The following is a 41252-nucleotide window of genomic DNA, read 5'->3' as shown; positions in this document are numbered from 1 at the left end:
CCGGGACGCCGCCGCCGGCCCCCGCCCGGCGCCCGGACAGCAGACACCGCTGGGCCAGCGCGTGCGCCTTCAGCACCCGGCGGTGGCTACCGAGCGACGGCGGCAGCACGAGGTAGCCGAGCCGGACCAGCCGCGGATAGTGCTCGACGAGCGCGGTCCCGGCCTGCTCCCCATCGGCCGGGGCGGCTGCGGAAGGTACTTCTGGCAGTGGACGCACGTTCAGCAGAACGAGCGAATCGTGCGATGGTCACCCCGGCCCGCCCGGGAGCGGTGCAACGGGACGCCCGCTCACCGCAGTTGCCACCCGCCGAACTCGACCGTGCCGCGCAGCCCGCTCCCGCGGTTCGTCGCGCTCATGAAGATCCCCACGCCCTGGGCCACCGCCGTTCCCGGCACGGCGGCCGTGGCCACCGTCCGCCGGTTCGACCCGTGCGCCATACCCGCGGAAGTTCGGCCGGGGGGCACCAATCCTTGGCCTCGATCAGGACAATTCGACATCTCTTGGCAGGTAGAGCAGCATGGCTATGCGGGAGGTGTACAGATCGCTGGCCCCCAGCAATGACGGCGCGGCCAGTCGACGGGCGCCGGGTAGACCGACTCCTACGCGATCACAAAGCCATGAGCTCATATGATCTCGTTTTCTCTCCGCCGCCCACCAGGTCCGGGCCGTCCGTGAGCATCTCTCTTCTCGGCGGTTTCGACATCGTAGTCGGCGACCAACCAGTGACCGTCCCAGTTGGCTCGAAGCGACTACTGGCGTTTATCGCGCTAAACTACCGGGCCGCTGTCCCTCGAACTCTGGTCGCCGGGAGTCTTTGGCCCGAAGCGTCCGAGCAAGGTGCGAACACGAACCTGCGGTCGGCATTGTCACGCCTCCAGGGTCTCGGGAAGCAAGCACTGAACATCTGCCCCGCCGAGTTGCGCCTCGCGCGGGAGGCCACCGTCGACCTGTTCCGGGCTCGGTCGTTGGCCCAGCGAATACTCGATCCCCATGTCCCGGCCGAGGAACTCGACCTCAACGCGTCGGCCGTCGACCAGCTGTCCGCCGATTTGCTTCCCGGCTGGTACGACGAGTGGATGTTGCCGGAGGCGGAGCAATGGCGGCAGCTTCGACTCCACGCCCTTGAGGCACTGACGGGCGCTTTCATCGACACGAAGGAGTTCGCCTGGGCTGTGACGGCCGCCCATGCGGCCGTCCAAGCGGATCCGCTGCGGGAGAGCAGCCAGGCTTCGCTGATCCGCGCCCACCTGGCGGAGGACAATCGGTCCGAGGCGCTGTACGACTTCGAACGCTACGAGCAGCACCTCCGCGACGAGCTGGGACTCCGTCCCACACCGCGGCTGCGCCGGCTGGTGTCCGAACTGCAGCAGTCGCGCCCTGGTAACGGATCCCGGTAGCTGTAGCTTCCCGTCGTAGCGTGGAGTCATTGGCCGTGGAGTCATTGGCTGTGGAGTCATTGGCTGCAGGGAAATTTGGCGGAACTCTGTCTGGGACCCCGCGTGGAGAAGCACCGCGTGGTGAAGCACCGCAGGGGCCCGGACCAGACGGACATCGTCACGGCCGTGTCGGGTCGTGCTTCGACTACGCCGTGAGCGAGTTCCCGGAGTTGGCGAACCCGCCACTGCCCAGTGGCGGGTTCGCGCTACCGAGTTTGGTCGGTAGTTTGGCGTGGTCAGCACGCGACAGAGGTCACGTCTGTGCGCCTTGCTGGAGGACGTCGCTGCTGGCGCCGGTCTGTGCGCCTTGCTGGAGGACGTTGCCGCTGGCGGGTCCGGTCTGTGCGCCTTGCTGGAGGACGTTGCCGCTGGCGGGTCCGGTCTGTGCGCCCTGTTGGAGGACGTTGCCGCTGGCGGGTCCGGTCTGTGCGCCCTGTTGGAGGACGTTGCCTGTGGCGCCGGTCTGTGCGCCCTGCTGGAGCACATTGCCGCGGCCCGGTCCGGTCTGGGCACCTTGCTGGAGGACGTTGCCTGTGGCGCCGGTCTGTGCGCCCTGCTGGAGCACATTGCCGCGGCCCGGTCCGGTCTGTGCGCCCTGTTGGAGGACGTTGCCGCTGGCGGGTCCGGTCTGTGCGCCTTGCTGGAGGACGTTGCCGCGGCCCGGTCCGGTCTGGGCGCCTTGCTGGAGGACGTTGCCTGTGGCGCCGGTCTGTGCGCCCTGCTGGAGGACGTTGCCGCGGCCCGGTCCGGTCTGGGCACCTTGCTGGAGTACGTTGCCGCTGGCGGGTCCGGTCTGGGCGCCCTGCTGGAGGACGTTGCCGGTGCAGAACTGGGGCGTGGCCCGTGTGCAGATGTTCTGGGAGGGGGCCTTTGGCGGGGCCTGGGGCGCTGCTGCGGCACTTGTCGCACCAACCCCGCCAGCGAGCGCCGCGACCAAGCTCGACACGCCGATCAGGCGGGGAATTCCTTGCCGAATGCTTCTCATCATGGTGGATTCCTTGCGTGTGAAAGCGGGTTTGCGCTTGCCTGCACCAGCCATCGTCGGGTGTTGGGCATCACCGCGGCGTGACGTCGGCGTGACCGGGCTCAGCTGACGGCAGCCAGTGGATGCTCTCCGCAGGCGGCTACTTGCGCCCCAGCCATGGTTTGCCAAGGCTTACCGGGGGTTACCGAGCGGCGGTCGAGCCGGCTGCGGCCACCACGCGGCGGCCCGATATGCAGCTGAGGGCAGGAGTCCGACCGAGCGGTGTGCTTGGCCGGCTGCGTACGGTAACGGGTCTCAGGGGGCGTGCTTGTAGCCGACGCGCCGCGCCCCCAGCCGACGCCCGGCAGCCGCAGCAGCGCCCCGCACACCAGCAGCCGCGACGGCCGCCAGTGCCGCGCGCAGCACCCGCCGTCGGGCGTCCGCGTACGACGGATCGACCGGTGCCGCACCACCGAGCCCGCGCGGCACCGGTACGCCGCCCCCGTACCTCGCCCGGCGCCCGGACAGCACGCACGTTCAGCAGCACGAGCGAGTCGTGCGATGGCCACCCCGGCCCGCTCGTGAGCGGCGCAACGGGCCGTCGCCTCACCGCAGTTGCCACCCACTGAACTCGACCGTGCCGCGCAGCCCGCTCCCCCCGTTCGTCGCGCTCATGAAGATCCCCACGTCCTGGGCCGCCGCCGTTCCCGGCAGGGCGGTCGTGGCCACCGCCCGCCAGGTCGCCCCGCCGTCGGTGGAGCAGGAACCCGTGCACCCGTCCCCGGCCCGGGTCAGCCGGAGCAGCACCGGGGCTTTGATCCCGGTGATCCGCCGGTACGTGTCCAGGGTGCCGTCGCCGTTCGTGTCGTACGAGAGCACCACACCGTTGGACGGCGTCACCGCCAGATTCAGGAACCCGGCGGAGCCCGGCGTCGCGAGGCCGTTGCGCACCACGATCCCCGAACGCGCCCAGCCCCCGGTGTTCTCCTGCGCGTCGACCCGCACGATCACTTCCGACCCGTCGGACCAGGCCCCTTCCCGGTACGCCGTGCCGAACTGGCTGGTGCCCTTCCACAGGTCCTGACCCGCCCCGTTGATCGCGAACCGCCCGTCCAGCTCCCCGAAGACCGCCGCGTTCGTCGTGTAGGTGCGCCAGCCCGGTTCCAGCGGCGCCGCCATGTACACCGCGCCGCGCCGCAGATCGGTCACCCGGTCCTCGCCGCGCGGCCCGTACACGGTGCTCAGTTCGTACCGCATAGGCCGCAGCGGTGCGGTCAGCGGCTCGGGCGGGGCCGTGACCCGCCAGTCCACCGAACCGGATCCGCCGGCCGCGACCTCGTCGAGGGAGGTGCCGCCCGTCGCGGTGGCGTCGAGACCGGTCAGCGCGAAGTCGATCCGGCCGGTGGACCGCAGGCCGTTCAGATTGCGGAAGGCGGCCGTCACGGTGCCGGTGCTGCCCGGCGTGAACGCCACCGGATCGGCGAAGACCGTGACGGTGCCCTGGTACGGGGCGGTGGACAGGGTCTCGAAGACCCGCCGGGCCGTGCGGTGGGCATCGCCCGTCGCCCGTACCGGATGGACATCGGTCCGCCGGGTCCACTCCTCCTCGCCGGGGTACCAGTCGAACGGCTTCGCGGCCCGGCCCTCCGCGAGCGCGTCGGTCAGCTCGTCCAGGTACGCCTGCCACTGCGGGAGATGGACCTCGCCCATCAGCCCGTGCCAGTCGCGGTTGGCGTAGTTGCTGAGGTTGTCGGCGGCCGTCCGGTCCGCCCAGGTGGTGATCAGGGTGCGCGCCGTCCACTCCAGCCGCACCGCCTCCGCCGGGCTCGTCGCCAGCCGTTTGGCGTCCTCCAGCCACGGCCCCAGCAGGAAGGCCCGATGACAGCCCGACATCGCGTCCGTCAGCCGCATCAGCTTCAGCCAGAGCGCGGCCAGTGCGCGGAACCGGTCCACGTCCTTGTCGGTCTGGGCGGCCCGCAGCTGCGGCAGCAGGGTCCGGGAGCGGTTGGCGAGCGCCTGCCGGGCCAGATCGGTGAGGTCGTAGCGGTAGGCGTCCGAGTCGCGCAGGGACGGGTGTACGCCAAGGAGCGCCGCGAACGCCCGGTCGAAACCGGCCGGGTCGAAGGCGGAATTCACCGAGGAAGTGATGCCGGGCCTGCGGGAGAAGAGCGAGTCGACCGGGCGGCCGTCGGTGCTCGTCAGCCGGTACGCCGTGGCGGCCAGCGCGGCGAAGGCCGCTTCCGCCGAGCGGTCGCGGCCGCCGTAACGGGCCTTCGGGTACTCCCGGAACCACGCCTCCCGGTCCACCTTTCCGGACCGCCAGGCCAGTTCGGCGAACAGTTCGAACGCCGACGGGTCGCGCTCGGCCGCCTCCGGCATGTACGCCGTGCCGACCAGGGCGCTGCCCGGCTTGTCGCGCCAGGCCGTGAACTTCTCGGTCCAGCGGTCGGTGTTGGCCCCGATCGTCGTACGGCCGCCGAAGTTCGGGATGGTGCCGAAGGCGTACGGGGCTCCGCCCCAGTCCTTCTCCCGGTCGGTGACGGTGTCCAGATCGGAGAGGCCGTCGACGATCAGCAGCCGGCCGGTGTCGATCGCCGCCAGCATCTCCGGCCGGGGATTGGCCTGCCAGCCGAGAATCACCCAGGTCGCGCCGGGGTGCGCGGCCCGCAGGGCCGACTCCACGGCGCGGGCGGCGTCCGGCACCGGGACGTCACCGGCGCTGCCGCCCTCGTGCAGCAGATCCATCTTGAAGTGGTCCGCCGGGCCGAACAGCTCCTCCTGGTGCCGGTAGAAGGCGGCGGCCACCTCGGCGAAGACGGGGGTGCGGGGGTCGAGCCAGTCGGGCCGGCGCAGCCCGTTCCAGGTCCCCTGCGGGACGACCCGGGCCCCCGGATTGCGGTCCACGAAGCCGTCCGGGACCGTTCCGAAGTAGCCCGGGAACACCGGTGCCAGGCCCAGCTCCCGCATCCGGTCGGCGATGCGCCGCCCCAGGGCGGCACGACGGGCGATCAGCTCGGGCCCGAGCGGACCGCCGTATCCGCTCATGTTCTGGAGCAGCCACCACGGCTGGTGGGAAGGGGCGGGCAGCCAGGTGCGGGCCTCGGTGTCGCTGTAGCCGAAGTCCTGGAGCAGCCGGTGGTAGACGGCCTCCTGTCCGGCGGTGACCAGGACCTCGTTGCAGCCGTGCAGGGCCAGGACGTCGAGCATCCGCTCCCAGCGCGGCCAGTCGGCGTACGGGGCGGTGTAGCCGTCATGGGTGTCGTTGAGGGCGAACCGGTGAGCGACGGTCGCGGAGCGCTCGACGGGGGTACGGGGCGCGGGTAGCCGGCGGGGCAGCCCGGGGCGGCTGCCGGACCACGAAATGACGGCGTCGCAGGTGTACTTGAGGTACCAGTGCGCCCCGGTCAGGGCGGCGGCCGGGGTGGTGGCGGCGATCTCGATCCGCCCGGTGGCGCCGGTGACGCGGAAGCGGTCCTGTGCGCCGTCGCCCAGGGGGAGGGAGCGGAGCCGGAACTGGCCGGCGTGGTCCGGCAGCAGACGGCCGAGGGCCTCGTACGCGGGTACGAGATCCCGGGCCGGAGCGGCCGGATCGTCGGTGGCGTGCGCGGGGGAGACGGTGGCGCCGACCGCGGCGGCGGCGCCGATGGCTCCGGCGGTGCCCAGCAGCGTACGTCTGGTCGGCCGGGAGGAGCTGAAGGGCAGGGAGGGTTCCGTCATGATCCGCACTCCTCGGTGTTGTTCATGGTGGTGCATGTGACAACAGGCGTGTGCGGTGCGCACGTTAATGACGGGCGAGGGGGCGGGCAATGGGGCGTTCGGCGCTGGAGCCCCGGGCGACGCCACACCTGGGAGCGACCACACTGCACCTGAGCACCGCGCCGTGACCCCGTGGCCGCGCGCCCCCTTCGCCGGAGCCGCGCGGCCGTGCGTTGCTCAGCCCCGGTCCAGATAGGCGAGCACCGCGAGGACCCGGCGGTTGTCGTCGTCGGACGGCGGAAGGCCGAGCTTCCCGAAGATGTTCGAGGTGTGCTTGGCCACCGCCCGCTCCGTGATCACCATCTGCGAGGCGATCGCCGCGTTCGAACGGCCCTGCGCCATCAGCTCCATGACCTCCCGCTCGCGCGGGGTGAGCATGCCCATCGGCTTGTCCTGCGACCGCCGCGACAGCAACTGCGAGATCACCTGCGGGTCCATCGCGGTGCCGCCCGCCGCGACCCTGCGCACCGCATCGACGAACTGGTCGGCGTCGAACACCCGGTCCTTGAGCAGATAACCGATCCCGCCGTTGCCGTCCGCCAGCAACTCGCGCGCGTACAACTGCTCCACGTGCTGGGAGAGCACGAGCACCGGCAGCCCCGGCTTGGCCCGCCTGGCCGCCAGCGCGCACTGCAGGCCCTCGTCCGTGTGGGACGGCGGGAGCCGGACGTCGACGACCGCGACGTCCGGCTCCGACTCGGCGAAGGCACGGGTCAGTTCGGGACCGCTCTCGACGGCTGCCGCGATCTCGAAGTCGTACGCCTCCAACAGGCGGACCAGGCCGTCGCGCAGCAGGAAGAGATCTTCGGCTAGGACAACTCGCAAGGGATCTCCATGGTCACCATGGTGGGACCGCCCGCGGGGCTGCTGACGGCCATGATGCCGTCGAATGTACCGAGTCGGCGTTCGATTCCGCTCAGTCCGGAGCCGCCGCCGACCGTCGCACCGCCCCGGCCGTTGTCGGTTACGGAGACCCGCAGCGTGGCGTTCTCGTGGTGGATGTCCACCCAGACGCGGTCCGCCCCCGAGTGCTTGGCGGCGTTCGTCAGCGTCTCGCTGACCGCGAAGTACGCCGCCGACTCGACCGCGGCGTCCATGCGGCCGCCCAGCTCCGCGTCGACCTCCGACTCGAAGGGCAGTCGCAGCGCCAACGCCCGTACCGCGTCCCCGAGTCCGCGCTCGGCGAGGACCGGCGGGTGGATGCCCCGGACCAGGTCGCGCAGCTCGGTGAGCGCCTCGGCGGACGACTCCCGGGCCATGGCCAGGAGCTTCTTGGCCTGCGCCGGGTCCTTCTCGATCAGCGCCTCCACGGTCCCCAGACTCATGCCCATCGCGACCAGCCGGGCCTGCGCGCCGTCATGCAGATCCCGCTCGATGCGCCGCAGTTCGGAGGCTGCGGTGTCCACCGCCTCGTGCCGGGTCTCGGTCAGCCGGTCGATGCGCCGGGCCAGTTCCTGCTCCTGGCTGGGGGCCAGCAGCGCTCGGGCGATCACGAAGTGCAGCCGCAGCAGCCGCTCACTGACCAGCACGCCGGTCGCGAACAACGCCACTCCGAGTGCGGCGGCGGCAAGACCCGTCGCCTGACTGTCGACCGGCACGAAGCCGTACCAGTAGCGGTCGTCGGTGAAGACCCGCCACAGCCCGGCCGCCAGGACGAAACCCTCCACCGGGTACACGAGCAGCGCGGCGGCCAGGGTCGCCACCACATAGCCCGCCGTCATGTCGACCAGCAGCCACTGGATGTCACGCCAGGTCGCCGGGTCCTTCAGCATCAGCGTGGTCCGCTCCACCCGCCCGGTGAGACCGGTACGCAGATCCTTCGGGAAGGGGCGGTAGGGGACCGGTATGCGGATGCCGGACCAGGTGACCGCGAGCAGCCGGCGCCGGTTGGCGTGCCTGCGGACCAGCTCCAGTACATAGGGGGTGGTGATCAGGCCGATGCCCAGCGGAATGAAGGCGATCGAGAGCACGGCCCACACGAAGAGGGTGATCGAACCGACCAGACTCGCGACCGACACCACGATTCCGCGTCCGGCGGCCAGCATCGCGGCCCTTATCCGTCCCTGCTTCGCGTTCATCCCGGCCCGTCTCCCCTCGTTGGGCTTGCCGGGCCCTCGTGTCGGCCCCGGTCCGCACACAGTCTGACCCGTCGGGCACAAGGGGCGTCAGCCGTTTGGCCACCCGGTGGAGGTGGTGCTGGGTACACCGTTCCCAGCCAGTGTGCGTGAGTGAGCCCTGGACCCACTGACGCGTACTGGGCGCATCCCGAACGGTGTTGGATGCGCTGGGTTCCCGCTTTCGCTTCCCGTTCGGTAACGGCTCTCCAGGGGGCCGGTCCGTTGCGGGTGGGCGGGTTCCCTCACGCCCCCGGTCACTTGGTCCGGCCTGGGCGGTCCGATGCCCCGCACGATCGCTCCGGTCGTGTGGGGGCGGTGCCGTCCGCCGCCGGACGGGGTGTCCGAGGGCGCGTCGTCCGATCGCGATACCGGCGGCATCGTGACGGGACATTCTGCGGTGCGGGGTGGCCAGTGGCTTCTGCCAGTGCTGGGCACCCCACATGCTGGTGCAGGCGGGGTCGACCGCGACCATGCTCAGGCCGTGTTCGGTGGCCATGGAGACCAGCCGGGCCCTGAGTTTCCCGGTTGGGATGCCGGAGATCAGCTGCCGGAACCGTTTCCTGCGGCCGTGTTTCTCGCGGGTCTTCTCGGTGGTGAAGTCGAGGTCCTCGATGGCGATCGCACCCGCCTGCCGAGCCCGGAGCACGAGGAGCCGGAGCGGGAGCCGGCGGGGGCCGGACGACGCGGCTGACCGGCGCGGCCTGCCCTGCGCATGGAGCGGCCCCGGGGCGGGGGGGAGCGGAGCGGGGGGGCCCCCCCGGGCGGGGCCGCGGGGGGGGCCGGCCCCCGCCGGCCCCGGGCGGCGCCCCCCCCGGCCCCGGGCCCGCCCCGCGCCGGAACCGACCCGCCCGGGCCCCGCCCCACATGCCTTCCGGTGCGTCAGGGCGTGTACTTGTAGCCGACGCGCCGCACCGTCTGGATCGAACGGCGGTGCTCGGCGCCCAGCTTGCGGCGCAGCCGGGCGATGTGGACATCCACGGTGCGCCCGTCGCCCACATGCCCGTAGCCCCAGACCGTGGTCACCAACTGGTCGCGGGTGTGCACCCGGTGCGGGTGCGCGACCAGATGGGCGAGCAGCTCGAACTCCAGGTAGGTGAGGTCGAGCGTGTTCCCGTCCACCGCCGCGGTGCGCTGTACGGGGTCGATGCGCACCGGACCCGCGGCCGGGTCCTCCACCGGTGTCGGCACCATGTACTGGGCGGCCGCGGCGGTGGCCGGGGTGACGGCGGGCTGCTGGTCGGCCGGTACGAGCACCAGATAGCCGATCATCGGCGGCCGGCCCGGCAGCGCCGGAACGGTGTGCTGGGGCGCGGGCAGCCAGGTGGCACCCGGCGGCAGGAACTCGGCCACATCGGCCAGCTGGACGACCTCGTCGCGGTCGACGGCACGCAGCCGGTGACGGTTGGGGGAGAGGGAGCGGGCGGAGGTGGTGGCCGCAGCGACCGCCGAAGGCGCTGAGGTGGCAGCGGTCGCGGAGAAGGTACGGGTGTTCGCCATGAGAGTCAGCTCTTTCGCGCGAAGGAGTCGTCGGTGGACGGACTTGCTTGCGCGCGGGCCGAAGGCCGGGGTGAGCGGCTTTAGAGGGCCTGCGCGTTCAACGCGCGGCAACACACCCGGTCGAAGTCATGGTGCTGACGGGAAGGCCAGAACGGTTCGAGGTCGCTGCGACCTGTCGAGGTGTGCTGGATACCGGCCATGCCCCCATTGAACCAGAGAACCGGACGGCGCAGCAGACCTCTCCCGCCCGTCGATACGGACCCTTTGCGTTACCTTCCTCACCTCGGGTTCCTGTTCGGCCGCCGCGACCGGTGGGCCGCCGTCCCCATCGGCCCACGGCCCGTGACCCTCTCAACCCACCAGTCGCTTGCGCCAGTCCAGGCCGGTCAGCTCGATCGCCTTGTCCGGCGAACCGTCCCACTCCACCGTCAGCCCCGCCTCGTCGAGCGCCTGGACGACCTCCCGGCCCACGGCGGCGGTCGCGTCCTCCGCCCGGCCGAACCCGCCGTAGTACAGCGCGAGACCGTGCCCGGACGCCGCGCTCTCGGTGCCCTGCGTATGGAAGAAGACGAAGCCGCGCGCATCCTCACGCCCGGCGCCCCGGATCTCGGCGAGACCGCACGGCCGGCAACAGGTGAAATGCTCCTTCGCCGTGATCCCGCCCCAGTCCAGCCGGGCGAACGCCTGCGCCAGCCGGTCCGCGTCGGTCACGTCCGGCCACTGCCGCTGTTCCTCGACCCGCTCCAGCCACAGCCGCTCCACCAGCTGCCGCGCCTGCGCGTGGGTCACCGGACGCACGCCGTCCTTCACCAGGTAGTCCTCGGCCGTCCGGGAGAGATCCTCGACCGTCCCGTATCCGCAGCGGAGCAGCTCCCGTATCCGCTCCTCCAGCTGCTCCCGGATCTCCGCCGGTAGCTCCGGCACGGGCTCCTCCTCCGGCATCCCGGCGCTCTCCCACTCCGCACCCGCGTCCCACTCCGGCTCCTGGCGCGCCCAGCGGGTCATCAGCTCGGCGACCCGCTCCGGCGAATCGACCATCGTCCGGTAGTGCGTGGCGGGACCGCCGGAGCGGTGCTCCAGCTGGTAGCCCTCGCCGTGGTCGTACCAGACCTGCACGAAGGTCCCGGGGAGGTCGGGTATGCGCTGCACGACCAGGAAGCGGTCGCCCTTCGTGCCGATCCGGTGCACCAGGTCGCTCAGTGCCCCGTCCGAAATCCTGGTGTGCGTCTCGAAGTTCTCGGTCTCCACCTTGATGTCGAGCATGCACCAACACTGGCACACGCTACTGACAACGGGCCGGGCGCGGTGCGCAGCAGCGAAGGGGGGCGCCCACCCGGCCGGGTGGGCGCCCCCCTTCGCGCGGGCGACGGATCGGGATCAGACCTGGTCGGCCTTCTCCAGCGCGGCGCAGCAGGTGTCGACGATCAGCCGGGTGACGACGTACGGGTCGACGTTGGCGTTCGGGCGGCGGTCCTCGATGTAGCCCTTCCGGTCCTGCTCGACCTGCCACGGGATGCGCACCGAGGCGCCGCGGTCGGAGACGCCGTAGCTGTACTCGTTCCACGGGGCGGTCTCGTGCAGACCGGTCAGCCGGTCGTCGATGCCCGCGCCGTAGTTCTTGACGTGGTCCATCGGCTTCGAGCCCTCGCCCAGCGACTCGCAGGCGGTGATGATCGCGTCGTACCCCTCGCGCATCGCCTTGGTGGAGAAGTTGGTGTGCGCGCCCGCGCCGTTCCAGTCGCCCTTGACCGGCTTCGGGTCGAGGGTCGCGGAGACATTGAAGTCCTCGGCGGTGCGGTACAGCAGCCAGCGGGCGACCCACAGCTGGTCGGAGACCTCCAGCGGGGACAGCGGGCCGACCTGGAACTCCCACTGGCCGGGCATGACCTCGGCGTTGATGCCGCAGATGCCGAGGCCCGCCCTCAGACAGTTGTCGAGGTGCTTCTCGACGATCTCGCGGCCGAAGATCTCGTCGGCGCCGACCCCGCAGTAGTAGCCGCCCTGCGCGGCCGGGAAGCCGCCCTCGGGGAAGCCGAGCGGCCGGTGGCCGTCGAAGAAGGTGTACTCCTGCTCGATGCCGAAGATCGGCTCCTGGCCCGCGAACCGCTCGGCCACCGGGCGCAGCGCGGCACGGGTGTTGGACGCGTGCGGCGTCATGTCGATGTCGAAGACCTCGCACAGCACCAGGATGTCGTCGCCGCCGCGGATCGGGTCCGGGCAGCTGAAGACCGGCTTCAGCACCAGGTCGGAGGCGTGGCCCTGGGCCTGGCTGGTGCTCGAACCGTCGAAGCCCCAGATCGGCAGCTCCGTCACGTCCTGCGCGGGGCTCCCGGTCATGATCTTCGTCTTGGAGCGGAGCTTGGCGGTCGGCTCGGTGCCGTCGATCCAGATGTACTCAGCCTTGAACGTCACGGAAGCCATCCTTTGCGGGTGCTGCGGTGCTGCGGTCCGGTCTACGCAGCGCAGCTTCGCAAGACGCGATTTCCCGTCCGTTGCCCGGATGTGAACCCCGTGTTACCGAGGTTTGCCGCGTTACGCGCGGGCCTTGAGCAGCGACTCGAAGCCGGCCGCACGGATCCGGCGCACCACTTCCTCCTCGGTGGTCCCCAGCGCCTCGGCCGCCCCCGCCAGCCGCCAGTCCGCGTCGGCGAGCCGGTGCAGCAGATGGCCGCGTCTGATCTGGGCCTCGGACAGCCGGAACGTCTTCAGGTACGCGACCTGCCCCTTGTGATCGGTGATCGTCTCACCGATGTGCTGCCCCGCCCCGCCCGGCCGGAACGGCGGCAGGAACCGCCACAGCGTGAACGGACCCATCCGGTACACCCGGTCGAAGGCGTACGAGGAGTCCAGCAGCTCACCCGCGAACAGGGAGTCGTGCGCCTCGGCCCACTCCTGCTCCTGCGCCCGCGCCGCCGCCCGCAGACCGGCCAGGGTCCGCAGCTGCGGACCGTCGGATATCCGCGCCGTGAACTCCGGCACGGGCGCGCCGTACAGCGCGTACTGGTGGATCAGCTCGCCGTACAGGTCCTCGACGAGCGACGGGTGCAGCAGCCGGTAGTCGTCCGGGTGCGGCACCACGAACGCGGCGGCGAGCGCATCGGCCGCGTACACCATCACTCCGCACTGGCCGGGATGGATCTCGAAGACCCGCAGGGCGTCGCCGAGGCCGCGCACCGACCACCCCAGGTACGCGTCCTCGGCACGCGGCGAGAGTCCGTCGCGCAGTGCCTGCCGCGACCACTCCTCCCAGGCGACGGCGGGGCCGCCGAAGTGCAGCGCGAGATAGCCCTCCAGCGCGAGGTGCAGCGGCAGGAAACGCAGCCGGTCGCCCGGCCGGCGCTTCGCCATCCGGTGGTGGCGGTGGCGCTGGAGCCGCGCGGTCCGGGGCAGCCGGTCCCCGGCCGCGGAGCCGGCCGCGGCGAGCTGCGTACCGTACGCGGCGGACTGCTCGCCCTCGCCGGACCAGTCGGCGACGAAGCCGTGCGGGATGACCGAGGCGTAGTGCGTGCGCGGCCCGATGTCCACGATGCCGTGCCCGTGGTCCGTGTAGAGCTCCTCGTGCAGCCGGAGCCCTTCGACCGGCTGCTCGCGCACCAGCGGCACCAGCCGGATGCCGCCCCACACCTGGGCGGGGCGGGTGGCGAGCCCGGTCAGTTCGAGCCTGTTCACGATGGCGCTCCCGTCCCGTCGTCACTCACGAACCGGGCCACCTGCCGGTCCAGGTAGGCGTACAGCGCCGCCGCCCCCGTACGCCCCTCGGCGAACCCCGCGATCTCCACCAGCGCCGGCAGATCCTCCGCGTCCCGGACCCCGGCCGTGGGCACGCTCGGCGAGAGGCGCCGGACATCGAAACCGTCCGCGTCGTATACGGGGTTCACATGGACCACCGCGGTGCGCCGGTCCGGGTCGAGCCGGGTCCGCCAGACCCGCAGCACCTCGCCCGCGAGTCCGGGCGGCGCGTTGTCCCAGCCGTCCGAGACGATGACCAGCCGGTCGGGGCCGTGCTCCAGGGCGTCCAGCACACGGGTGCCGAGCGGGGTCGGTCCCCAGGGCCTGACCAGCAGCGGATCGGTACGCCCCGAGGTCCACAGCGGGCGGTACGCGCCCGGCGGGGCCAGCGCCTCCAGCAGGAAGTGGCAGGCCAGTGCCACGGCGAGCGGGCGGCGCCGCTTCTCGCCCGACCCTGACGAGGAGTAGCTGTCGTCCAGTACGGCGGCGACCCGGCCCCAGCTCCCGGCATGCGGGCCTGCCGCGCGACGGGCCGCGGTGCGCAGCGCACGGGTCAGCTCCTCGCGGTGCCGCCGCCGCGCCTCGAAGCCGAGCGACAGGACATACAGGGCGAGCCGGGTCAGCGGCATCACGGTCAGGTCCACATCCGCGGGCAGCCGCACATCGTCGCCGGCACCGCGCTGCCCCAGGGTCCGCAGCCGCTCCAGCCGGGTCATCCGCGGCACCATCCGCTCCAGGAACACCTCGCGCTTCACCCCGCGCCGGGCGGCGAAGCCCTCGGCGACCGTGAACGGCAGCTCCTCGACGGCCCCCTGCTCGTAGTGCGCGCGCCGCCAGGCGTCGAGCAGTTGGTGCCGGTAGCGCGGCCGGTGTCCCGGCCGGAACAGGAAGTCTCCGGTCTCGACGGACCCACCCGGCTCACCGGACTCGCCGAACCGGAGGTGGACATGGCGAGCCGCGGTCTTCAGACCGGAGCGGTACTTCACCGCGTCGTGCGCCGGATCGGGCCGGGCGGCCAGCCAGTCCCGCATGATCGCCCGGGTGCGCCGGTTGTTCACCTTGGCCGCCCGCAGCTCCCGGAACAGCCGGTACACGCGCTGCGGCGGCAGCTTCGCCAGCCGGGCGGCGATCAGCCGGCCCTCGGTGCGCTTCTCCTCGGCGCCCGCGTCGGCCGCGTGCTCCAGCAGACCCCGGACGATGCGCACGGCGTTGTGGTCGTTGATGTCGAGGGCGAGCGCGGCGGCGTACACCCGGCGGTAGTTGACCCGTACGTACTCATGGAGGAAGCCCAGCGAGAGCTGCTGCTGATACGCGGTCGAACGGAACTCGCGCTGCCCGGTCGCGGTGATCGCCGCGTTCACGAAGAGCAGCACGTCCTCGGCCGCGACGAGGCCGGCGTCGGTTCCGGTGCTGGTGGTCATGGATTCCCCCGTGGTGTCACGCGCCGCCGTACACAGAGGCGGAGCGCCGGCCGGGGAATGGGGGCGCGAACAGCGAAATCACTGCTTCAGAGGCAAGTCCCGGAAGTCGCGGCCGGAGTCCCGCGGCCGGCCCCGCAAACGTAGTCATCGACACCGCCTCGCGCCAACTCAATACGGGTCCGGCCCGACGGACCCGGCAGACTTGCCCCATGACGACTCTTCCCGCGACCCCCCTGCGCATCGGCCTCGTCGGCACCGGCCCCTGGGCCCGGAACACCCAGGCACCCGCCCTCGCCGCCCACCCCGGCGTCGTACTGAGCGGTGTGTGGGGCCGCCGCCCCGAGGCCGCGCGGGAGCTGGCCGGCGCACACGGCACCACGGCGTACAGCGGCGAGGCGGGCATCGACGAGCTGTTCGCCGCCAGCGACGCCGTCGCGTTCGCCGTGCCGCCGGACGTCCAGGCCCCGCTCGCCGCCCGCGCCGCGGCCACCGGCCGTCATCTGCTGCTGGACAAGCCGGTCGCGACCACCGTCGCGGGAGCCCGCGAGGTCGTCCGGGCCGCCGAGCAGACCGGGGTCGCCTCCGTCGTCTTCTGCACCCTGCGGTTCGCGGCCGAGACATCCGACTGGATCGCTGAACAGGCAGCTCTGGACGGCTGGTTCACCGCCCGTGCCGAGTGGATCGGAGCGCTGTTCGCCCCGGGCACGACGAACGAGTACGCCGCCTCGCCGTGGCGCCGTGACAAGGGCGGCCTGTGGGACGTCGGCCCGCACGTCCTGTCGGTCCTGATCCCGGTGCTGGGCGATGTGACCGCGCTGACCGCGGCCCGCGGCCCGTCCGACACCACGCATCTCATCCTCCGCCACGCCTCCGGCGCGTCCAGCACGGTGACGCTCGCACTGGGGGCACCCGTGGGCGCGGTCGGTACGGAGATCGAGCTCAGGGGCGAACAGGGAACGGCCACCCTGCCGCGGTGGGCCGACCCGGTCGGCTCGTTGCGGGCGGCGGTCGACGCGCTGATCCACTCGGTGCGTACGGGGGAGCCGCACCCGTGCGACGTACGGTTCGGGCTGCGCCTGACGGAGCTGCTGGCGGAGGCGGAGAAGCAGGCGGGCGCTTAGGGCCCGTCCGGCGGATCACGGCCAAGGTCGCGGGGTGCGGACGGGGCCGGTCGCCGTCGCGGCCGGCTCGCTCGTTCGCTACATCAGCAGCGGGCGGAGCTCCAGCCAGGCCTCCACCTCGGCCCTCAGGGTCAAGTCCTGTGCGCCTCTGCGCAGTTGGGATCCAGCGGCGAGCGAAAGGGCCTTCGCCTGCCGGGACCGGTTGATCGCCACGAGGTGCTCGGGGGCGTACGGAGTGGTGTCCCGGGTCGCCACCTCCGCCCGGGACACCGGGATGGCCTCCAGGCACACGCGGATGGTCTCGTCCGGCGGGAGCAGCGAGCCGCCGGCGATCTGGAGCGCGGCCTCCGCCCGGTTGAGGACCCCGGCCGTACGGCACTTCCCGATCAGCCAGAGCGTGAGCTCCGCCCACCGGTCCCGCACGCCGTCCGGGCCCGCGGCAACGCGCTGCCGACAGGCGACCAGCAGGCACCACCACCAGCGGGCCCGTTCCTCCCCCGATTCGGGCTGTCGCCGAACGGCCCACCGCTCCCGCTCGCCGGGGTCCAGCTCCACCAGATGGTTCGCCCAGCTCTTCCTGGCCTCCCGCGACCAGGCGGGCTCCGCGTACCTGGGGCCGGTCCCGAACCATGTCGGCGCCGAGACCTTGAGGACGGCTCCGGTGTTCTCGTCGGCGAGCAGGCCCGTGCGGCTGTCCTCCCGTACGAAGCGGCGGCACCCGAGCCCGTCGGGCGCCACCTCGACGAGCGGGAAACCCGCCTGTCGCAGATGGTTCGCCAAGTCGTCCACCAGCACGGGCACTTCGAGCCGATGGGCCTGCACCATGACGTGGACGCCGTCCCAGGGAGCCTCGGGCGAGGCCCGCTGCCAGGCGAACTCGGCGAGCTCGTAGCAGCGCAGCCGTTGCTCCTGGTCGCCGCTCTCCGCGAATGCGTCGCCGAGCAGCGCCGTGACCTCGTCGGGGGTGGAGGTCGCATCGGCGCCGCCCACCGTGCCGGTGATGAGAAAGTCGCCGAGGAGGGCCATGGGGGCGGAGGGGGCGGGCCGGGGCATACGGGTGTCTCCGCTTCGTAGGGCGGTCGGTTCACGCGGTCGACGGGGCGGGGCCGGTGCGCGCGGTCGGCTCACGCGGCCGATGGGGCGGGGCCGGTGCGCGAGGCGTTGCGCCGCCGCGCCGTGGTCAGGGGATCGAGGTGACCGCCTGGAGTGCGGCGTACAGGAAGCGCCGGACGGCAGCCGTTTCCTTCTCGTCGAAGCCGCGCAGTGCCGTCACCATGTTCTCGATCAGCGGACCGAAGAACGCCCACCCCAGCTCCATCGCCCGTTCGTCGACCGCCAGCAGCACCCGTCGCCGGTCGCGCGGGTCACGGGTGCGGGTGAGGTGGCCGAGCCGTTCCAGACGGTCGATGACGGCGGTGGTGCCCGCGGAGTTGAGCCCGAGCTGTGCGCCGAGCCATCCGGCGGTGGCGTCCGTGCCCGCCCGCTCGGCGTCCAGCAGGCAGATCAGGGCGCGTACATCGGTGCTGTGCATGTGGTGGAGAGCCGCGAACTCGGCCTGGCGCAGCCCGAATTCGACGGTCACCTTGCGCAGCAGATGGACGATCTCCAGTTCGGGAATCTGCTCACTCATCGACGCTCCTTCCGCTCCACCGAGTCTATTATCTCGCTGAGCGAGATAATATCCGGGAGTGGACCAGCAGCAGTTACGACAGTTACGACCAGGGAGGCACCCATGACATCCACGTCGGCACCCACGTCGTTCAACGAGGCGTACGACGAGGTCCTGGCGGTCAACTGGCCCGCCGGAACGACGTACTCCGAGGTCACCACCCCGTACGGCACCACCCGGGTCAACAGCTGCGGCCCCGGGGACGCCCCGCCCCTGGTGCTGCTGGCCGGCGGCGGCTCCACCTCCACCGTCTGGTACGCCCAGGCGGCCCACCTGGGCCGCGCCCACCGTGTCCACGCCGTCGACCTGATCGGGGACCCGGGCCGCAGCGTCGCGGGGGAGCGCCCGATCCGTACGGTGGCGGACCTGACGGCATGGCTCGATCGGGTACTGGACGGGCTGGGCGCCGACCGCACCGCGCTGGGCGGGCACTCCTACGGGGCGTGGATCGCTCTCCACTACGCCCTGTACGCGCCCCACCGCGTCCGGAAGCTGGTCCTCGTGGACCCGACACAGTGCTTCGTCGGCTACCGGCCCGGCTATCTCCTGCACGCCCTGCCGATGCTGATCCGGCCCGACGCGAAGCGGACGCGGGCCTTCCTGGCGTGGGAGACGGGCGGCGCCGCGCTCGACCCGGCCTGGCTGCGGCTGCGTGATTCGGCCGCCGGCTTCCCGTCCGCCCGCCCGGTCACCGGGCCCCGCCCCGCGCCCGAGGCCCTGGGCGGACTGGACGTACCGACCCTGATCCTGCTCGCCGGACGGGGCCGGGCCCATGACCCGGCCAGGGTCGCCGCCGGGGCGGCCCGGCTGCTCCCGCAGGCGACGACGGCGACGATTCCCGGCGCGACGCACCACATGCTGCCGCTGCACGGGCCGACGGCCGACGAACTGAACCGCAGGATCGCGGACTTCATCGGGTGACGGCCCGTCGCAGGGGCCGGCGCACGGGCTGTGGCACCGGCCGCCCGCGGATGCTCAGCGTCCCAACGCGTCGCGTACCGCCTCGTCCGTGCGCCCCACGACGGCGGTCCCGTCGTCCGCGGTGATGATCGGTCGCTGGATGAGCTTCGGGTGCTCGGCGAGGGCCGAGATCCACCGCTCACGCGAACCGGCCTTGCGCGGCCACTCCTTGAGCCCGAGCTCCTTCGCCTCGGCTTCCTGAGTCCGTGTGATGTCCCACGGCTCCAGCCCGAGCCGGTCGAGCACGGCCCGGATCTCGTCCGGCGACGGCACATCCTCCAGATAACGGCGGACGGTGTATTCGGCACCCTCCGCATCGAGCAGCTGCACCGCGCTGCGGCACTTCGAACAGGCGGGATTGATCCAGATCTCCATGGGGCCAAAGGTACGCGAGGGATGTCCCGAAAGCCCTTCTGGCCAGCGCCGATTGTCAGTGCCGGGCAGTAAAATGGAGGCAGTTCGTGAGGGTTCCACGACCGTGCCAGGAGGTTGCCGATGGCCGTTGCCGCAGTCACGACCAAGCCGCTCCACAAGCCCCTGAAGAAGAAGCCGCTCCCCGCGGGCCGGCCCCGCGAGTGGTACGTCTCCCACAACCGTCGCCTGAAGGCCATGCGCCTGGCGATCGCCCTGCTCGACACGGGCGTCTACTACCCGTCGACCGCGACCAACGCCAAGATACGTACGACTGCCGAGCGCATCGGCATCCACCCGCCGTCCGACACGACCTGCCGCATGGTCCGCGCCCTGATCCGCTACGGCCGCTGACGGCCGACGCACCCGGTGGCTGTGCCCCCGCGCCCTCCGGGGCCCGGGGGCACGGCCCCATGCATGCGTGCGTGCAGCCACGCGCACGCGGCGGCGTCCACGCGGACCCGGATCAGAACCCGCCGCAGGTGGCCGTGGCGAAGGCCCCGGAGGCCGTGGCGGTCCGGACGGTCCCGTCTTCCACCGTCACGGCGCAGGCGACCTCGCCGCCCGACGCACCGAGGGTGACGGCGAAGGAGCCGCCGCTCATGAACCCCTTGGTCCGCGTCTCCCCGGCCCACGGCAGGGTCCGCAGAGTCAGCCGTGCGGTCGAGAGACCACCGTTCTGCCAGGTGGGGTAGGTGATGGTGACGTCCTTGGCGGTGCCGGTGACCTCGTACGTGACCCGAAGCGGCTTCGTCGCCTCCCTCGACAGCTCACCGGCGACCAGCTCGACGGCCACGGCACCACCGGCGGCCGGCACGAGCACGACCACGAGCAGCACCCAGGGCCACTCCCGCCGCCGACGCCACATCCCCTCCGGGAATCCGTCCGGCTTCTGATCGCTCATGCCCCTCAGGCTCGTCCGCCCTCCGCCGCGCCGCGACTCGATGCCGGCCCCTCCGGCGACCCGGCCCACCACCCGTCCGGCGTGCACGGCATGCGCCCCGGGCCGCGGCCCCTTTGACTGGGGCGGTGGGCGACGGCGAGTGCTGGGAGGCACGATGACGAGGAAAGCCGCACGAGGTCTGTGGGCCGTACTGCTGACAACGGCCGTGATGTCGACGGCCGCCGCCTGCTCCGACGGCGGCGGCAGCGCCTCCAGCACGGCGTCCAAGGCCGCGTCCGCCGCGGAGTCGGTGGCATCCAGGGGCTCCGACGTGGTGGCCTCGGCGACGGCCGCCGCGAGCGAGAAGCTGAACAGCTTCAAGAACGGCGTGAACGCCAAGAGCGATGTCGCACTGGGCAAGCCGAGCACCGACAGCGACGGCCGCGCCATCGTGAAGGTCACCGTGACGAACAGCGCCGACTCGAAGAAGTCGTACGCGGTGCAGGTCAACTTCCGTGACGCGAACGGCAATCTGCTCGACACGGTGGTGGTGACGATCGACGACGTCGGCACCAAGGCCTCCAAGGACGCCACGGCCCGCAGCAACCGCAAGCTGTCGGGCGACGTCAAGGTAAACGTGGCAACCGCCCTGCGACACTGATCGCACCACGACAGCGCTCCTCGGCCCGCCATGAGCGCATGCCCACCGGGCTCCGGGGCATGCGCCGCCCACGGTCTTCGGGGAGCCCGGCGGTATCCGGTGAAGGCGGTCTCAGCCGGTTGGCGGCTGGAGCAACTGTCCCGTGCCGTTGAAGGAATCCCCTGGAGACAGATCCGGCGGGGGCGGCGGCAGAACATTCACGACGACCGGAGTTGGGGGATTCGAAGGCGTGGGCACCTGGATGAGGAAGGGGAAGAACACAATCTGACTGCCCGTATTCAGGGCCCGCTGAGAAACCCGATAGCAGACGATCTCGTCCGGATTGTCGATGACTGTGTAGCACTTGAGCACCGACGGTGCGACCTGGGAATTCTGCGGTGAGGCAATAGAGCTACTCGCTGATGTGCCCAGGATGCCAGCCGCCAAGAAGGATGCCGCCGCCGCGGCACTGATGTTCCGCAAGGTTGTCTTCTTCATGTTCATCAGCTCAAAGGCTCGGAGTGAACTGGAGTGCCCCATCAGCGTGCTGGGGCTTCAGTGGCCCCAGCACTATGGCTCAACGGGGACGATTCCCGGAGAACTATTACTGGGCGTTGACAACCATCGTATCGTTCGGCCCGGTCTGCTGCTGATCCATCTCGTTCAGCTGGGGCACGTTCCCCGGGTTGCGTCCCGTACGGCATCTGCCCTCAACTCCCCGGTCATGACTGGTTGAATCCGGAAAATCTTTCGGTGCGACATCCTCAAAGAGAACGTGCAAGCTGGATGAGGTGGGATTCCAGGATTCCACCCGGAGTTGCTGCTGTCAGTCCCGTCGTCACGTCAGCGTCACGCCGGAGTCACGCCGTGGCTTTGGCCCGCTGCTCACGATGGCACGCGACTGGAACAGCAAGAAAGCACAGTGCCGGAAAGGGGAAAGCCGTGAGAGGAAAAGTCGTCCTGAGTTCCGCCGCGACGGTGGCGCTTGTCGGGGGGCTGGCCGCGACCACTGCCGTGCCTGCTTCCGCCGCCCCGACCCAGACGTGTCGGGTAGTAGCAAATACCTTGACGGGAGAGAATTTCAATCCCAATGGGACGTTCACCGTCTCCCCCGGGGGGATGGTGCTGCGACCATTTTCTGACGGTCGTATCGGACCGACCGCCGTAACGGGCACAGGCAGCTTCTCCGTAGGCCCTGTGGCCTGCGCCGGGGGGGAATCAGCGACATCGGCCGGAGCAGGTGCAGCCACTGCTGCGGCTGCCGGAGCGAGCGCGGCACAAGCGGCGAGAAGCAGAGGCGCCTCCCCGCAAGAGGCGGCGGCGCAGGGCGTAGCGGCGGCGCAGGCCACGGGGAGAAGTCTTGGTCTGTCGCAGACGGTGATCAACCAAGTCAGCAATCAGACAATCAACAACCTGAACCAAATCATTGGTTCCACCATCGGTGGCTCCGTCATCGCGGGGAGTGGTAACACGGTCGGCGGCGGCAACACGGTCGGTGGCGGTGAGACTGCGCCGGAGACCGGCGGTGGCACGACTACCCCGGGTACCGGTGGTGGCACGACTACCCCGGGTACTGGTGGTGGCACGACTACCCCGGGTACCGGTGGTGGCACGACCACTCCGGGTACCGGTGGTGGCACGACTACCCCGGGTACTGGCGGTGGCACGACCACTCCGGGTACTGGTGGTGGCACGACCACTCCGGGTACTGGTGGTGGCACGACTACCCCGGGTACCGGTGGTGGCACGACCACTCCGGGTACTGGCGGTGGCACGACTACCCCGGGTACTGGTGGTGGCACGACTACCCCGGGTACCGGTGGTGGCACGACCACCCCCGCCACCACGACGGGGACCATGCAATCCGGCACCGGAACCGGCGCGCAACCAGTGACAGCGCCGGCTCAGTGATTCCCTCTTCCTGCCGACGGCGCGTCCGTGCCGACGCAGGCGCGAGCCCCCGCTGGTGTCCCGCGCCCGATAGTTGACCGGCAGCCTCGATCGTTCATGAGCCCTCATCGGTTTCTCGATGAGGGCTCATGGACCTGTGCGCTTCAGGGGTTCTAGAGGTCGAAGTACAGCTCGAACTCGTGCGGGTGCGGGCGCAGCTGGATCGGGGCGATCTCGTTGGTGCGCTTGTAGTCGATCCAGGTCTCGATCAGGTCCGACGTGAAGACGCCACCGGCCTGGAGGTACTCGTTGTCCGCCTCCAGCGCGTCCAGGACGGCCGGGAGGGAGGTCGGGACCTGCTGGACGTTCGCGTGCTCCTCGGGAGCCAGCTCGTAGAGGTCCTTGTCGATCGGCTCGGCGGGCTCGATCTTGTTCTTGATGCCGTCGAGGCCCGCCATCAGCAGCGCGGAGAAGGCCAGGTACGGGTTGGACGACGGGTCCGGGGCGCGGAACTCGACGCGCTTGGCCTTCGGGTTGGAGCCCGTGATCGGGATGCGCATCGCGGCCGAGCGGTTGCGCTGCGAGTACACCATGTTGACCGGGGCCTCGAAGCCGGGGACCAGGCGGTGGTAGGAGTTCACCGTCGGGTTGGTGAACGCCAGCAGCGACGGGGCGTGCTTGAGGATGCCACCGATGTAGTAGCGGGCCAGGTCCGAGAGGCCCGCGTAGCCCTGCTCGTCGTAGAACAGCGGGTCGCCGCCGGCCCACAGGGACTGGTGGACGTGCATGCCCGAGCCGTTGTCGCCGAAGATCGGCTTCGGCATGAACGTCGCGGTCTTGCCGTTGCGCCAGGCGACGTTCTTCACGATGTACTTGAAGAGCATCAGGTCGTCGGCCGCGGCGAGCAGCGTGTTGAACTTGTAGTTGATCTCGGCCTGGCCGGCGGTGCCGACCTCGTGGTGCTGGCGCTCGATCTGGAGGCCGCTGTTCTCCAGCTCCAGGGACATCTCGGCACGCAGGTCGGCGAAGTGGTCGACCGGCGGGACCGGGAAGTAGCCGCCCTTGTAGCGGACCTTGTAGCCGCGGTTGTTCACCTCCGACCCGGTGTTCCAGGCGCCGGCCTCGGAGTCGATGTGGTAGAAGCTCTCGTTCGCCGACGTCTGGAAACGGACGTTGTCGAAGACGTAGAACTCGGCCTCGGGACCGAAGTACGCGGTGTCGGCGATGCCGGTGGAGGCGAGGTACGCCTCGGCCTTCTTGGCCACGTTCCGCGGGTCACGGCTGTACTGCTCGCCGGTGATCGGGTCGTGGATGAAGAAGTTGATGTTGATGGTCTTGTCGCGGCGGAAGGGGTCGACACGGGCGGTCGACAGGTCCGCGCGCAGCGCCATGTCGGACTCGTGGATGGCCTGGAAGCCGCGGATCGACGAGCCGTCGAAGGCAAGCTCGTCGGCCGGGTCGAAGGTCGCCGCCGGGACGGTGACGTGCTGCATCACACCGGGCAGGTCACAGAACCGGACATCGATGAACTTGACGTCATTGTCGGCGATGTACTTCTTCGCGTCGTCGGCGTTCTGGAACATCCAACTCCTCCTACTCCCGGCCCGGGAGGGACGGGGTTGTAGCTCGTGGTGCGGCCAGTGCGGTGGCACACGCTGGACCCGACCATAGGCAGACCGGATTTCTCAAGCATGACCCATTTGTTTCGCAGAAGTTAACCGAGCCGGATGTGACCGGCACCTCATGGCCGGTTACGGGTCGTGTCCGGCGCCGCTCCGGGGGCCTGCGGCGGCACCCGCCCGGTACTGGGCCCACGCGGGCGCAGTACCGTGTTCGGGTGGACAACAGGCAAGCAATCGGATCGTGGCTCTCCGGGCCGCGCGCGGCCGCCGAGGAGATGGGGGCCGACTTCGGCCACCGGGGCAAACGGCTCGGGCTGCCCGAGCACGGCCCTGGTTCCGTGGCGCCGCTCGGCCGCCGTTTCGGCGCGATCTTCATCGACTGGGCCCTGTGCCTGCTGATCGCATACGGGCTGTTCGCTCGCGGTGACCAGCAGGCGGCCGGAAACTGGGCACTGGGCATCTTCCTCGTGGTGAGCGTGCTCACCGTGGGAACCATCGGCTGCACGCCGGGCAAGCGCCTCATGGGCATCAGGGTCGTCGCCGAGAGCGGTGGCCGGCTGACGTTCGGGCGGGTGATCGTCCGGAGCGTGCTGCTGTGCGTGGTGATTCCGGCCCTGGTCTGGGACCGCGACGGCCGCGGCCTGCACGACCGGCTGGCCCGCGCCGTCCAGGTCCGTATCTGAGAGACCGGATCCGTACAGCCGAAGCGGCGAACGTCCGAGCAGCCGAAGCGGCGAACGTCCGAGCCGAAGCGGCGGGCGGACATACGAAGAGGCGGGGCGCGAACCGATCCGGTTCGCGCCCCGCCTCTTCGTATGTCCGGCGTCAGCGCATCTTTCCGCCACCACGCGGCATCCGCATGCCCTTCGGCATGGGGCCCTTGGGCAGCGGCATGTTGCTCATCAGGTCGCCCATCGCGCGCAGCCGGTCGTTGGCGGCCGTCACCTGCGGGCCGGTGAGCACGCGCGGCAGCTTCAGCATCTTGGTGCGCACCTTCTTGAGCGGCACCTGGCCCTCGTCGTTGCCGACGATGATGTCGTGCACCGGTACGTCGACCAGGATGCGCGCCATCTTCTTCTTCTCGGCCGCGAGCAGCAGCTTCACCCGGTTCGCGTTGCCCTCGCCGACCAGCACGATGCCCGCCTTGCCCACGGCGCGGTGGACGACGTCCTGGCTGCGGTTCATCGCGACCGCGGGTGTCGTCGTCCAGCCGCGGCCCACGCGGTCCAGCACCGCCGCCGCGGCGCCCGGCTGCCCCTCCATCTGCCCGAAGGCGGCACGCTCGGCACGCCGCCCGAAGACGATCGCCATCGCGAGGAGGGCCAGCACGAAGCCCAGGATGCCCAGATAGATCGGGTGGCCGATCAGGAAGCCGACCCCGAGGAGGACACCGAAGGTGACAATTCCCACGCCCGCGACGACAAGACCGACCTTCGGGTCGGACCGCCTGGCCATCTTGTAGGTCAGGGCGATCTGCTTGAGCCGCCCCGCGTTCTCGGCGCTGTCCGCGCCTTCAGTGTTTGCCTTCCTCGCCATGTACGGAAGTTTACGTGGCCTGGGAACGGTGGTCGGCCGCGGCCTCCAGTACGTACTCGGCCTCGACCCGGTCCTTGGCCCGGCGCCGGTCCTCCAGGACGGCGGTCCAGGCGTTGCGGCGGGCAGTGCGCTGGCCGCTGGCCAGGACCAGCGACTCGACGGCGCGGAGAGCATCGGTGACGGAAGGGATGGCGGTGGCGCGTACCGGCACGGCCTGCATCGTGGAAATCTCCTCGGAGCGGATGTGCGGACTGAGTTACGTGGACTCAGCTGCCCGGGCCGAACTGCCCGGGACTGCGTTGCGCGAAGTGGGTGGCGGGCGCTGGGGTGCGGAGCGCGGCGGCGGCAGCGGCCCGGACGGCTGCTGCCGGTCACCGCGTCGTGTGCACCCAGCGTCACTGCTCGGTGTTACCAGCGCATGACCGGTCGGTCAAACACCAATGAAACCTTGATCCGGGCGTTGCGCACGTCGACGCGGCCCATATGCGCCCCCCGACCTGCGGGGAGCGTACGGGCCGCGTCGAATCAGCTATTACCGCTCAGTAGCTTCTTGTGCTCGGATTCACACGGTGGGCGCCGCGGCGGCTGCGCCGCGACGCTCGATCGCCTGCTGGAAAAGGCGGCCCGCGCGGTACGAGGAACGGACCAGCGGCCCGGACATCACGCCGGAGTAGCCGATCTCGTCGGCCTCCTCCTTCAGCTCCACGAACTCCTGCGGCTTCACCCAGCGCTCGACCGGGTGGTGGCGCACGGACGGCCGCAGGTACTGCGTGATCGTGATGAGCTCGCAGCCCGCGTCGTACAGATCCTGGAGCGCCTCGCTGACTTCCTCGCGGGTCTCGCCCATACCGAGGATCAGGTTGGACTTGGTCACCAGACCGGCCTCGCGGGCCCGCGTGATGACCTCCAGGGAGCGCTCGTAACGGAAGCCGGGGCGGATCCGCTTGAAGATCCGCGGCACCGTCTCGACGTTGTGCGCGAGCACCTCGGGGCGCGAGGAGAAGACCTCGGCGAGCTGCTCGGGCTCCGCGTTGAAGTCGGGGATCAGCAGCTCGACCTTGGTGCGGCCGTCCTCCCGCTCCGCGGTCAGCGCGTGGATCTGGCGCACGGTCTCCGCGTACAGCCAGGCACCGCCGTCCTCCAGGTCGTCGCGCGCGACGCCGGTGATGGTGGCGTAGTTCAGGTCCATCGTGACGACGGACTCGCCGACGCGACGGGGCTCGTCCCGGTCCAGCGCCTGCGGCTTGCCCGTGTCGATCTGGCAGAAGTCACAGCGCCGGGTGCATTGGTCACCACCGATGAGGAAGGTGGCCTCGCGGTCCTCCCAGCACTCGAAGATGTTGGGGCAGCCGGCCTCCTGGCACACCGTGTGCAGACCCTCGCTCTTCACGAGTTTCTGCAGCTGGTTGTACTCGGGGCCCATCTTCGCCCGGGTCTTGATCCACTCGGGCTTGCGCTCGATGGGGGTCTGGCTGTTCCGGACCTCAAGGCGCAGCATCTTGCGCCCGTCGGGTGCGACAGCGGACACTCCGGCACTCCCCTTTGCTTTCACTGCATTGGATTCTTCGGCGAACACCAGGGTACGCCCGTGGTTCAAACGGCTTTACGTCTGGCCAACCTGTGGCCGGCAGGGCCTATTCCCCACCGGGTGATCCGAGCGTCACGCCGTGGCCACGGCATCGGTCGGGCGCTCGATGGTGCGCGGGGCGAGCTCGGCGTTCTCCAGGACGTCCCTGAGGTGCTTCTCGACGACGGGGAGCACGTCCGCGATGGTGATGTCGCGGCTGAGCTCGTACGCCAGTGAGGTGACGCCCGCGTCCCGGATGCCGCACGGCACGATCCGGTCGAACCAGGTGTTGTCCGGGTTCACGTTGAAGGAGAAGCCGTGCATGGTCACGCCCTTGGCCACCCGGATGCCGATCGCCGCCAGCTTGCGGTCCTCGCGGCGCTGGCCGGCGTTGGAGGGGGCGTACTCGGGGCCGTTCAGCCGGGCGTCGAACTCCTCGTCGTGCAACCGGGGGTCGAAGTCCAGGGAGAGTGCGCCGATCGCCGGGCGGTCCTCGACCGGGTCGCCGAGCACCCAGACGCCGCTGCGGCCCTCGACCCGGGAGGTCTCCACGCCGAACTCGGCGGCGGTACGGATCAGCGCGTCCTCCAGCCGACGGACGTGCGCGACGACGTCCACCGGGCGGGGCAGCTTCTGGATCGGGTAGCCGACCAGCTGACCGGGGCCGTGCCAGGTGATCTTGCCGCCGCGGTCCACGTCGATGACGGGGGTGCCGTCCAGTGGGCGCTCGCTGTCGGTCGTGCGCCGTCCGGCCGTGTAGACGGGCGGGTGCTCCAGCAGCAGACAGGTGTCCGGGACGGTGTCCTCGAATCTGGCCGCGTGCACCTCGCGCTGCTTCTGCCAGGCCTCCTGGTAGTCGACGGCTTCCTCGCCGAATCCCAGCCGGACGAACCGAAGCTCAGCCACGACAGATGCCTTCCTACTCGCGGTGGCGGGAGCCGGGGGTGCCCGGAACCACGTCACCATGCACTGAAATCACGCCCCGAGCCACTGTACGACCGGCCCCCGGACGGTGGCCCGGCAGGTCTTCCCGTCAGCGCCAACCCCAATCCTCACACGATCGGATGAAAGCGAAGCGAAGGTGGCTGTGACCGCTGCGGAGGCCGCTAAATTCGCGCCGTTCCATAAGGGCTGCCCGCCCGGCCCCGAAGGCAGGAGACCGTACAGCTGATGTCGGAACGACCTCCGCAGCGCACCCCCAACCGCCGACTCGCCTCGCTCATCACAGAGGCGGGCTTCTCCAACGCCGGCCTCGCCCGCAGAGTGGACCAACTCGGTCTGGAACACGGCCTCGACCTGCGGTACGACAAGACGTCCGTGACCCGCTGGCTGCGCGGTCAGCAGCCCCGTGGCACCACCCCCGCGCTGATCGCCGAGGTCTTCACCCGGCGGCTCGGGCGCCGCCTCTCCGCACAGGACCTGGGCCTCGACGCGTGCGCCCCGGTCTACGCCGGCCTGGAGTTCGCGGCCACGCCCGCGGAGGCGGTCGACATCGTCAGCGGGCTGTGGCGGAAGGACTCGGGCAGCCATGCGGAGCTGCGCAAGATCGCCTTCACCCCGGCCGGGCTCGTCGTCCCCAGCAGGGACTGGCTGATCGGACGGGCCGATGAGTGGGTGGGGCGGGGGACCGAGCCACCGCCCCCGGCGCACGGCGGGGCCGGTGGGTCCGGCAGGTCCGCCGGGATCGGCGGGACCGCCGGAGCCGCTGGGGCTCCCGGGACTGCGGGAGTCGCCGAGGCCGGTGGTTCCGTGCGGCCCGGTGGTCCCGGCGGGGCGCGCGGAGTACCGGGAGCACACGGCTTGTACGGGGCGCACGGCGGTACGGGGGCGAACGGCGCCGGTGGCCGCGGCGGCGCCCGCGGGCCCGTGCCCTCCCGGCCTTCCGGACTGCCCGCACCACCGGGCTCGCCCACCGCCCCGTTAGCCCCGGCCCCCTCGGGACCAGGGGCGCCGGGCACCCCCGGCGTCCCCCGGCAGCGGCAGTCCGAACGCGTCCCCGGCCAGCGGGTCAGCGGTGGCGATGTCGCCGCCCTGCGCTCGGTCGGCGAGCTCTTCCGCACCCTCGACAACGCCTACGGCGGCGGCCACGCCCGCCAGGCCCTCGTCCGGTACCTGGAGCACGAGACGGAACCCATGCTCCGGGGGACGTACGGGGAGGCCACGGGGCGCCGGCTCTTCTCCGCCGCCGCCGACCTGACCCGGCTGGCGGGCTGGACCTCGTACGACATCGCGGCCCACGGCCTGGCCCAGCGGTACTTCGTCCAGGCGCTGCGGCTGGCTCAGGCCGCCGGGGACCGCGCGTACGGCAGCTACGTCCTGATCACCATGAGCCGGCAGGCGGTCTACCTCGGCCACGGCAGGGAAGCCGTGCAGCTGGCCCGGGTGGCCCAGCAGGGCATCGGCCCGTCGGCGCCGCCCGTCGTCCAGGCCCTGCTGCACGCCGTCGAGGCACGCGGTCACGGGGTGCTCGGCGAGGCCAGGCACTGCACCGCCTCGCTGGCGCGGGCGGAACGCGCGCTGGAGATCGCCCGGCCGGGGGAAGAGGTGCCGCACTGGGCGCGGTACTTCGACGAGGCCCAGCTCGCCGACGAGTTCGGGCACTGCCACCGGGACCTCCAGCAGTACCGGGCCGCGGCGCAGCACGCGGAGCGCTCCCTCCAGCTGCGCTCCCCGGCGTACGCCCGCAGCCGGCTGTTCTGCCGAGTGGTGCTGGCCTGCGCCCGGCTCGGGCTCGGCGAGCTCGACCAGGCGTGTGCGCTCGGCGCCGAGGCGGCTCAGCAGGCCACGGAGATGCGGTCGGTGCGGGCCACGGAGTACGTACGGGACTTCGAGCGGCGGCTGGAGCCGTACCGGGACGCCGCCGCGGTACGGGGCTACCGCGACCGGGTCGCCGCACTGGGCTGAGTCCGGGGCCGCGCCCGGTCCGCCGGACCGGCGCTACGCCGCCTCGGGCAGCGCCGTCCCGCTCCCGCTCCCCGGCCGTACCCCCAGGTCGGCGAGGATCGACTCGGCCGCCCGTTGGCCCGAGAACAGGGCGCCCTGGACCGTGCTGGTGTCGCGGTGGTCGCCGCACACGTACAGGCCGGCGAGCAGCCGCACCGGGCGGCGCGGATCGTGCGGGGCCGGCATCGCGGGGACCGCCTCGGGGTCATGGTGGGTGGCCAGCAGCTCCCAGTCGTCGGTGGGGGTGCCGTACAGGGCGGCCAGCTGGGTGCGGACCGTGCGGTCCAGATCGGGCGGCGGGGTGCCGAGCACCGTCGAGCTGATCAGCGTACGGCCGTGCGGGGCGCGCGAGGGGTCGACCGCGCTCATCACCGCGGTGTGCGCGACCGGGCCCGAGCGGTCGGCGTCCAGCAGCAGCGCGGCGCCGGTCGGCGGGGGAACCGGGGCGGTGTGGTGAAGGACCGTCACGGGGTGGAAGGACGGCACCCGCAGGCCGGGCAGCAGCTCGGCGGCGGCGCCCGCGCCGGTCGCCAACAGCAGGGAACGGCAGCCCAGTTCACCGTGCTCCTTGGTGCGGACCGAGGTGATGCCGGCAGCCGTGACATGCACCCCCGTGCGTACGGTGCCGGGCGGCAGCGCGGCCGCGAGGAGTTCGGGCAGCGTCGCCGCGCCGCCCGCGGGCACGCACAGCCTGCCGCGGGCGTAACCGCGCAGGGCGAGATCGGCGAACCGGCTGGACGTGCTGAGCCCGGGGTCGCTGAGCAGCGCGGTGAGCAGCGGGCGCAGGAAGCCGTTGACCGTACGGGAGGGCAGGCCGCGGTGGGACAGCGCGGCGAGCGCGGTCTGTTCGGGCCGGGCCAGGATGCGGGCGGACGGGGTAGCGGCGAGCCGGGACAGGGCGGCGCCCAGCCGGGCCTGGTCGATCGGCCCGCCCATCGGTGGACGGGGGGCGCTTGCGAGGGCGCGCGCTGCCTTGAATGCGCCCCGCGCGCCCCGTACATCGCCGGTCCGGTACTGACGTCCCTCGCTGTGGACGAGGACCCCCGGGGCGAAGTTGCGCAGTACCAGCCCTCCGAGGCCCGGCGTCATGCGCAGGGCCGGGTAGGAGGTGCTGAGGAGCGGGCCGAGATGGTCGAGCCGGAAGCCGTCCAGGTCGGCGGTGGTCATCCGGCCGCCGACCCGGGGGCCCGCCTCCAGGACGCTGACGGTTACCCCTGCACTGGTCAGTCGGTGGGCGGCTGACAGGCCGGCGATCCCGGCCCCGATGATGACGACGTCCGCGTGGTGTGCCGTGCTGAGCACGTGCCCCTCCCCGAGTCGGCGCGACTGGTGGGAGGCTCTTGCCCCCAACAGGCCCCCGGAATGCCCGAGTTCGCAAGGAGGCTAGAGGGGCGGCCGACGAAGGCGCAGTCGCGCGCACCCGGGGCACCGTTGCACGGGGTCGCATGTCCGTCCGAATGCGCAGCGGGCGCGCCGGCCGGTGTCACGCTCAGTGCGGTGCCGCGCTCAGCGCGGCGAAGTGCTCAGTGCGGTGCCGTGCTCAGCGCAGCGCCGCGCGGATCGCCGCGTCGATTCCCGGGAAGGCGAACACGAAGCCCGAGTCCAGCAACTGACCCGGAAGCACCCGCTGGCTGGCCAGCACATCCTCCGCGAAGTCCCCCAGGACGATCCGCAGGGCCGGTGCCGGAGCGGTGAAGAGCGTGGGGCGGTGCAGCACCCGCCCCATCGCGGCCGTCACCTCGCCGTTGGTGACGGGGTCGGGGCCGGTCAGATTCACCGGGCCCGACAGCGACTCCGTGTCCAGGATGTGGCGCAGCGCCGCGACCTCGTCGTGCAGCGCGATGAAGCTCCAGTACTGGCGCCCGTTGCCCAGCCGACCGCCGAGCCCCGCCCGGAACAGCGGGAAGAGCCGGCCCCAGGCCCCGCCCTCACGGCCGACGACCAGACCGGTGCGCGCGTGCACCGTTCGTACGCCCGCCTCCTGCGCGGCGGCCGTGGCCGCCTCCCACTCCACGCAGACGGACGGCAGGAACCCCTCACCGGCCGGGGCGCTCTCGTCGACGGCGCGGTCCCCGGTGTCGCCGTAGTAGCCGATCGCCGACCCGGACAGCAGCACCTTCGGCGGTACGTCCAGCGAGGCGACCGCCTCGGCGATCGCCGCCGTCCCGAGCACCCGGCTGTCCCGGATCTCCCGCTTGTACGCGGCTGTCCAGCGGTGGTCGCCGACCCCGGCCCCGGCGAGATGGACGACGGCGTCGCAGCCCACCAGGCCCGCCACATCGACGTACCCCCGCTTGGGGGCCCACTCCACCTCGTCGCCGGCCCGCGCCGGGTGCCGCACGAGGCGTACCACCTCGTGCCCGTCGGCCCGCAGCGAGCGCACCAGCGCCGCTCCGATGAATCCAGATGCTCCGGTGACAGCGATACGGGAGGGCAGCATGGGGTCCATCCTGCCCCAGCGGCCCCGTCGCGCCCACCTGCCAGGCCGCGACGGCCCTTAGTGTCACCGGTGTGCCGGGCAGCGGCGAAACCGGGCTGACCGGACCGGGGACGCCATGGCACAGTGACGCGCATGTCTGAGATCCATACCTGCCCCGTCCGTCCCGCCGCTCTCTTTGACGAAGCCGCTCTCGGTGAACTCGACCGCGCCACCTGGTCGACCCTGCACGCCGTGGCGCCCAGGCCGCAGCCGCCGTACGCGCCGTTCTTCGACGACCGCCACCGGCCCGAGGACTTCCTGGTGGCCGAGGCGCGGGACGAGGCGGGCGAGTCGTACCTGGCCGGGTACATCAGGCTGGTCCCGCCGACCCCGCTGGCCTGCAACACCCATGTCCGGCAGATACAGGGCCTCGCCGTGGCCGACCGGGCGCGCGGCCGCGGTGTCGCCAGGGCCCTGCTGCGGGCCGCTTTCGTGGCGGCGCGCGGCGACGGGGCGAACCGGATGACGCTGCGGGTCCTCGGGCACAACGCGCCCGCGCGCGCCCTGTACGAGTCGGAGGGGTTCGTCGTCGAGGGAGTGCTGCCCGGTGAGTTCTTCCTCGACGGGCGTTACGTCGACGACGTGATGATGGGCCGCTCGCTCGCCCCGTGACCCCTCGTTTCCCGCTCAGTCCTTGAACAGCCGCATGCCGCCCATGAGTTCGTGCAGGCAGCGCACCGCCAGTTCGGCGGGTGAACCGGGCCCGGTCGTCGGGGCGTCCGTCTCCGCCCAGGCCTCCAGCGCGACCCGGACGGCGTCCGTGGCGGCGGCCGCGGCGAGCCGGACCTCCAGCGGGTCCACCCCGTCGCCCGCCAGCCGGGCCAGCACCGGCAGCAGCCGCTCCTCCGAATCCTGATTGACCCGGTACCAGACGGCGCGCAGTGCCGGGTCCTGGGCCGCCGCCCGCAGCAGCCCGCGCGTCCAGCCGAGCTGCTCGGCGGCGTCCGCGCCCGGCACCCGCAGCGCCTCGGTGACCGCCCGCTCCAGGATTCCGGCGAGCGAGTCCCCGGGCTCGGCCGCTTCCAGCAGCGCCCGCCAGCGCTCGGCGCCGCCGGAGAGCAGCGGGCCCACCGCGTCCTGCTTGGAACGGAAGTAGCGGTAGAAGGTGCGCAGCGCCACGCCCGCCCGGCCGGCAATGTCCTCCGCCGTGGTGCCGTCGGGCCCGTGCTCGGCGAAGAGCGCGGCCGCGGCGCGCGCGATGTCCAGCTGGGTCGCGGCCTTCCGGCGCTCGGTGAGGGAAGGCTGACTCGGCTCGGTGCTCATTCCCAGGAGATTACCCCGCAGGGGGAGAGGTGTGCGCGAAATGCCGTCGTGGCAAAACGTGCCACCTGGGCGTACGGTGGACATCGATCGGGACGTCATCGGGGCGCCGCCGAGACGCTTCGGGACAGCAGTCACCGGGCAGTCACCGGGATCGGGAGAGATACAGACATGAACCGCTACGAAGGCCGCCGCGCACTCATCACCGGAGGCGGCTCCGGCATCGGACAGGCCACCGTCCACCGCGTCCTCGCCGAGGGCGGCCACGTCGTCGCGGCCGACGTCAACGAGGCCGGGCTGAAGGCCACGTACGACACGGCCGTGGCGAACGGCACCGCCGGGCGCCTCACCACCCTCGTCCTGGACATCTCGGACGAGGCCGCGGTCCGGGTCGGCGTCGCCTCCGCCGTGGAGACCCTCGGCGGGCTCGACGTGCTGGTCAACGCAGCCGGAATCCTGCGCTCCGAGCACACCCACAAGACGACGCTGGAGTTCTTCAACAAGATCCTCGCGGTCAACCTCACGGGTACCTTCCTGATGATCCGCGAGGCGATACCGGCCCTGCTGGCGGGCAACGAGCCGGCCGTCGTGAACTTCTCCTCCACCTCGGCGAGTTTCGCGCACCCCTATATGTCGGCGTACGCGGCGAGCAAGGGCGGCATCCAGTCGATGACGCACGCGCTGGCGAGCGAGTACAGCAAGCAGGGGCTGCGCTTCGTCGCCGTCGCGCCCGGCTCGATCTCCTCCGACATGACCAGCGGCAACGGCCCGGGGCTGCCCGCCGACGCCGACATGTCGCTCTTCATGAAGCTGTCCCCGGCGCTCGGGACGGGCTTCGCCAGCCCGGACACCGTCGCCGGTGTCGTCGCGATGCTCGGCTCCCGGGACGGGGCCTTCATCACCGGTACGGAGATCCGGATCGACGGCGGAACCCACTTCTGAGGCGATGCCGCGGCAGGGCCCGTCAGCCGGGCCCGAACCGTTCCCAGAGCGAGGGGAAGCGTTCCGCCAGGGCCGCTTCGTCCTCGAAGTCCACCGGGGCCCCCTCGGGCTCGGCGGCCTGGGGCGGCAGGCCGAGGTCCGGGGCGACCACGCCGGTGAGCTGTTCGTACGCCTCGTCGGCGGCGTAGCCGAGATCCTCGGCGTCCCCGTCGATCTCCTCGTCGAAGTCGTCGAGGAGATCGGCGAGGCTGTCCGGGGCGTGCAGGGCGCCCTCGAAGATCTCCCGGCCCTGGCCGATCAGCCAGCAGCGGAAGTAGTCGAAGGCGTCGTCGCTCGCGCCGCCGAGCAGCACGGCGGCGGCGCCCCACAGGTCCCAGCGGTAGGCGCGGTTGAAACGGGCCTCGAAGTGCCGGGCGAAGTCCAGCACCGCGTCGGGATCGAGCCGCACCAGCCGTTCGACGAGCAGGTCGGCCTGGTCCTCGGGGTCGCCCTCGGCGGCCACGCGGGTGCTGTCGACGATCTCCCAGAACTCCGTCTCGTCCATCACGGGTCAAGCATCGGCCCTGGCGGCAGACGACGCACGCGGACGCCGGGAAGAAGCAGCCCTCAGCGATAGAGCTCGCGCAGACGTCCGGCGGCCGCGGCGAAACGGTCCCGCAGCGCGGCCGGTTCCAGGACCTCCGACTCCGGCCCCAGGGACAGCAGTTGACTGTAGGCGACCTCGTCGGACTCGACCCGCAGGGTGACCGTGAGCCACCCCTCGGCATCGGGCGGGCCGGCCGCCTCCAGGGCGTCGTGGACCGCCGAACGGTCCATGGTGTACGGCAGTCGGCGTACACCCTCCGGCGACACCCGAACCGTCACCTCGGTCCGCAGGAGCGAGCGGGCGAACTGGGCGGCCCGCTCGTCCCAGAAACCCGGCAGATCGAACCGCTCGTCGCGCTCGAACCGCTCGTCCGACACCGTCACGGCCGAGAACCGGTCGATCCGGTACACCCGGAAGTCGTCCCCCACCCGGGCGCAGACGTACCAGACCCCGGCCTTCAGGACCAGCCCGTACGGTGCCATCTCCCGCTCCACCTCGCCGCCCTCGCCACCGCGGCGGTAGCGGGCACGGACGATCCGGTCGTCCCAGACGGCCTCGGCGACGGCCGGCAGCAGTTCGGGTGTGACCGGCTCCTGGTACCAGCCGGGGGCGTCCAGATGGAAGCGCCGGCCGGCACTGTCGGAGGCGTCCCGCAGCGAGGGCAGCAGGGCCGCCGACACCTTGAGCCGGGCGGCGGACGCGGCGTCCTCCAGGCCCATCTCGCGCAGGGCGGACGGCAGTCCGGAGAGGAAGAGCGCCTCGGCCTCGTTCCGGGCGAGGCCGGTGAGGCGGGTGCGGTAACCGCCGACCAGCCGGTAGCCCCCGGCCCGGCCCCGGTCCGCGTACACCGGGACGCCCGCCTCCGAGAGCGCCTGCGCGTCCCGGGTCACGGTCCGCTCGGACACCTCCAGCTCCCGGGCGAGCTCGGCGGCGGTCATGGCGGGGCGGGACTGCAGGAGCAGCACCATTCGGATGAGACGGGCAGCACGCATGCGGACATTGTGGCCGCACGCCGTGCGGGGCGGCCGGGCGTGTGCCCGGCCGCCGTCACATCACAGCCCGTACCGCTCCCGGGCCTCCTTCACCGAGGATGCGGTCACCTCGCCGCGGCGGGCCAGCTGGGCCAGGGCCGCGACCGCGATCGACCGGGCGTCGACGCCGAAGTGGCGGCGGGCCGCGTCGCGTGTGTCGGAGAGGCCGAAGCCGTCCGTACCGAGCGAGGTCCAGTCCTGCTCCACCCACTGGCTGATCTGGTCCGGGACCTGACGCATCCAGTCGCTGACCGCGACGACCGGACCCGGTGCGCCCTCCAGCGCCTGGGTCACGTACGGCACCCGCTGCTCACCGCGGAGCAGCGCCTCGTCGCACTCCAGCGCCTCGCGGCGCAGCTCGCCCCAGGAGGTGGCGGACCAGACGTCGGCCGTGACCCCCCAGTCCGCGGCCAGCAGCTCCTGCGCCTGAAGGGACCAGTGGATCGCCGTACCGGAGGCCAGCAGCTGGACCCGCGGGGCGTCCGCCGAGGCCGGGGTGCCCTCCTTGAAGCGGTACAGGCCCTTGACGATGCCCTCCTCGACGCCTTCCGGCATCGCGGGCTGCGGCTTCGGCTCGTTGTAGACCGTCAGGTAGTAGAAGACGTTCTCGGCCTCGGGGCCGTACATCCGGCGCAGACCGTCCTTGACGATCACCGCGATCTCGTACGCGAACGCCGGGTCGTAGTTGAGCGACGCGGGGTTCGTGGCGGCGATCAGGTGCGAGTGGCCGTCCGCGTGCTGGAGGCCCTCACCGGTCAGCGTCGTACGGCCCGCGGTGGCACCGACGATGAAGCCCTTGCCGAGCTGGTCGGCGAGCTGCCACATCTGGTCGCCGGTCCGCTGCCAGCCGAACATCGAGTAGAAGATGTAGAAGGGGATCATCGTCTCGCCGTGCGTCGCGTACGACGTCGACGCGGCGATGAAGTCGGCCATGGCCCCGGCCTCGGTGATCCCCTCGTTGAGGATCTGGCCGTCCTTGGCCTCCTTGTAGTACATCAGCTGGTCGCGGTCGACCGGCTCGTACGTCTGGCCCAGCGGTGAGTAGATACCGGCCGACGGGAACAGCGACTCCATGCCGAAGGTACGGGCCTCGTCCGGGACGATCGGAACCCAGCGCCGGCCGGTCTCCTTGTCCCGCATCAGGTCCTTGACCAGGCGCACGAAGGCCATCGTGGTGGCCATCTCCTGCTTGCCGGAGCCCTTCTTCAGCGCGGCGAACGCCCGCTCCTCGGGCTGGGGCAGTGCCACCGCGTGCACCCGGCGGGCCGGGGCGGGACCGCCGAGGGCGGCACGGCGCTCCTGGAGGTAACGGACCTCCGGGGAGTCGGCGCCCGGGTGGCCGTAGGGCACCAGGCCGTCGGCGAAGGCGCTGTCCGGGATCGGGAGCCCGAGCAGCTCGCGCATGTCCTTGAACTCGTCCACCGTCAGCTTCTTCATCTGGTGGTTGGCGTTCTTGGACTCGAAGCCCTTGCCGAGCGTGTAGCCCTTCACCGTCTGGGCGAGGATCACGGTCGGCGCGCCCTTGTGTTCCAGGGCCGCCCGGTACGCCGCGTACACCTTGCGGGCCTCGTGGCCGCCGCGCGAGGTGTAGAAGCACTCGGCGATCTTCGCGTCGGTGAGCAGCTTCGCCAGCTCGGCGAGCGCGGGCTCGGCGCCGAAGAAGTGCTCGCGGATGTACGCGACGTCGCGGGTGGCGTACGTCTGGAACTGCGCGTCCGGGACCTCCCGGAGCCGGCGGACCAGCGCACCGGTGGTGTCCAGCTGGAACAGCTCGTCCCAGGCGCTGCCCCAGAGCGTCTTGACGACGTTCCAGCCGGCGCCGCGGAACGCGCCCTCCAGCTCCTGGACCACACGGAAGTTGGCGCGGACCGGGCCGTCGAGGCGCTGCAGGTTGCAGTTGATGACGAAGGTCAGGTTGTCGAGCCGCTCACGGGCCGCGAGGGCGAGGGCGGCGGTCGACTCGGGCTCGTCCATCTCGCCGTCGCCGAGGAAGGCCCAGACGTGCGAGTTCGACGTGTCCTTGATGTTGCGGTTGGCGAGGTAGCGGTTGAAGCGCGCCTGGTAGATCGCCGAGAGCGGGCCGAGGCCCATCGACACGGTGGGGAACTCCCACAGCCAGGGCAGCCGCCGCGGGTGCGGGTAGGACGGCAGGCCGTCGCCGCCCGCCTCCTGACGGAAGTTGTCGAGCTGCCGCTCGTTCAGCCGGCCGTCGAGGAAGGCGCGGGCGTAGATGCCGGGGGAGGCGTGGCCCTGGATGTAGAGCTGGTCGCCGGAGCCGTCCCGCTCCTTGCCGCGGAAGAAGTGGTTGAAGCCGGTCTCGTAGAGCCAGGCCGCCGAGGCGAAGGTGGCGATGTGGCCGCCGACGCCGAACCGGGAGCCGCGGGTGACCATCGCCGCCGCGTTCCAGCGGTTCCAGGCGGTGATCCGGGACTCCATCTCCAGATCGCCGTCGAACGCGGGCTCGGCGGCGGTCGGGATGGTGTTGACGTAATCGGTCTCCAGCAGCTTGGGCAGCGCGATGCCGGCGCCCTCCGCGTGCTGGAGCGAGCGCCGCATCAGGTACGCGGCGCGGTGCGGGCCCGCGGCCTTGGTGACGGCGTCCAGGGAGGCCGCCCATTCGGCGGTCTCCTCGGGGTCACGGTCCGGGAGCTGGTCGAGCTCGCTCGGAAGCTTTCCTACGGGGTCGGTCATGATCGCCGCCTTCCGGAGTGGAGGGGGGTGGAGAAGGCCCTGACTGGCAGGACAGGGCGATGGGGCCGGTGGGCCCGCGGAGTGAACTGTAAGTCGCCGATCGATGATCGATCAAAGGATGAGGGGCAAAACTTCTCGATATGAAGAAAGTGGCATGCGGTGCCGCGAAACGGGGCACGGAGTGACGGGATTTAAAGCGCAAAAAGGGCGCCCGCCTGCACAGGCGAGCACCCCTCACGACAGATGCGTACGGCCCGCGTACGGCCTCGGGCCGCCCGGCCGCGACACGTGTTGAGCCTCAGGCGCGCGGCGCGCAGCCGAGCACATGCGCCTTGACCAGCGCCCCGATGTCCGGGTCCTTGCGCAGGAACGCCTCGATCAGCGCCTCGTGCTCCTCCGCGTACGACTTCTGCACCGTGCCCAGCCACCGGATCGACAGGGCGGTGAACACCTCGATGCCCAGCCCCTCCCAGGTGTGCAGCAGCACCGCGTTCCCGGCGGCCCGCACCATCTCGCGGTGGAAGCCCACGGTGTGCCGTACCTGCGCCTCGCCGTCGGCCAGCCGGTCCGCCTCGTAGAGCGCCGTCACATACGGCGTGAGGCGCGAGCAGTCCTCGCCGAGTGCCGGGGCCGCCAGCTCCGCCGCGATCTGCTCCAGACCGGCCCGTACCGGGTAGCTCTCCTCCAGGTCGGCGGCGGTGAGATTGCGGACCCGTACGCCCTTGTTGGGCGCCGACTCGATCAGCCGGAGCGTCTCCAGCTCCCGCAGCGCCTCGCGCACGGGCGTCTGGCTGACCTCCAGCTCGGTGGCGATCCGGCGCTCCACGATCCGCTCACCGGGCTTCCAGCGCCCGCTGACGATCCCGTCCACGATGTGCTCGCGGATCTGTTCGCGCAGCGAGTGGACGACGGGCGGGGTCATGAGGGGCTCCTTCGGGGCAAACCGGTGCTGTCCGCACCATCACGATTGCCGGGGCGACCGGTGGTGTCTAGGGCCTGTCCGGCGGATCAGGGTCGGACAGGGCGCGGCCCGCCGGACAGAACCTAGACAATACGGCGGCGCCCCCGTCCGGAAGTGTTCCGGACGGGGGCGCCGCTGGTGAGGCTGGTTACAGCCGCGGTGCTCAGAGGCCGAGCTCGACCTCGAACTCACCGGCCTCCAGGATCGCCTTGACCGAGGTCAGGTAACGGGCGGCGTCCGCGCCGTCCACCAGACGGTGGTCGTAGGAGAGCGAGAGGTACGTCATGTCGCGCACCGCGATCGTCTCGCCGAGGTCCGGGTGGTCGATGACCACCGGGCGGCGGACGGTGGCGCCGATGCCCAGGATGGCTGCCTGGTTCGGCGGCACGATGACGGTGTCGAAGAGCGCACCGCGCGAGCCGGTGTTGCTGATGGTGAAGGTGGCACCGGACATGTCGTCCGGCGTCAGGCCGCCACCACGGGCCTTGCCGGCCAGCTCGGCGGTCTTCTTCGAGATACCGGCGATGTTCAGGTCGCCCGCACCCTTGATGACCGGCGTCATCAGACCCTTCTCGGCGTCCACGGCGATGCCGATGTTCTCCGAGTCGAAGTACGTGATGGTGCCCTCGTCCTCGTTGATCCGGGCGTTGACGACCGGGTGGGCCTTCAGCGCCTGGGCCGCCGCCTTGACGTAGAACGGCATCGGGGACAGCTTGACGCCCTCACGGGCGGCGAACGCGTCCTTGGCCTTGGCACGCAGCTTCATCAGCTTGGTGACGTCGACCTCGACGACCGAGGTCAGCTGGGCCTGCGAGTGCAGCGCCTTCATCATGTTGTCGCCGATGACCTTGCGCATGCGGGTCATCTTGACCGTCTGACCGCGCAGCGGGGACGCCTCCAGCTTCGGCGCCTTGGAGACGCTCGGAGCAGCGGCGGCGGCCGGAGCCGGGGCAGCGGCGGCGGCCCTGGCGGCCTCCGCGGCGGCGACGACGTCCTGCTTGCGGATACGGCCACCGACGCCGGTGCCCTTGACCGCGCCCAGGTCGACGCCGCTCTCGGCGGCGAGCTTGCGGACCAGCGGCGTGACGTACGCGCCTTCGTCGACGGGGGCCGTCGGGGCGACGACCGGAGCCGGGGCG

General features: G+C 71.4%; 38 protein-coding genes and 2 pseudogenes. 9 read left to right on the top strand and 31 right to left on the bottom strand.

The window, feature by feature from the left end:
• Positions 1-217: pseudogene (locus tag ABZY11_RS21790) on the bottom strand (hypothetical protein); the annotation flags it as partial.
• A gap of 71 nt (positions 218-288) precedes the next feature.
• The gene (locus tag ABZY11_RS21785) at positions 289-438 is read right to left on the bottom strand and encodes a hypothetical protein (protein ID WP_356480717.1); all 150 of its coding nucleotides are present in this window, start codon (positions 436-438) and stop codon (positions 289-291) included.
• A 234-nt stretch (positions 439-672) separates the two neighbouring features.
• Between ABZY11_RS21785 and ABZY11_RS21780 the strand changes: the two genes are divergently transcribed.
• Complete coding sequence (locus ABZY11_RS21780) at positions 673-1398, top strand: BTAD domain-containing putative transcriptional regulator (protein ID WP_356480716.1); 726 nt, start codon at positions 673-675, stop codon at positions 1396-1398.
• A 292-nt stretch (positions 1399-1690) separates the two neighbouring features.
• Here ABZY11_RS21780 and ABZY11_RS21775 read toward each other — a convergent pair whose 3' ends face one another.
• From ABZY11_RS21775 to ABZY11_RS21725, 11 genes and pseudogenes are all read right to left on the bottom strand, one after another.
• Positions 1691-2425 (bottom strand): hypothetical protein, encoded by a 735-nt coding sequence (locus ABZY11_RS21775; RefSeq protein ID WP_356480715.1) that lies wholly within the window; start codon positions 2423-2425, stop codon positions 1691-1693.
• A gap of 291 nt (positions 2426-2716) precedes the next feature.
• On the bottom strand, positions 2717-2932 hold the full coding sequence (locus tag ABZY11_RS21770; RefSeq protein ID WP_356480714.1) for a hypothetical protein: 216 nt from the start codon (positions 2930-2932) through the stop codon (positions 2717-2719).
• A gap of 75 nt (positions 2933-3007) precedes the next feature.
• The gene (locus ABZY11_RS21765; protein ID WP_356480713.1) at positions 3008-6118 is read right to left on the bottom strand and encodes an alpha-N-acetylglucosaminidase TIM-barrel domain-containing protein; all 3111 of its coding nucleotides are present in this window, start codon (positions 6116-6118) and stop codon (positions 3008-3010) included.
• Positions 6119-6334: 216 nt separating this feature from the next.
• A complete protein-coding gene (locus ABZY11_RS21760; protein WP_356480712.1) occupies positions 6335-6982 on the bottom strand; it encodes a response regulator transcription factor in 648 nt (215 codons plus the stop codon).
• On the bottom strand, positions 6967-8235 hold the full coding sequence (locus tag ABZY11_RS21755; protein WP_356480711.1) for a sensor domain-containing protein: 1269 nt from the start codon (positions 8233-8235) through the stop codon (positions 6967-6969). The genes ABZY11_RS21760 and ABZY11_RS21755 overlap by 16 nt, the downstream gene beginning before the upstream one ends.
• Positions 8236-8392: 157 nt before the next feature.
• Positions 8393-8896, bottom strand: a pseudogene (locus ABZY11_RS21750) (IS200/IS605 family accessory protein TnpB-related protein); the annotation flags it as partial.
• Positions 8897-9153: 257 nt separating this feature from the next.
• The gene (locus ABZY11_RS21745) at positions 9154-9771 is read right to left on the bottom strand and encodes a winged helix-turn-helix domain-containing protein (protein ID WP_356480710.1); all 618 of its coding nucleotides are present in this window, start codon (positions 9769-9771) and stop codon (positions 9154-9156) included.
• A gap of 351 nt (positions 9772-10122) precedes the next feature.
• Positions 10123-11034, bottom strand: coding sequence for a hypothetical protein (locus tag ABZY11_RS21740; RefSeq protein WP_356480709.1), 912 nt, complete (start codon positions 11032-11034; stop codon positions 10123-10125).
• Positions 11035-11148: 114 nt separating this feature from the next.
• On the bottom strand, positions 11149-12183 hold the full coding sequence (gene glnII / locus ABZY11_RS21735) for a glutamine synthetase (protein ID WP_356480708.1): 1035 nt from the start codon (positions 12181-12183) through the stop codon (positions 11149-11151).
• Positions 12184-12303: 120 nt separating this feature from the next.
• Complete coding sequence (locus ABZY11_RS21730; protein ID WP_356480707.1) at positions 12304-13440, bottom strand: hypothetical protein; 1137 nt, start codon at positions 13438-13440, stop codon at positions 12304-12306.
• Entirely contained in the window at positions 13437-14921 is a 1485-nt protein-coding gene (locus tag ABZY11_RS21725; RefSeq protein WP_356480706.1) for a hypothetical protein, read from the bottom strand. Before ABZY11_RS21725 ends, ABZY11_RS21730 begins: the two co-directional genes overlap by 4 nt.
• Positions 14922-15130: 209 nt before the next feature.
• Here ABZY11_RS21725 and ABZY11_RS21720 point away from each other — a divergent pair, with 209 nt between their 5' ends.
• Positions 15131-16042 (top strand): Gfo/Idh/MocA family oxidoreductase, encoded by a 912-nt coding sequence (locus ABZY11_RS21720; RefSeq protein ID WP_356480705.1) that lies wholly within the window; start codon positions 15131-15133, stop codon positions 16040-16042.
• A gap of 78 nt (positions 16043-16120) precedes the next feature.
• Here the strand turns inward: ABZY11_RS21720 and ABZY11_RS21715 are convergent, their stop codons facing one another.
• Entirely contained in the window at positions 16121-17095 is a 975-nt protein-coding gene (locus ABZY11_RS21715; protein ID WP_356480704.1) for a hypothetical protein, read from the bottom strand.
• A 127-nt stretch (positions 17096-17222) separates the two neighbouring features.
• The gene (locus ABZY11_RS21710; protein ID WP_356480703.1) at positions 17223-17672 is read right to left on the bottom strand and encodes a MarR family transcriptional regulator; all 450 of its coding nucleotides are present in this window, start codon (positions 17670-17672) and stop codon (positions 17223-17225) included.
• Positions 17673-17774: 102 nt separating this feature from the next.
• Here ABZY11_RS21710 and ABZY11_RS21705 point away from each other — a divergent pair, with 102 nt between their 5' ends.
• Positions 17775-18632 carry an alpha/beta fold hydrolase gene (locus ABZY11_RS21705; RefSeq protein ID WP_356480702.1) on the top strand — a complete coding sequence of 286 codons (858 nt, stop codon included), beginning with the start codon at positions 17775-17777 and terminating at the stop codon, positions 18630-18632.
• A 54-nt stretch (positions 18633-18686) separates the two neighbouring features.
• Here the strand turns inward: ABZY11_RS21705 and ABZY11_RS21700 are convergent, their stop codons facing one another.
• Positions 18687-19046 carry an arsenate reductase family protein gene (locus ABZY11_RS21700; RefSeq protein ID WP_356480701.1) on the bottom strand — a complete coding sequence of 120 codons (360 nt, stop codon included), beginning with the start codon at positions 19044-19046 and terminating at the stop codon, positions 18687-18689.
• 120 nt (positions 19047-19166) lie between these two features.
• On the opposite strand from ABZY11_RS21700, the gene ABZY11_RS21695 reads away from it, so the two are divergent.
• Positions 19167-19436: a hypothetical protein gene (locus ABZY11_RS21695; protein WP_326742355.1), complete on the top strand. Its 270-nt coding sequence runs from the start codon at positions 19167-19169 to the stop codon at positions 19434-19436.
• 112 nt (positions 19437-19548) lie between these two features.
• Here ABZY11_RS21695 and ABZY11_RS21690 read toward each other — a convergent pair whose 3' ends face one another.
• Positions 19549-19986, bottom strand: coding sequence for a hypothetical protein (locus tag ABZY11_RS21690; RefSeq protein ID WP_356480700.1), 438 nt, complete (start codon positions 19984-19986; stop codon positions 19549-19551).
• Positions 19987-20140: 154 nt separating this feature from the next.
• On the opposite strand from ABZY11_RS21690, the gene ABZY11_RS21685 reads away from it, so the two are divergent.
• The gene (locus ABZY11_RS21685; RefSeq protein ID WP_356480699.1) at positions 20141-20626 is read left to right on the top strand and encodes a hypothetical protein; all 486 of its coding nucleotides are present in this window, start codon (positions 20141-20143) and stop codon (positions 20624-20626) included.
• Between the two features lie 111 nt (positions 20627-20737).
• Here the strand turns inward: ABZY11_RS21685 and ABZY11_RS21680 are convergent, their stop codons facing one another.
• Both ABZY11_RS21680 and glnA read right to left on the bottom strand, forming a co-directional pair.
• Positions 20738-21109, bottom strand: coding sequence for a hypothetical protein (locus ABZY11_RS21680; protein WP_356480698.1), 372 nt, complete (start codon positions 21107-21109; stop codon positions 20738-20740).
• Between the two features lie 1559 nt (positions 21110-22668).
• Complete coding sequence (gene glnA, locus ABZY11_RS21675) at positions 22669-24078, bottom strand: type I glutamate--ammonia ligase (protein WP_356480697.1); 1410 nt, start codon at positions 24076-24078, stop codon at positions 22669-22671.
• A gap of 254 nt (positions 24079-24332) precedes the next feature.
• Here glnA and ABZY11_RS21670 point away from each other — a divergent pair, with 254 nt between their 5' ends.
• The gene (locus ABZY11_RS21670) at positions 24333-24800 is read left to right on the top strand and encodes an RDD family protein (RefSeq protein WP_356480696.1); all 468 of its coding nucleotides are present in this window, start codon (positions 24333-24335) and stop codon (positions 24798-24800) included.
• 142 nt (positions 24801-24942) lie between these two features.
• Here ABZY11_RS21670 and ABZY11_RS21665 read toward each other — a convergent pair whose 3' ends face one another.
• The 4 genes from ABZY11_RS21665 to lipB all read right to left on the bottom strand — a co-directional run bounded on the left by ABZY11_RS21665 (position 24943) and on the right by lipB (position 28126).
• Entirely contained in the window at positions 24943-25653 is a 711-nt protein-coding gene (locus ABZY11_RS21665; RefSeq protein ID WP_356480695.1) for a DUF4191 domain-containing protein, read from the bottom strand.
• Positions 25654-25663: 10 nt separating this feature from the next.
• Positions 25664-25873, bottom strand: a complete 210-nt coding sequence (locus ABZY11_RS21660; protein ID WP_356480694.1) for a hypothetical protein — start codon at positions 25871-25873, stop codon at positions 25664-25666.
• Between the two features lie 342 nt (positions 25874-26215).
• Complete coding sequence (gene lipA, locus ABZY11_RS21655) at positions 26216-27181, bottom strand: lipoyl synthase (RefSeq protein ID WP_356480693.1); 966 nt, start codon at positions 27179-27181, stop codon at positions 26216-26218.
• A gap of 132 nt (positions 27182-27313) precedes the next feature.
• Positions 27314-28126 carry a lipoyl(octanoyl) transferase LipB gene (gene lipB, locus ABZY11_RS21650; RefSeq protein ID WP_356480692.1) on the bottom strand — a complete coding sequence of 271 codons (813 nt, stop codon included), beginning with the start codon at positions 28124-28126 and terminating at the stop codon, positions 27314-27316.
• A gap of 264 nt (positions 28127-28390) precedes the next feature.
• On the opposite strand from lipB, the gene ABZY11_RS21645 reads away from it, so the two are divergent.
• Positions 28391-30124 (top strand): regulator, encoded by a 1734-nt coding sequence (locus ABZY11_RS21645; protein ID WP_356480691.1) that lies wholly within the window; start codon positions 28391-28393, stop codon positions 30122-30124.
• 33 nt (positions 30125-30157) lie between these two features.
• Here the strand turns inward: ABZY11_RS21645 and ABZY11_RS21640 are convergent, their stop codons facing one another.
• Positions 30158-31465, bottom strand: coding sequence for an NAD(P)/FAD-dependent oxidoreductase (locus ABZY11_RS21640; RefSeq protein ID WP_356480690.1), 1308 nt, complete (start codon positions 31463-31465; stop codon positions 30158-30160).
• A gap of 238 nt (positions 31466-31703) precedes the next feature.
• Positions 31704-32603: a TIGR01777 family oxidoreductase gene (locus ABZY11_RS21635; protein ID WP_356480689.1), complete on the bottom strand. Its 900-nt coding sequence runs from the start codon at positions 32601-32603 to the stop codon at positions 31704-31706.
• Positions 32604-32735: 132 nt separating this feature from the next.
• Between ABZY11_RS21635 and ABZY11_RS21630 the strand changes: the two genes are divergently transcribed.
• Positions 32736-33254 (top strand): GNAT family N-acetyltransferase, encoded by a 519-nt coding sequence (locus ABZY11_RS21630; protein ID WP_356480688.1) that lies wholly within the window; start codon positions 32736-32738, stop codon positions 33252-33254.
• Between the two features lie 15 nt (positions 33255-33269).
• Here ABZY11_RS21630 and ABZY11_RS21625 read toward each other — a convergent pair whose 3' ends face one another.
• Positions 33270-33905 (bottom strand): TetR family transcriptional regulator, encoded by a 636-nt coding sequence (locus ABZY11_RS21625; RefSeq protein ID WP_356480687.1) that lies wholly within the window; start codon positions 33903-33905, stop codon positions 33270-33272.
• A 168-nt stretch (positions 33906-34073) separates the two neighbouring features.
• Between ABZY11_RS21625 and ABZY11_RS21620 the strand changes: the two genes are divergently transcribed.
• Positions 34074-34844 carry an SDR family oxidoreductase gene (locus ABZY11_RS21620; RefSeq protein ID WP_356480686.1) on the top strand — a complete coding sequence of 257 codons (771 nt, stop codon included), beginning with the start codon at positions 34074-34076 and terminating at the stop codon, positions 34842-34844.
• A gap of 22 nt (positions 34845-34866) precedes the next feature.
• On the opposite strand, the gene ABZY11_RS21615 is transcribed toward ABZY11_RS21620, so the two are convergent.
• The 5 genes from ABZY11_RS21615 to sucB form a co-directional block, all read right to left on the bottom strand.
• The gene (locus ABZY11_RS21615; RefSeq protein ID WP_356480718.1) at positions 34867-35388 is read right to left on the bottom strand and encodes a DUF4240 domain-containing protein; all 522 of its coding nucleotides are present in this window, start codon (positions 35386-35388) and stop codon (positions 34867-34869) included.
• A gap of 62 nt (positions 35389-35450) precedes the next feature.
• The gene (locus tag ABZY11_RS21610) at positions 35451-36422 is read right to left on the bottom strand and encodes a WYL domain-containing protein (RefSeq protein ID WP_356480685.1); all 972 of its coding nucleotides are present in this window, start codon (positions 36420-36422) and stop codon (positions 35451-35453) included.
• Positions 36423-36482: 60 nt separating this feature from the next.
• Positions 36483-39152 carry a pyruvate dehydrogenase (acetyl-transferring), homodimeric type gene (gene aceE / locus ABZY11_RS21605; protein ID WP_356480684.1) on the bottom strand — a complete coding sequence of 890 codons (2670 nt, stop codon included), beginning with the start codon at positions 39150-39152 and terminating at the stop codon, positions 36483-36485.
• A gap of 298 nt (positions 39153-39450) precedes the next feature.
• Positions 39451-40074 carry a GntR family transcriptional regulator gene (locus ABZY11_RS21600; protein ID WP_356480683.1) on the bottom strand — a complete coding sequence of 208 codons (624 nt, stop codon included), beginning with the start codon at positions 40072-40074 and terminating at the stop codon, positions 39451-39453.
• Between the two features lie 202 nt (positions 40075-40276).
• The coding region (gene sucB, locus ABZY11_RS21595) for a 2-oxoglutarate dehydrogenase, E2 component, dihydrolipoamide succinyltransferase (protein ID WP_356480682.1) at positions 40277-41252 on the bottom strand (976 nt) is incomplete at its 5' end.

The organism is Streptomyces sp. NPDC006510 (assembly GCF_040611955.1).
In the GTDB taxonomy this organism is placed as follows: Bacteria; Actinomycetota; Actinomycetes; order Streptomycetales; family Streptomycetaceae; genus Streptomyces.
This window is presented reverse-complemented; position numbering and strand designations above follow the sequence as displayed.

Excerpts from the sequence above, each read along its gene's own strand:
- ABZY11_RS21660 (WP_356480694.1), bottom strand. The coding sequence starts at position 25,873 with ATGCAGGCCGTGCCGGTACGCGCCACCGCCATCCCTTCCGTCACCGAT.
- aceE (WP_356480684.1), bottom strand. The coding sequence starts at position 39,152 with ATGACCGACCCCGTAGGAAAGCTTCCGAGCGAGCTCGACCAGCTCCCG.
- ABZY11_RS21720 (WP_356480705.1), top strand. The coding sequence starts at position 15,131 with ATGACGACTCTTCCCGCGACCCCCCTGCGCATCGGCCTCGTCGGCACC.
- ABZY11_RS21615 (WP_356480718.1), bottom strand. The coding sequence starts at position 35,388 with ATGGACGAGACGGAGTTCTGGGAGATCGTCGACAGCACCCGCGTGGCC.
- ABZY11_RS21765 (WP_356480713.1), bottom strand. The coding sequence starts at position 6,118 with ATGACGGAACCCTCCCTGCCCTTCAGCTCCTCCCGGCCGACCAGACGT.
- ABZY11_RS21725 (WP_356480706.1), bottom strand. The coding sequence starts at position 14,921 with ATGACCACCAGCACCGGAACCGACGCCGGCCTCGTCGCGGCCGAGGAC.
- ABZY11_RS21690 (WP_356480700.1), bottom strand. The coding sequence starts at position 19,986 with ATGAGCGATCAGAAGCCGGACGGATTCCCGGAGGGGATGTGGCGTCGG.
- ABZY11_RS21710 (WP_356480703.1), bottom strand. The coding sequence starts at position 17,672 with ATGAGTGAGCAGATTCCCGAACTGGAGATCGTCCATCTGCTGCGCAAG.
- ABZY11_RS21740 (WP_356480709.1), bottom strand. The coding sequence starts at position 11,034 with ATGCTCGACATCAAGGTGGAGACCGAGAACTTCGAGACGCACACCAGG.
- ABZY11_RS21745 (WP_356480710.1), bottom strand. The coding sequence starts at position 9,771 with ATGGCGAACACCCGTACCTTCTCCGCGACCGCTGCCACCTCAGCGCCT.
- ABZY11_RS21645 (WP_356480691.1), top strand. The coding sequence starts at position 28,391 with ATGTCGGAACGACCTCCGCAGCGCACCCCCAACCGCCGACTCGCCTCG.
- ABZY11_RS21600 (WP_356480683.1), bottom strand. The coding sequence starts at position 40,074 with ATGACCCCGCCCGTCGTCCACTCGCTGCGCGAACAGATCCGCGAGCAC.
- ABZY11_RS21695 (WP_326742355.1), top strand. The coding sequence starts at position 19,167 with ATGGCCGTTGCCGCAGTCACGACCAAGCCGCTCCACAAGCCCCTGAAG.
- ABZY11_RS21680 (WP_356480698.1), bottom strand. The coding sequence starts at position 21,109 with ATGAACATGAAGAAGACAACCTTGCGGAACATCAGTGCCGCGGCGGCG.
- ABZY11_RS21620 (WP_356480686.1), top strand. The coding sequence starts at position 34,074 with ATGAACCGCTACGAAGGCCGCCGCGCACTCATCACCGGAGGCGGCTCC.
- ABZY11_RS21635 (WP_356480689.1), bottom strand. The coding sequence starts at position 32,603 with ATGCTGCCCTCCCGTATCGCTGTCACCGGAGCATCTGGATTCATCGGA.
- ABZY11_RS21785 (WP_356480717.1), bottom strand. The coding sequence starts at position 438 with ATGGCGCACGGGTCGAACCGGCGGACGGTGGCCACGGCCGCCGTGCCG.
- ABZY11_RS21610 (WP_356480685.1), bottom strand. The coding sequence starts at position 36,422 with ATGCGTGCTGCCCGTCTCATCCGAATGGTGCTGCTCCTGCAGTCCCGC.
- ABZY11_RS21665 (WP_356480695.1), bottom strand. The coding sequence starts at position 25,653 with ATGGCGAGGAAGGCAAACACTGAAGGCGCGGACAGCGCCGAGAACGCG.
- ABZY11_RS21700 (WP_356480701.1), bottom strand. The coding sequence starts at position 19,046 with ATGGAGATCTGGATCAATCCCGCCTGTTCGAAGTGCCGCAGCGCGGTG.
- ABZY11_RS21625 (WP_356480687.1), bottom strand. The coding sequence starts at position 33,905 with ATGAGCACCGAGCCGAGTCAGCCTTCCCTCACCGAGCGCCGGAAGGCC.
- ABZY11_RS21715 (WP_356480704.1), bottom strand. The coding sequence starts at position 17,095 with ATGCCCCGGCCCGCCCCCTCCGCCCCCATGGCCCTCCTCGGCGACTTT.
- ABZY11_RS21775 (WP_356480715.1), bottom strand. The coding sequence starts at position 2,425 with ATGATGAGAAGCATTCGGCAAGGAATTCCCCGCCTGATCGGCGTGTCG.
- ABZY11_RS21685 (WP_356480699.1), top strand. The coding sequence starts at position 20,141 with ATGACGAGGAAAGCCGCACGAGGTCTGTGGGCCGTACTGCTGACAACG.
- ABZY11_RS21705 (WP_356480702.1), top strand. The coding sequence starts at position 17,775 with ATGACATCCACGTCGGCACCCACGTCGTTCAACGAGGCGTACGACGAG.
- glnA (WP_356480697.1), bottom strand. The coding sequence starts at position 24,078 with ATGTTCCAGAACGCCGACGACGCGAAGAAGTACATCGCCGACAATGAC.
- ABZY11_RS21630 (WP_356480688.1), top strand. The coding sequence starts at position 32,736 with ATGTCTGAGATCCATACCTGCCCCGTCCGTCCCGCCGCTCTCTTTGAC.
- ABZY11_RS21755 (WP_356480711.1), bottom strand. The coding sequence starts at position 8,235 with ATGAACGCGAAGCAGGGACGGATAAGGGCCGCGATGCTGGCCGCCGGA.